We start from the raw sequence: 57,671 nt of genomic DNA, 5'->3' as shown, positions 1-57,671 counted from the left end.
GACTTCGCTTGCAATAAAGCCGGGCATTATATCCGTTTCGAGGCAATTCGCAGCAAAATACTGGTCTTATCTGCGAAGTTGATCCTGCATGGCCCGAAGGCCACACCTTTTAACAGATCTCGCAGCAGGAAAACAACCTTGCGGGGATTATCGGCGCAGAAGTTTACGCAACTTATTGTAACGCCAGCCTAACAGCGCCAGCGCCAGCAGGGCATAAATCCACGGCTGCGGTGACAGCACTTTCACTGACCAAAGATAGTGGACAGGCGCGAGGATCGCGACCAGATAGATGCCGTTGTGCAGCGTTTGCCAGCGGCGTCCCAGTTTTCGCTGGGCGCGCTGAAAAGAAGTGATGGCGAGAGCAAACAGAATAGTCCAGCTGATCATGCCCAGTAACAAATAGGGGCGCGATACAATCTCACTGCCGAGTAATCGCAGATGATCGTAACCCAGTTCCAGCAGATAGTAGCTGGTGAGATGCAGACAGGCCCAGGCAAAGCACCATAGGCCGAGCAGCCGGCGGGTACGAATCAGCAGCGGCTGCTTCAGATAACGCGTCAGCGGGCTCACCAGCAGCAGCTTCAGCGCCATGCGGCCGGTAAAATGCTGGATATCTTTCGCCGGATCGGCGCTCAGCCAGCCCTGATTTGCCGTCAGAAACAGGTACACCAGCGGCAGAAATGCCGCCAGATGCAGCACCACTTTCAGCAGCGTAACGTGGCGTAATGTCAGGCGCACTCAGTAGTTCTCCCGTAAATCGAGACCGCGATACAGCGAGGCCACCTCTTTAGCGTAACCGTTGAACAGTAGTGTCGGCTGGCGTTCCACCTTGAGAATGCCGCCCGCACCGATAAAGCGCTCGGTGGCCTGCGACCAGCGCGGGTGGTTGACGTGCGGATTCACGTTAGCGTAGAAGCCATATTCGTTGGCGGCGATCTGGCTCTAGGTTGTGGGCGGACGATCGTGCGTCAGGGTAATTTTGACGATCGACTTAATCCCTTTGAAGCCATATTTCCACGGCACCGTCAGGCGAATCGGCGCGCCGTTTTGCGGCGGCAGCGCTTTGCCGTAAACGCCGGTGCTGAGCAGCGTCAACGGATGCATCGCTTCATCCAGCCGCAAGCCTTCAACATAGGGATAATCCAGCCCGCCGCCGATAAAGCGGTCCTTTTGCCCCGGTATCTGATCGGGCGCGTATAGCGTCTGGAAGGCGACATAGCGGGCATTGCTGTTGGGTTCAGCCAGCTTCAGCAGCTTGTTGAGTTCAAAACCTACCCAGGGAATCACCATCGACCAGGCTTCAACGCAGCGCATGCGATAGATACGCTGCTCCATGGCGAAACGCTTGAAGATGTCGTCCATATCCAGCGTCATCGGCTTCGCCACTTCGCCCTCAATGCGCAATTGCCACGGGTCGGTTTTCAGCGTGCCGGCATTGGCTGCGGTATCGGCTTTGTCGAGACCAAATTCGTAGAAGTTGTTGTAGCCTGCGACTTTATCAAACGTCGTCAGCGGCAGGTCCGCCTGCCACTGGGCCGGTTTACTGAACTGCAGATCGCGTCCGGCAGGCGCCGGCGGCCTGTCATTGCCCTTAAACCAGCTCAGCACATCGGCCTGTGCGCCGCCGGGCAGACTGGCCGCGGCAGCGCCAAGCCCCAGCGCTTTCAGCACCTGGCGGCGGCGCAGATTAAAAATGCTTTCCGGCGTAACATCGGCTTCGGTAAGGATGTGCTTGCGCTTCATGGCGTTCTCCGGCAAATCGATTAACTGCAGCTAGCATGATCAAACGCTGCCCGGCGCGCCACTTTCGCTGGCAAAATGTGAAATTTCCTAGCCGGTGCGTTCTGTTGAGAATAGGACGAAAAAGCCGCCTCGGAAGCCAGCGCTTCACACTTTGACGTTATACTCGCGCCGCAGGGTGGCGAAACCGGCGCCGGGCGGGCGCTGATTTGGATCGGTAATTGTGATAATTTGCTCAGGTTTGCACCAGCGCGGCTGGCGCGAACCGTTGGCTGGCGTTCATAAACCGCAGTGATACAGGCACAGGGATGCGATTAACAACCAAGTTTTCTGCGTTTATTACCTTATTAAGCTTACTGGCGATGTTACTGATGCTGGTAGGCTGCGCTTTTAGTTTTATCTGGCTGTCGCAGCAGCGCGTAGAGAACCGCGTGCAAACGCTGGCGACGGAAGTCGATAAAGCGCTGGCCAGCCAGTCACCGCAGGAACTGACGCAGTGGCTGACGCGCCTGATGCCCGTCATCAATGCCGAACAGCTGGAATTGCATCACGATGATACCGTGCTGTTCCGCCTCGCGCGCCATGAAAATCCGATGCTGGAAGACGAGCCCAACCGTTTCATTCAACTGGATGTGCCGCTGGTGCACGCGCCGGGCATGGCGCTGCGCGTGGTGGTGCTCGATCCCGCCAAAACCTGGTTCCGCTCGTTCACCGGTGCCTACACGCTGATTATCCTGCTGACGGTGGTGGCGATCATGTCGGCGCTGTTGGTGATGACGCACCGCTGGCTTAACCGCCGCTGGCAGCATATGGAGCGGCTGGAGGCGCGCGCGGAGCGCATTCTGGCTGGCGAGCGCGCGCCGCGCACCGATGCCATCGCCGAATGGCCGCCGAAAGCCAGCCGCGCTATCGATCTGCTGCTGGGGGATTTACAGGAAGCCGGCGAACAGCGTCTGCGTATCGACACCTTAATCCGCACCTTTGCCGCCTAGGATTCACGCACCGGCCTGAATAATCGCCTGTTTTTCGATAACCAGCTGGCCACGTTGCTGGAAGATCAGGAAGACGTTGGCACGCACGGTGTGGTGATGATGGTGCGGCTGCCGGACCTCGACACCCTGCATGAAACCCTCGGGCCGACGCTGGTCGATGAATACCTGTTCGACCTGGTGAACATGCTCTCCACCTTCGTGCTGCGCTATCCGGGGGCGCTGCTGGCGCGCTATTTCCGCAGCGACTTTGCCGTACTGCTGCCGCACCGCACTTTGAAAGAGGCCAACAGCATTGCCGACCAGCTGATCAACGCGGTGGATTCGCTGCCGCCGATGCGCATGGTGGATCGCGATGATCTGATCCACATTGGCATCAGCGCCTGGCGCAGCGGCGAGTCGGTGTCGCAGGTGATGGAGAACGTCGAGCTGGCCACGCGCCGGGCGGCGCTGCAGGGCGGCAACAACTGGTCGGTGGGCGAGGGCAATACGCTGGAGATGGGGCGCGGCAGCGTGCGCTGGCGCACCCTGCTGGAAAACACCGTGAACCGCGGCGGCCCGCGTCTGTACCAGAAACCGAAGGTGCTGCTGGACGGCAAAGTGCATCACCGTGAAATGCTGGCGGGTGTGTTCGACGGCGATAAAGAGGTGGTGTCGGCAGAGTTCATGCCGCTGGTGCTGCAGCTTGGCATGGCCGACAGCTGGGATCGCCAGCTAGTCATGCGTATTGCGGCGCTGTCGGAGGTCTGGCCGGATGAAACGCTGGCGCTGCCGGTCAATATCGATTCGCTGCTGCAACGGCCGTTCCAGCGCTGGCTGCAAAAATTGCTGCTGCAGTGCAGTAAATCGCAAAGAAAACGATTTTTATTTGAACTTGCTGAGGCGGATGTTTGTCAACACATCAATCGTTTAGTGCCGGTTTTCCGTATGCTGACCGCGTTTGGCTGTCGGATTGCGGTAGATCAGGCCGGATTAACAGTGGTGAGTAGCGCTTACATCAAGCAGTTCCCGATTGAGCTGATCAAGCTCTATCCGGGCCTGATTCGCAACATTGAGCGCCGTACAGAAAATCAGCTGTTCGTGCAAAGTTTGCTGGATAGTGTGTAAATCCACGCCCACCAAAGCCTTTGCCGCCGGTGTACGCACGCGCGCGGAGTGGCAAACGCTGGCCGGGCTGGGCGTCGCGGGCGGCCAGGGCGACTTTTTTGCCCCTTCGCTGCCGGTGAACAGTAACGTGAAGAAACACTCGCAACGTTACCGGATTTAGCGCGTCAGCCACAGATACGGCAGCAGGCGGCTATTTTTCGCCTTTATGCCGTGCGCAGCCGGCGCGATCGGCGGCGGGAAATGTTAGATTTTATGTCGGAATTCACCCGCGACCGGCGGGTGAATTTGCGTTTAGAGCGGCAGCTTAGCGCCGTTTAACGCCGGTGTCGGACGGCAGCACCGCCGCGAAAAATTATTCAGCCTGGTTTTTCACCGAAGCAGAACGTTTTTGCGCCTTGTAGCGGCTTCGCGTGGTTGGTAAAGTAGGCGGATTTTATTTTCCGCCCCCAGCTTGCAGGATTATCCCTTAGTATGTTTAAAAAATTTCGTGGCATGTTTTCCAATGACTTGTCCATTGACCTGGGTACCGCGAATACCCTGATTTACGTAAAAGGACAAGGCATCGTGCTGAACGAGCCTTCTGTGGTTGCCATTCGTCAGGATCGCGCCGGATCCCCAAAGAGCGTAGCGGCTGTTGGTCATGATGCAAAGCAGATGCTTGGCCGTACGCCGGGTAACATCGCAGCTATCCGTCCGATGAAAGATGGCGTTATCGCCGACTTCTTCGTGACTGAAAAAATGCTCCAGCACTTCATCAAGCAAGTGCACAGCAACAGCTTTATGCGTCCCAGCCCTCGCGTGCTGGTATGCGTGCCGGTCGGCGCGACCCAGGTTGAGCGTCGTGCCATCCGCGAATCGGCGCAGGGCGCCGGTGCCCGTGAAGTCTTCCTAATTGAAGAACCAATGGCAGCGGCAATCGGCGCTGGTCTGCCGGTGTCGGAAGCTACCGGCTCGATGGTGGTGGATATCGGTGGCGGTACGACCGAAGTCGCGGTTATCTCTCTGAACGGCGTGGTTTACTCTTCTTCGGTCCGTATTGGTGGCGATCGCTTCGATGAAGCTATCATTAACTACGTGCGCCGTAATTACGGCTCGCTGATTGGTGAAGCCACCGCTGAGTGTATCAAGCATGAGATCGGTTCTGCTTATCCGGGTGACGAAGTGCACGAGATCGAAGTGCGCGGCCGTAACCTGGCTGAGGGCGTGCCGCGTGGCTTTACGCTGAACTCGAATGAAATCCTGGAAGCGCTGCAGGAGCCACTGACCGGTATCGTCAGTGCCGTGATGGTCGCGCTGGAGCAGTGCCCGCCGGAGCTGGCGTCTGACATCTCCGAGCGCGGTATGGTGCTGACCGGTGGCGGCGCGCTGCTGCGTAACCTGGATCGTCTGCTGATGGAAGAGACCGGTATTCCGGTGGTGGTCGCAGAAGATCCGCTGACCTGCGTAGCGCGCGGCGGCGGTAAAGCACTGGAAATGATCGACATGCATGGCGGCGATTTGTTCAGCGAGGAGTAATTCCTCTCCGGCTGAGACCGTGGTCAAATTGCGCAGGGAATAGCGACGATACCCAAAATCAGCACAACGGCAGGACGATGGTCATCGCATGCCGCACGGCATGCCTCAGCAGCAGGCACCGGGCAGCTGCGGCACAACGTCGTCACTGCGGTTTGCAGGATGCGGGGTAACTGGCGACGCTGCGCACGACGGCGTATAGCGTCCAGCCCTGGAGGCGTAAGTGCTGACACTCACGCTTCTTCCCTGATGTCGAGGAATTCGCAGAATTTATGAAGCCGATTTTTAGCAGGGGACCTTTCCTGCAGTTGCGCCTGTTTCTGGCCGTGATTGTGGCTATCGCGATTATTGTCGCCGACAGCCGGATCAGCACGTTCTCCCAGATCCGCAACTACCTGGACACGTCGGTCAGTCCATTTTACTTCCTGACCAACGGGCCACGACAGCTTCTTGACAGCGTTTCCGAAACGCTGGCCTCGCGCCAGCAGCTGGAGCTGGAAAACAAAGCGCTGCGCCGTGAGCTCTTCCTGAAAAACAGTGACCTGCTGATGCTGGGGCAATACAAGCAGGAAAACGCGCGTCTGCGCGAGCTGCTCGGCTCGCCGCTGCGTCAGGATGAGCACAAAATGGTGACCCAGGTGATCTCCACTGGCACCGATCCATACACCGATCAGGTGATTATTGACAAAGGCAGCGTCAACGGCGTGTACGAAGGCCAGCCGGTGATCAGCGATAAAGGTGTGGTCGGCCAGGTGGTGGCGGTGGGGCAGATGACCAGCCGCGTGCTGCTGATCTGCGATGCCTCGCACGCCCTGCCGATTCAGGTGCTGCGTAACGATATTCGCGTCATCGCCGCCGGTAACGGCTGCAGCGAAGATCTGCAGCTGGACCATCTGCCGGGCAATACGGATATTCGCGTCGGTGATGTGCTGGTGACGTCGGGCCTGGGCGGACACTTCCCGGAAGGTTATCCGGTCGGCGTAGTGTCGTCAGTGAAAGTGGATACGCAGCGTGCCTATACCGTCATTCAGGCGCGTCCGACCGCCGGTCTGCAGCGCCTGCGCTACCTGCTGCTGCTGTGGGGTGCGGATAAGAACGGCGACATGCCGATGGCACCGGACGAAGTGCATCGCGTGGCTAACGAACGCCTGATGCAGATGATGCCGCAGGTGCTGCCGCCCGCGGGCGAAATGGGGTCGCCGGCACCCGCCATGATGCAGCAAAATCAGCAGATGGGGCCGCCACAGCCCGCCGCCAGCAGCCGTTCGCAGGGTCATCCGGCGAACTCGCGCGGAGGCCAGCCTTGAGTCGATATCGCAGCCAGGGGCGTTGGGTGATCTGGCTGTCCTTCCTTGTTGCGCTTATCCTGCAAATCATGCCATGGCCGGATCAGATTTACATGTTCCGGCCATCGTGGCTATTGCTGATCCTGATCTACTGGGTGCTGGCGCTGCCGCACCGTGTCAACGTTGGCACCGGCTTTTTCCTCGGCGCCATTATGGATCTGGTCGCCGGCTCAACGCTGGGTGTGCGTGCGCTGGCATTCAGCATTATCGCCTATCTGGTGGCCTTTAAATTTCAGCTATTCCGCAATCTGGCGTTGTGGCAGCAGGCATTAATGGTTATGGTGCTGTCGCTGGCGGTTGATGTGATTGTTTTCTGGGTAGAATTTCTGGTCATCAACGTCTCCTTCCGCCCGGAAATCTTCTGGAGTAGCGTGGTCGACGGTATCCTGTGGCCCTGGCTATTCTTACTGATGAGAAAGATTCGCCGTCAGTTTGCTGTGCAATAAGGAATACAATGATAACCCTCTACCTGGCTTCCGGCTCACCGCGTCGGCGCGAGCTGTTAACGCAGCTTGGCCTGCAGTTTGAGCGCCTGATTACCGATGTTGAAGAGCAGCGTCAGCCGGGCGAAGCGGCGGAGTCTTATGTGCGGCGTCTGGCCAGCGATAAGACGCGGGCCGGCGTGCGGATAGCACCGCAGAATCTGCCGGTGCTGGGCGCTGACACCATCGTGGTGCTGAATGGCGAAGTGCTGGAGAAACCGCGTGATGCGGCGCATGCCGCGCAGATGCTGGGTAAACTGGCCGGGCAAACCCATCAGGTAATGACGGCCGTGGCGCTGGCCGATGCGCAGGGCGAGCTGGATTGCCTGGTGACCACAGATGTGACATTCCGCACTATCACGGCAGAGGAAATTTCGCACTATATCGCCAGCGGCGAGCCGATGGATAAAGCCGGCGCGTACGGTATTCAGGGCCTGGGCGGCAACTTTGTGCGCCGCATCAATGGAAGTTATCACGCCGTAGTGGGATTGCCGCTGGTGGAAACCAGCGAACTGCTGAGCCATTTTCAGTCGCTGCGTGCGTTAAGGGGACAAGATGACGGCTGAACTGCTGGTAAATGTGACACCTTCTGAAACCCGTGTTGCCTATATTGACGGCGGCATTCTGCAGGAAATCCATATTGAGCGCGAAGCGCGGCGCGGTATTGTCGGCAATATCTACGAAGGGCGCGTCAGCCGGGTACTGCCGGGCATGCAGGCGGCATTTGTCGATATCGGGATGGACAAAGCGGCCTTTCTGCATGCCTCGGACATCATGCCGCACACCGAATGCGTGGCGGGTAATGAGAAGAAGAACTTTATCGTGCGCGATATCGCCGAGCTGGTGCGTCAGGGACAGGATTTAATGGTGCAGGTGGTGAAAGATCCGCTCGGTACCAAAGGTGCCCGTCTCACCACCGATATCACGCTGCCGTCGCGCTACCTGGTATTTATGCCGGGGGCTTCGCACGTGGGCGTCTCACAGCGCATTGAAAGCGAGGCCGAACGTGAGCGCCTGAAAGCGGTGGTTGCCGCTTACTGTGACGATCTCGGCGGCTTTATTATTCGTACCGCCGCAGAAGGCATTGGCGCAGAAGAGCTGGCGCAGGACGCGGCGTTTTTAAAGCGCCTGTGGACTAAAGTCAGCGAGCGTAAGAAGCGTAACCAGACGCGCTGTCTGCTGTACGGCGAGCTGGCGCTGGCGCAGCGCGTCCTGCGCGATTTCGCCGGCGCAGCGCTGGATCGCATCCGCGTTGATTCGCGGCTGACCTGCGATCTGCTGGTGGAGTTTACCAGCGAATATATCCCGGAGATGGCCAGCAAGCTGGAGCTGTACAACGGCAAGCCGCCGATTTTCGATCTCTATGACGTGGAGAACGAGATTCAGCGCTCGCTGGAGCGCAAGGTGGAACTGAAGTCTGGCGGTTACCTGATTATCGACCAGACCGAAGCGATGACCACGGTGGACATTAACACCGGTGCGTTTGTCGGCCACCGCAACCTCGACGAAACCATTTTTAATACTAATATCGAAGCCACGCAGGCGATTGCGCGCCAGCTGCGGCTGCGTAATCTCGGCGGCATTATCATCATCGACTTTATCGACATGAATAATGACGATCATCGCCGGCGCGTGCTGCACTCGCTGGAGAGCGCGCTGAGTAAAGATCGCGTCAAAACCAGTATCAACGGCTTCTCCGCGCTGGGGCTGGTCGAAATGACTCGCAAACGCACGCGCGAAAGCATTGAGCACGTGCTGTGTGCCGATTGCCCGGTGTGCCAGGGACGCGGTTCGCTGAAGACGGTGGAGACCGTGTGCTATGAAATCATGCGTGAAATCGTCCGCGTCCATCACGCTTACGACTCCGACAGCTTCTTGGTGTACGTGTCGCCCGCAGTGGGTGAAGCGCTGAAAAGCGATGAGTCGCACGCGCTGGCCGAAGTGGAAATTTTTGTCGGCAAGCAGGTCAAAGTACAGGTTGAACCGCTCTACACGCAGGAGCAGTTTGACGTCGTCATGATGTAAGTCGTGAGGTTGAACGCCGTAACCCAACGGAAAGCAAGGAGAGGTGTGTGAGGCGGTTGCCGGGGATTTTGTTACTGCTGCTCGCCGCAATCATCGTCATTGTGGCGCTGCTGGTCAGCGGGCTGCGCCTTGTGATGCCGCATCTCAACAGCTATCGCGGCGAGGTGCTGCACACCCTTTCGCGCGTCAGCGGCGTCACCATCGATGCCAGTGAAATTCAGGGAAAATGGGAGAATTTTGGCCCGACCCTGCAGGTGCGCGATCTCCGTATCGACATGGAAAAAGATGGCGAGCTGCAGATTGGCCGCGTTACGCTGGCGCTCAATGTGTGGCAGTCGCTGCTGCACTGGCGCTGGCAGTTTCGCGATCTCACCTTCTGGCAGCTGCGGCTGGCAACCAACCGTCCGTTGCTCACCAGCGACGAGCAAAGAAACAGCTTCAAACCGGCCCAAATCAACGATCTGTTCTTACGCCAGTTTGACCATTTCGATCTGCGCGACAGCAGCATCCGTTTTCTCACGCCTTCCGGCCAGCATGCCGAACTGGCGATTCCATACCTTACCTGGCTGAACGAAGACAACCGCCATCGCGCCGAAGGCGAAGTGAGCCTGTCCAGCTTCACCGGCCAGCACAGCGTGGTGCAGGTACGGCTCGATCTTAACGATACCAACGGGTTACTCAACGACGGCCGTATCTGGATGCAGGCCGATGACGTGGACGTGCGCCCGTGGATTGGCCGCTGGCTGCGTGACAATACCAGCCTGCAAAGCGCGCGTTTCAGCTTGGCCGCGTGGGTCAACCTGCGCGACGGCGAGGTGTACGCGGGCGATCTGCTGCTGAGCAAAGGCGGCGCGCGCTGGCGCGGCGAGCAGGGCGATCATCAGCTCCAGGTGGATGGCCTGACCGCGCATCTGGCGCGCTATCAGAATGGCTGGAGCCTGACGGTGCCGCAAACCCGGCTGATGACTGACGGCGTGGCCTGGGATGCCGGCCATATCGCACTGCTGTGGAAGCCGGAAGATAAACAGATGATCGGCGCGAACAGTGCAGCGGAAGTGCGGGTGCGCGCAACCCGGCTCGATCTGCAGCGTCTGGCACCGCTGGTGCCGCTGTTTGCGCCGCTCTCGCCCACGCTGCTAGACAACTGGCGGGCGCTGCAGCCGCGCGGCTATATCGACGCGCTGGCGCTGGATATTCCGCTGGCGCAGCCGGAGCAGACGCGTTTGCAGGCGCGCTGGCGCGATCTGGCGTGGCAGCACTGGCAGCACTGGCAGCTGCTGCCGGGCATCAGCAATCTGAGCGGCAGCGCCAGCGGCAGTCTGAACCACGGCCAGCTGGATGTGCAGATGGGCCAGGCGGAAGTGCCGTACGGCGATATGTTCCAGGCGCCGTTACAGATTCAGCAGGTCAACGGCCGAATCAACTGGCTGCGCGATGCTAACGGCCTGACGCTGGATGGCCAGCAGCTGGACGTGCAGGCACGTTCGCTGTGGGCGCGCGGCGATTTCCGCTATCAGCAAAATGTGGGTAAAGCGCCGCGCCTCGACATTCTCGCCGGGATTCGCGTCACCGACGCCGGTGATGCCTGGCGCTACTTCCCTGAGCCGCTGATGGGCCACGACCTGACGCAGTATCTCAGCGAAGCGGTCAAGGGCGGCCAGGTGGAGAATGCCACGCTGCTGTTTGCTGGCGATCCGCGTCTGTTCCCGTTCAAACACCACGACGGCATGTTCGAAGTGGCCGTGCCGGTGCGCAACGCCACCTTCCAGTTCCAGCCAGGCTGGCCGGCGCTGCAAAACCTCGATATCGACCTCGATTTTATCAACGATGGTCTGTGGATGAAGGCGGCGCAAACCCGGCTGGGCGCGGTGGACGCGCGCAACGTCAGTGCGGTAATCCCTGATTACCTGAAAGAGAAGCTGATCATTGACGGTGATTTGAGCGGCGAAGGTAAAGATATCGCCGACTATTTCGCCCGCACGCCGCTCAAATCCACGCTGGGTGCGGCGCTGGAGCAGCTGCAGATTGGCGGCAACGTTCGTGGTTCGCTCAACCTGGATATTCCGCTGGACGGAGAACTGGTGCACGCCAGCGGCAATGTAGTGCTGAATAACAACAGCCTGCACATTAAGCCGCTTAACACCACGCTGAAAAACTTGACCGGACGTTTCCGCTACAACAACGGGAACCTGGAGAGTGAAGAGCTGCAGGCCAACTGGTTCGGTCAGCCCACCGGCGTGCGTTTCAGCACCACGGAAAATCCTGATGATTTTGGTGTTAACGTCAAACTGCTGGGCGACTGGCAACCGGCGAAACTGGCCATGCTGCCTGCCAGCGTAAGCAGTAAGCTGGGCGGCAGTCTGGCGTGGCAGGGCAATGTCGACATCACGCTGCCGCATCAGGGGGGGGCGCGCTACAAGGTTGATATCAACGGTGACGGCAAGACAGTGAGCAGTCACTTACCTCCACCGCTGGATAAAGAAGCCGGTGAGGCACTGCCCATCGCCATTAATGCCAGCGGCGATTTGCACAGTTTTAACCTCAGCGGCAGCGTGCGTGAGCACCATCGCTTTAACAGCCGCTGGCTGCTGGAGCCACAGCTGCGCGTCGATCGCGGTATCTGGCTGAATGATGCTAAAAGCACGCCGGCGCTACCGGATCGGCGCGGGATGGTACTTAATCTGCCGGCGCTGGACGGCGAAGCCTGGCTGGGGCTGGTGACCGGGGCGGCGGGTTCACGCAATGCGCAGGGCGAGACGGACATCGGCGGCGCACTGCTGCCCGGCGATGTGACGTTGCGCACCCCAGCCCTGACGCTCGGCGGCCAGCAGTGGCACGATGTTAATGCCACGGTGACCCAGGGCGCGGGCGGCAGCACGCAGCTGCAGCTGGAGAGTCGCGAAGCGCGCGGTAGCCTGCGAACCGCACAACACGCGCCGTGGCAAATCGACCTGAGCTATCTTTATTACAATCCGCAATGGAGTGACGGCGAAGCGGGCAAGGCCTCCTCGCCGTTCAGCGGTGACAGCGGCATTGATTTCCGCAGCTGGCCAGCGCTGCAGCTCAACTGCGCTGAGTGCTGGTTGCGCGGGCAGAAGTTCGGCCATATTCAGGCGAAGCTACAGCCGCAGGGAGAGACGTTAGCACTCACTAACGGCAGCGTCGATACCGGCAGCTCGAAGCTCAATGTCGCGGGTGAATGGGTGAACAAAGCGGGCGAGCAGCGCACCTCGCTAAAAGGCAATCTGAGCGGCAAAAATATCAATGATGCCACCAACTGGTTTGGCATGAACACGCCGCTGCGCGATGCGCCGTTTAAAATTGATTATGACCTGCACTGGCGTTCAGCACCGTGGCAGCCTTCAGAAAAGACGCTGAGCGGTACGCTGAAAACCCACTTCGGCAAAGGGCAGATTGCGGATGTTAACACCGGTCGTGCCGGACAGTTGTTGCGGCTGGTGAGCTTCGATGCCCTGCTGCGTAAGCTGCGCTTCGATTTTAGCGATACCTTTAATGAAGGTTTCTGGTTTGATTCGATTAACGGCACGGCGTGGATTGAAAACGGCGTGATGCGCACCGATAACCTGTTGGTGGATGGCCTCGAAGCGGATATCGCCATGCAGGGCAAAATAGATCTGGTGCAGCGGCAAATCGACATGGAGGCGGTGGTGGCACCGGAGATCGGCGCCTCGGTTGGCGTGGCCACCGCGTTTGTGATTAACCCGGTGGTCGGCGCGGCGGTATTTGCCGCCAGCAAGGTGCTGGCACCGTTGTGGAATAAGATTTCGCTGCTGCGCTATTACATCAGCGGACCGCTGGATAAGCCGGAAATCAATGAAGTGCTGCGCAAACCGCGCGAAGCCGATAAGAAGTGAATTTGACGCCGTCGGGGAATTGCCGCAGGCTATGACTATCCGAGCACATAATGAGTGAGAAACGATGACTCTGAATCTGGTAAGTGAGCAGTTACTAGCTGCGAACAGCATTAATCAGCAGGACCTTTTTTCCCTGTTAGGGCAGCTTTCAGAACGTCGTCTGGACTATGCCGATCTCTATTTTCAGTCCAGCTTCCATGAATCCTGGGTGCTGGAAGACAAAATCATTAAAGATGGCTCTTATCACATCGACCAGGGCGTGGGCGTCCGCGCAGTAAGCGGGGAGAAAACCGGTTTTGCCTATGCCGATCAAATCAGCCTCAATGCCCTGCGCCAGTCGTCCGAAGCGGCGCGCAGTATCGTGCGCGAGCAGGGCAACGGTAAAGCACACGCGCTCTCCGCCGTGCTCAACCGCGCGCTGTACGCGCCGGTCAATCCGCTGGACAGCCTGACGCGTGAAGACAAAATCGCGCTTCTGCACTGGGTTGATAAAGTGGCACGCACTGCCGATCCGCGCGTGCAGGAAGTGAATGCCAGCCTGAGCGGCGTCTACGAGCAGGTGCTGGTCGCCGCCACCGACGGTACGCTGGCGGCGGATATTCGTCCGCTGGTGCGCCTGTCCATTAGCGTTCAGGTGGAAGATCAGGGTAAACGCGAGCGCGGCGCCAGCGGCGGCGGTGCGCGTACCGGCTACGAATTTTTCCTTGCCGATGAGAGCGGTGATGTACGGGCCGATGTCTGGGCGCGCGAAGCGGTGCGCATGGCGCTGGTTAACCTGTGCGCCGTCGCGGCGCCAGCCGGTACGCTGCCGGTGGTGCTGGGTGCGGGCTGGCCAGGCGTGCTGCTGCACGAAGCTGTGGGCCACGGTCTAGAAGGGGATTTCAACCGCCGCGAGACTTCCGTCTTCAGCGGTAAGATGGGCCAGCTGGTGGCGTCCGAACTCTGCACCGTGGTTGACGACGGTACCCTTGAAGGGCTGCGTGGTTCGCTGGCGGTGGATGATGAAGGCGTGCCGGGACAGTACAACGTGCTGATCGAAAACGGCGTGCTGAAAGGCTACATGCAGGACAAGCTCAATGCGCGTCTGATGGGCGTGCCGCCTACCGGTAACGGTCGTCGTGAATCCTATGCGCACCTGCCGATGCCGCGCATGACCAACACCTATATGCTGGCGTGCAAATCGACGCCGCAGGAGATCATTGAGAGTGTGGAGTATGGTCTGTATGCACCTAACTTTGGCGGCGGGCAGGTAGATATCACCTCCGGCAAGTTTGTGTTCTCGACCTCCGAGGCTTATCTGATCGAGAACGGCAAAGTCACCAAACCGGTGAAAGGCGCGACGCTGATCGGCTCCGGCATTGAGGCGATGCAGCAGATTTCCATGGTCGGGAACGATCTGGCGCTGGATAAGGGCGTCGGCATGTGCGGTAAAGAGGGCCAGAGCGTGCCGGTCGGCGTGGGGCAGCCAACGCTGAAGCTGGATAAAATTACGGTGGGCGGAACGGCTTAATGATCATGCTGGTGCGCATCAGTGCGCACCCTGTAAAAACCGCGCCATTCTTCCTGTAGGGTCACCCTTCATGGTGACTTGGCATGCATAACTGCCCCGCATTTCCCCGTCTGCGTCCTTAAGGCCAGCAATACCAGCGTGCAACCCCGGCTAACTTTTGCGGTGCTGCTGATACTGCCTCGCCACCTGCCTGAAATACTCGGTCAGATAATTGATACACACCTGTACCTTAAGCGGTAGCTTATCCTTCTCGGTATAGACGGCATACACCGGGCGCGGCTCCGAGTGATACTGCGGGAACAAAATATCGATCTCACCGGCGTTAATCTCATCAATTACCCACATCAGCGGCACATAGGCGATACCGCAGCCCGCTTTTAACCAGCAATCAGCGTCTGAGAATCATTGGTGACAAAACGTCCCTGCGGCGTCAGGCGCGTCACCAGGCCTTCCGGCGCCACCAGCTCGAAGGTGTTATCCGGGCGCACGCTGTATTCCAGCCAGGAAAAGTTGTCGATTTCAGCCGGTTTTTCCGGCGTGCCGTGCTGGGCCAGGTAGCTCTTCGCCGCGCATACCACCATCGGCATTGCGCCCAGCCGGCGCGAGAACAGGTTGGAATCCTGCAGCTCACCGACGCGTATCACCACATCCAGCCCGTTAGCAATCAAGTCCGGCGTCGGTATGCCGGTCATCAGGTTGACGCTCAGTCCCGGGTATTCGTGCAGCATCTCGCTGGTCATGGCGGAGAGGACATTTTGCGCCATGGCCGTTGAGCAGCCGATGCGTAAAATCCCGATCGGCGTATTCTTGAAGGCGTACAGCTGTTCGTGCACCTGCGAGGTCTCTGCCAGCATGCGGCGGCAGCCCTGATAATAAATCTTACCGGCTTCGGTCAGGCCCAGACTGCGGGTGCTGCGGTTAAGCCGTTTCACCTGCAGCTCATCTTCCAGTCTGGCAACAATCTGGCTGATTGATGAGACGCTGAGCTGCAGCTGGCGTGCGGCGGCGGTAAATGAGCCCAATTCAACCACTTTGGCGAAAATGGACATGCCTTTGAGTCGTTCCATTGTTTACTCTGGCTAAAAAGTGATTTAGCTCACAATATGTAGAAAACGTATAGTCAAGCGCGTTACTATACGCACGCTGGGTCTTTTCACCGCACCTGAACACGGCAGTGTTTACCCGATGATACGCTATGATTAGCTCAACGCGGCCTGAATGTTGTCATCAGATTATCCGTCACCCCACTATCATCAACCCGACGTGCCAGAGGGCATGAGGGCAGGTATCGGTGCAATCCGGCAAGGTCGAACTAAGGAACCGAAATGAGTATGCTTCCGGTATTTGTCGTATTGGGGCTGTCTTTTCCGCCCATCTTCATTGAACTACTGGTTTCGCTGGCGCTGTTCTGGCTGGTGAAACGAGTGCTGATGCCCAGCGGGATTTACGATCTGGTGTGGCACCCGGCACTTTTTAACACAGCGCTGTATTGCTGTGTGTTTTACCTTGTATCCCGTCTATTCGTCTGAGGTTTTAAGTGAAAGCGCTAATAAGAAAAATCGCGCGTTACGCCATTACGCTCCTGCTGGTTATCATCGCTGTTGTTATCATCTTCCGCGCCTGGGTGTTCTATACCGAGTCGCCGTGGACGCGTGACGCCAAATTCTCCGCCGACGTGGTGGCGATCTCCACGGACGTGACCGGACTGATCACCGACGTCCCGGTACACGACAACCAGCTGGTGAAAAAAGGCGATACGCTCTTTATCGTCGACCGTCCGCGCTACCAGAAAGCGCTGGATGAGGCGCAGGCGGATGTCGAATATTATCAGGCGCTGGTCAGCGAAAAACGCCGTGAAGCGGCGCGCCGTAACCAGCTCGGTACCAGCGCGATGTCGCGTGAAGCCATTGAGCAGTCGAATAGCGACCTGCAGACCAGTGAATATCAGCTGGCCAAAGCGGTGGCGACGCACGATCTGGCGGTGATCGACCTCGATCGCACCACCATCAAAGCGCCGTCCGACGGCTGGGTCACCAACCTCAACGTCTATCAGGGTGAATTCATCACGCGCGGCTCGGTGGCCGTGGCGCTGGTGCAGCAGCACTCATTCTACGTGCTGGCCTACATGGAAGAGACCAAGCTGGATGGCGTGCGTCCCGGCTTCCGCGCGGAAATTACCCCGCTGGGCAGCAATACGGTGCTGCGCGGCACGGTTGACAGCATCGCGGCTGGCGTGACCAACAGCAGCAGCAGCGTCGACAGCAAAGGCATGGCCACCGTGGACTCCAACCTCGAGTGGGTGCGTCTGGCGCAGCGCGTGCCGGTGCGTATTCGCCTTGACGATCAGCTCGGCAACCGCTTCCCGGCGGGGACCACCGCCACCGTGGTGATTACCGGTGACAAAGACCGCCAGACCAAAGTGTCGCCGATGGCGCAGCTGTTCAACCGCCTGCGTGAGTTTGGTTAAGCGGGGGCGATATGATTGAGTTTTTGCGTTTCCCGGTAAAGCTGACCTTCGCGCTGGTGGCGGCGCTGATGATTGGCTTTCACTTCAATCTGGAAACGCCGCGCTGGGCGGTGATGACCGCCGGCATCGTGGCCGGCGGCACGGCCTTTGCCGCGGGCGGCGATCCCTACTCTGGCGCGCTGCGCTACCGTGGCATCCTGCGTATTATCGGCACCTTTATCGGCTGTATCGCTGCACTCACCATCATGATTGCGACGGTGCGCGCGCCGGTGGTGATGCTGCTGCTATGCTGCCTGTGGGCCGGCATGTGCGTCTGGCTCTCATCGCTGATTAAAGTCGAAAACTCCTACGCGCTGGGCCTCGCCGGCTACACTGCGCTGATCATCGTGGTGACCGCGGATGCCAGCGGCGGTCTGACGCTGGCGCCGCAGTTCGCCGTGGAGCGCTGCAGCGAAATCGTGCTCGGTATCCTGTGCGCTATTCTCGCCGACATGCTGTTCTCTCCGCGCTCGATCAAGAAAGTGATTGATGCGGAAGTGGACGCGCTGCTGGTGGCGCACTACCGCCTGCTGCAGCTGTGCGTGGCGCACGAGGATAAAGAGGAAGTCGACAAAGCCTGGAGCGCGCTGGTGCGCCGCACTAGCGCACTCAACGGCATGCGCAGCCAGTTGCTGATGGAGTCGTCGCGCTGGAGCAACACCAGCCGCCGGCTGCAAATGCTCAACACGCTATCGCTGACGCTGATTACCCAAGCCGCCGAGACCTTCCTGATTCAGAATTCGCGCCCGGATTACATCCCGCCGCAGTATCGCCTGCTGATTGAAAAAGAGGTAACCAGCGTCAGTGACGTACATAAGCGCATGAAGCTGATGCGCCGCGTTATTGGCGTCAGCAGTAAAAGCGTGCCGTTTACCCTGGCCAGCTGGGTCGGCGCGGCGACAGAGTATCTGCTGTTGATCAATGGTGTTAAAAGCAACAGCCGTATCACCACGCTGGAGGAGAGTATTTTGCAGCGTAAGGTGGTGATCCAGGCGCGCTCGGCGGAGACGCATCATGCGATGATCAATGGCGTGCGCACCTTTGTTGCCACCGCGCTCGGTTCGCTGTTCTGGCTGTATACCGGCTGGACCTCTGGTAGCGGCTGCATGGTGATGCTGGCGGTGATTACCGCGCTGGCGATGCGCATGCCGAATCCCCTGATGATGGCGAAAGACTTCTTCTACGGCATGGCCTTTGCGGTGCCGCTGGGCATGCTCTACTTCATCTGGATATTGCCGGGCACCCAGCAAAGTGCCTTGCTGTTGTGTATTGCGATTGGTGCACTCGGCTTTATCGGCGGCATCTTTGTACAGCGGCGGCAGATTGGTATGCGCGGCGCGCTGATCGGCACCATCAACGTGCTGGTGCTGGATAACCCGATGAAGTTTGAGTTCAACGTGTTTCTCGACAACGCGCTCGGCCAGTGGATTGGCAGCTTTGTGGCGATGATGGTGATTTTGCTGATTCGTGACAAATCCAAAGCCCGCACCGGACGCAAGCTGCTGAATCGCTTTATGTATGCTGCGGTGGCGGCGCTGACCACCAATCAGGCGCGCCGGCGTGAGAACCATTTACCGGCGCTTTATCAGCAGCTGTTCCTGCTGCTTAACCTGTTCCCGGGCGATATCGACAAATACTGGATTGCGCTCACGCTGATTATTGGTCATCAGCGCCTGCGCAACGCGGAGGTACCGGTCAATGCCGACCTGTCGGCGTATCACCGCCAGCTGCGCTCCACCGCCGAGCGCATTATTGCGGCCAGCAGCGATGATAAACGGCGCTACTACTTTGAGCGCCTGCTGCAGGAGCTGGACGTTTATCAGCAGAAGCTGCAGCACTATGCCGCACCGGCCAGCGTAACGGAACCGGTGAAACGGCTGTCAATGATGCTGGATAAGTACCAGAACACCCTCATCCAAATCTGAAACTGGCCGCTGCCTGGCGCAGCGGCTGGCCTGATGCCACGCTGACCCTCATTGCCCCATTATTGCCATCTATACTTTCCTGACAGGATGCTTACTGACAGGAGAATAACAATGTCCACTTCCCTGCAACAACACGAACTGTTCAAGACCGGCTACTTCGCTGGCGGCCAGTGGCACACCGCCAGCAGCACCTTTGATGTCACCAATCCGGCCACCGGCGAGGTACTGGCGCAGGTGGCAAAAGCCGGGAAGGCCGAAACCGGGCAGGCGATTGCCGCCGCGCAGCGCGCCTTTCCGGCGTGGCGCGACAAAACGGCCAAACAGCGCAGCGAAATCCTTTATCGCTGGTACCAGCTGATAATTGAGCACAAAAGCTGGCTGGGCCAGCTGATGACCGCCGAGCAGGGCAAACCGCTGAAGGAAGCCGAGGGTGAAGTGGAATACGCCGCCAGCTTTATTCAATGGTTTGCCGAGCAGGCGAAGCGCGCCAACGGCGAAATTATCCCGCCGGCCAAAGCCGGTTCACGCATTCTGGCGACGCGCGAGCCCATTGGCGTCGTCGCTGCCATCACGCCGTGGAACTTCCCGATGGCGATGCTGACGCGCAAACTCGGCCCGGCGCTGGCGGCCGGCTGCACCGGCATTATCAAGCCGGCCAATAACACCCCGCTCAGCGCCTTTGCGCTGGTGGCGCTGGCACAAAAAGCGGGCGTGCCGGACGGCGTGCTGAACGCGGTAGCCGGCGACACGCACGCCATCAGCGACGCCATTATGGCTTCCCGCGCGGTGCGTAAAATCTCCTTTACCGGTTCCACCGCGGTGGGGAAAACGCTGATGCGGAACGCGGCCGAAACCATGAAGAAAGTCTCGATGGAGCTGGGCGGCAACGCGCCCTATATCGTGTTTGACGATGCCGATATCGACGCGGCGGTGCAGGGGGCTATCGCCAACAAATTCCGCAACGCCGGCCAGGTGTGCGTCAGCGTTAACCGCTTCTATATCCACAACGCGATATACGATCGCTTTGTGCATCAGCTGGCTGAGGCGGTAGGCAAACTTAACGTGGGCAACGGCGTGGAGCCGGGCGTGGTGGTCGGGCCGCTGATTGAGCCGTCCGCCGTGGAGAAAGTGGAGGAGCATGTCAAAGATGCGCTGAGCAAAGGCGGGAAACTGCTGGTGGGCGGCGAGCGCCATCCGCTGGGCGGCAACTTCTGGCAGCCGACGGTGATTGCCGATGCGCATGAAGAGATGCAGCTGGCGCAGGAAGAGACCTTCGGTCCGGTGGCCGCCTGCTTCCGTTTTGACGATGAAGCTGAGGTGATCGCGCGCGCCAACAATACCGAATACGGTCTGGCAGCTTACTTCTATACGCAGAATCTGCAGCGCGTATTCCGCGTCGCGGCGGCGCTGGAAGCCGGCATGATTGGAATCAACGAGTGCGCAGTCTCGACCGAGCTGGCGCCGTTTGGCGGCGTGAAAGAGTCCGGACTGGGACGCGAAGGATCGGTGCTGGGCATGGAAGAGTATGTGGAAGTCAAAGCGCTGCACCTCGGCGGTCTGGCGTAGCGAGAGGATGTCACCATGAGAACCGAGCGTTTCGACTTCAATGAAATCGTCGATCAGGCTCATTTCTACCGTCAGTTTTGCGAACGTTTCGCGCTGGCGGATCGCACCATTCACGATCTGGACGATCTGTGGGAAATGATCATCGGCGAGCAGATCCCGTTGCCGCTGGAAATTGCGTTCATCAATCTGGGGAAAGGGCAGAAACGCCGCTATGGTGTGCGCTGATATTGCTCTTCGATGAGGCAGAAGAGGAGCTGGAAGGCCAGCTCCGCTTTAATGTTCAGTAGCACAACCAAAAAGGGCCCCGGCAGGCGGGGCCAAAGGGTTCGTCAGAATTGACGAGGAATTATTTGTACAGCTCTGCAGTCAGGTGATAGCTGTCACCGGTGCGCGCTTCAATCACTTTATACGCGCTGGCACCCTGCTTATCGGCTTTCTGAGAAAGCTGAGCGCGATAATCCATGGGTGAGCCGCCTGTTACGCTAACGGTAATGGTCTGGCCGGTAGATTGCAGATTCTGCGCGGATTCATCCGTTACCAGTTGGGCTGCCGAAGCGCCAAAAGCGAACAGAGAAAGCAGCGTAGCGGTTGCGATGGTTGTTTTGATTTTTATAATTCGTCTCCTCATTAGAATCAACAACCTGCGGCACAAAGAGGGTAAGCGGGTCGCAGATCTTCTCCCGGCGACTGCATAACGCCGGATCGATAGTTAAAGATTATTTGTACAGTTCAGCCGTCACGTGGAAGGTGTTGTCCTGATTGTTCTCAATAATGCGGTAATGGCTGGCAGCCTGAGCATCGGCTTTCTGGGACAGTTCCTGACGGATATTGGTCTGGTCGCCATCGACGCCGCTCACGCTAATGGTCTGATTCAGCGGCTGCAGATTTTCTGCCTGGGTGTTGGTTACCAGGGTGGCAGCACTGGCGCCAAAAGACAGAACGGAAGCCAGACTCAGTACAGCGATAGATAATTTGGTTTTCATGATTCACTCTCATGAAATAAGGTGGGCAACCTGAGAGGCAAACGCCTCTCAAACGGGTCGCCATTCACACTGCATCTTGTTCCGGCAAACTTATTTATAAAGTTCCGCGGTTGCGTGGTAGCTGTTGTGGTTATAAGCCTCAACAACGCCATAGGCTTTAGCACCTTGCGCTTCAGCTTTGGCGTTCAGCTGCTGATGGATATCCATCGGTGAGCCGCCAATGCCGCTGACGCTAATGGTGCCGACCGGCTGCAGGTTCGCTGCCTGTTCGGCGTTGATAGAATCTGCGGCGAAAGCACCAAATGATAGGGCAGATAGAACACTCAGGGTGGCGATAGTAGTTTTAACGTTCATGGTATTTTTCCTCGTCTTCTGTTTTTCTCTTTTTGATTTCGTGTGATTTGCATCACGAAAAGAAGTATAGATCTAATCACCCATGAAATTAATATCTCGCTAATAATAATTGGTTGTAATTCTTTATCCTTATGGCACATTTTTATAACGCAAAGTTATTAAAACCGCCTGGATCTTAACCAAGAGAGTGTATTTCCATGCAAAAACAATGATCTGCATCAAATTATCTTTTTGTGCGAAACAATGTGGTTGATCAAGCTGGCTGTGCGCTAAAAGCAAGAGATAACCGCTAAGCACTAATTGTAAAATAGCGCAAAGGGTTAAGCAGGCGAAAAGGTCGTACCAATACTTTCCCGCATTGAGAACCCGGCGGAATATGGCTAAGCGGTTATTTTGTAAGATATTGGCGATAAAACAGCGGGAGAAACGCGGGCGGGCAGGTAAGGTTACCGGCAGGTGAACCGCCGGTAACAGACAGGGTTTTATAGTTCCTGTTCGAATAACATCAGCACGGCGTCATACAGCTGTTTCACCGTAAAGGCACGCGCTGGCGTAATAAAGATGGTGTCGTCACCGGCGATGGTGCCGAGAATGCCTTCGGCTTTGCCGAGGGAGTCGAGCAGGCGGGCGATCAGCTGGGCCGCGCCCGGGCTGGTATGAATCACTACCAGCGCATCGTTATAGTCGATATCCAGCACCAGATTCTTCAGCGGGCTGGTGGTGGTGGGCACGCCCAGTTCGGCAGGCAGGCAGTACACCATCTCCATTTTGGCGTTACGCGTGCGCACCGCGCCAAACTTGGTCAGCATACGAGAAACTTTTGACTGGTTGATGTTGCCGAAGCCGTCTTCCTGCAGCGCCTGGACAATTTCGCCCTGAGAGCTGAACTTTTCTTCTTTCAGTAAGGCTTTGAACGCCTTTATCAGATCGTCTTGTTTAGATGGGTTTCGCATAAGCTACCAATAAAAGAGGGTTGCAGCAGGCAACAGGCCCGTCGCAGATAAATTATTATGCATTTAGATGAATTTCTATGCAATAAGCGGATGCGTGAATTCACGGCATCCGCGTGTGGGGCAGGCATGATAACAGAGTTTTATCCTGCACCAAAATCGCGCGCTGGCGCGCAAAGCGAAGGTTGCAAAGTTGTTATATTATTGAAGTGGTAACAACAAAACGATGATCATTGCCGTCCATAGTCTTCTGGCTGCGAATGGATCATTCAGGCGACTTCTGAAGTGGAGATGTCTCGGGAGCCGATTGCGGCGTAATGTTATTGCGCGACAGGTGTGTCGCTATCGCCTGAGAAGTTGATTAAACTCGTAACCTGATGGATTTCCGGCATATCTCTGCCCCACCTTAATAAGGAGTTCAGGATGAAAGTTGCCGTTCTCGGTGCAGCTGGTGGTATTGGCCAGGCACTCGCTCTGCTGCTCAAGACTCAATTACCCGCAGGTTCAGCCCTCTCACTGTATGACATTGCCCCGGTGACGCCAGGCGTCGCGGTCGATCTCAGCCACATTCCTACCGCCGTGAAAGTAGAAGGGTTCAGTGGCGAAGATGCGACGCCGGCTTTGCACGGCGCCGATGTGGTGCTGATCTCGGCCGGTGTGGCACGCAAACCTGGCATGGACCGCGCCGATCTGTTTAACGTCAATGCCGGTATCGTGCGTAACCTGATTGAACAGGTGGCGACCACCGCGCCGAAAGCGCTGATTGGCGTCATCACTAACCCGGTAAATACCACGGTGGCGATTGCCGCCGAAGTGCTGAAAAAAGCCGGGGTGTACGATAAAAACCGTCTGTTTGGCGTCTCGACGCTGGATGTTATTCGCGCCAACACCTTTGTCGCTGCCCTGAAGGGCAAACAGCCTACGGAGATTGAAGTGCCGGTGGTTGGCGGGCATTCAGGCGTGACCATTCTGCCGCTGCTGTCGCAGGTCAAAGGCGTCAGTTTCAGCGACCAAGAGATCGCCGACCTGACGAAACGTATTCAGAATGCCGGTACCGAAGTGGTGGAAGCCAAAGCCGGTGGCGGCTCGGCGACGCTGTCGATGGGCCAGGCGGCTGCGCGCTTTGGTCTGTCGCTGATTCGTGCACTGCAGGGCGAAGCCAATGTCGTTGAATGCGCCTATGTGGAAGGCGACGGCGAGTACGCACGCTTCTTCTCGCAGCCGCTGCTGCTGGGCAAAAACGGTATCGCCGAACGCCGTCCGCTCGGGCCGCTCAGTGATTTCGAACAGCAGGCGCTCAACGGCATGCTGGAGACGCTGAAAAAAGATATCGCGCAGGGCGAAGAGTTTGTGAAGTAACTCGCGCGTAAAGAAAAAACGCCCGGCGCATGCCGGGCGTTTTGTTTTACAGGCCACCGGATTTGAAAGTCCGGCTGGCTGTCGCACCGTTGCTGGCGGGCGTTTTGCGCCCCAGCGTTTCCATCCGTACTTGGAACGGCGGGAACGGCATCTCAATTCCATGCTCTTCAAAGCCGCGCAGAATCAGCTGATGCAGCTCGTGGCGCAGCGGCATGCGATGGCCCATCTCCGCCGCGTGCACGCGCAGCTCAAACAGCTGAATGCCCTGCTGCAGATCCACCAGGAACACATCCGGCGCCGGCATATCCAGCACGTAGGTACAGCGATCGACCGCCTGCTTCAGGATGGTCGTCACCTCTTCGCTGTTAACATGGGCCGGTGCCGGAATAGTCAGCACCACGCGCGTCACAGAATCCGACAGCGACCAGTTGACGAACTGCTCGGTGATAAAGGCCTTGTTCGGCACAATAATCTCTTTGCGGTCCCAGTCGGTAATGGTGGTGGCGCGCGTATTGATGCGTGTGATGCTGCCGGTCAAATCGCGAATGGTCACGGTATCGCCGATACGAATCGGTTTCCCAAACAGGATGATCAGACCGGAGATAAAGTTAGCGAAGATCTCCTGCATCCCAAAGCCAAGCCCCAGACCCAGCACCGCCACCAGCCACTGCAGTTTTGACCACTCTACGCCAATGATAGAGAAACCAATCAGACCACCGACCAGCATCAGCGCGTATTTGGTCAGCGTGGTAATGGCGTAACCGGTGCCGGGCGACAGGCTGAGGTGTTGCAGCAGCGCCAGCTCCAGCAGCGCCGGCATATTGCGCACCAGCTGGGTGGTAATGATAAAGATCAGGATGACGATCAGCACGGCACCCAGAGTAATGGGCTGTACGCTCTCGACGCCCTGCACCGTGGTGCTGGCATCCCACAGTGGAATGTTGTCGAGGAAGCTGAATGCGGAGTGAATCTCAGACCACAGCACAATCACCGACACCAGCGCAATCAGCGTCAGAATCGAGCGGACCAGCCGCAGCGACTGCGCGCTGATCGCATCCAGATCGATAATCGGCTCTTCGACTTCCACAGTATCGGTGCTGACGGCGGACTGCTGCTCTTTTTCCTCTTTGCTGCGCGCGCGGTGGCCAGATAGCCAATGCAGGAGGCCAGCGCCGCCACCAGCGGGATGGCGATCATCAGGTTCCACAGGATCCGGTTAACGAAGTTGTCGCCGTCGCCCTCTTTATCTAAATAGAGCGGGATACCGGCGCGTTTCAGGCTGACGGTGACAATGCTCAGCGCCCCGCAGATCAGAATAAAGCACAGGCGCCCCAGCGTGGCGGAGAACTGCGTATCGTCGAGGTTGGCGAAAGCAATCAGCAGCATAATCAAGCGGTACGATCAGGCCGACCGTCAGCGAGTAGTAGCGCATGGCGCGCGCGACCCGCGCCTGCGGCCAGCGGAAGTGCACGACAAACAGGCCGTCAGGACGGGCAAAAACCGCGCTGATCATGAACGCCCACAGCAGCGGCAGGGTGGCAGTGATGCCATCGCCAATCGCCACGGCAAACGGGTAAGGCCAGGCGTGCTGCAGGCCAAAGCCGAGCGCGGCCCACAGCACCGGCAGCGGCACCGCGACCAGAATCGACCAGAAGACGGTGCGCAGCGTCAGGCTGAAGCGGTCCTGCGTCACCTTCCCCACGCGGCTGGCCGCGCGCGCCATAAAGGCGTTGTAGTGACGACGCGTGCTGATGCTGAAACCCACCAGCAGAATGGCGCCAATAATCGGCAGCACCGTTTCGCGGTTAGTGAACATCATCGCCAGCGCTTTGCCCAGCTGGCCCAGCGTGTCCAGCGACAGCAGGCGCGTCAGGTCGGTTGCCACGTCCAGCGGATATTTCAGGCCAACCGGGCTGACGTCGGCGGTCCAGAACAGATAGCGGTGCGTCGCCTCTTTGACTTCACTCAGCGCGTCCTGCAGCTGCGTATTGGAAACCTTCAGCTTGGTGATTTCCAGAATCAGCGTGTCGCAGCCGGAAATCAGTGAGTTCAGCAATTCACGCTGGGTTTTCAGCTGGGCATCCAGAATGCGCGTCTGTTCACTGGTGAACGGCGTGCCGTCCGCCTGCTTCTCTTTGCGCAGCGCCTGCTGGCGCTCCAGCAGATCTTCATAATGCAGCCGCTGCACGCGCAGCTGGCCCATTTCACTGTCGATCTGCTGGGATTTGGGCATCTCCGGCAGGCGCGCCACCTGCGCGCGCAGCGCTTCACCCAGCAGATTCGACACGCCCAGCCACTGTGACTGCTCGCGCAGCGTGCTCAGCGCCTGGCGCACCTGCAACGTCTGATTGGTGGCGAGACGCTGCTGCGAGGCCACCAGATCCATACGCTGCGCCTGCTGATTAAGATCGGCGGAGAGCTCGCGGTTAACGCGGAACTGATCGCTGATGGATGCCGGCAGATCGCCGCTGTTTTCCGCCAGCTGTTCGGTGCGCTCCAGCGCCAGTTCGGCTTCGCGCTGGCGCTGGTTGTTGAGCTGATTGCGCAGCGCCTGCAGATAGTTATCCAGCTGGGTCGCTTTGCGCTGATGCACGCCAGCTCCTGACGGTTATTGGCCGACAGCTGCGCCAGCTCCAGTTCATCTACCCGCGCTTTATTGGCAGCGCTCTGGTCTGACGCGCATAAATCTGCGCCTGTGCCAGCGGGGGGTGGCTGCGGCCGCCACGCCCTGTGCGCGCCGTTCGCTTTCGGTCATGGCGCGCCGCGCATCGGTCTGCTGCTGCGGCAGCTGCGACAGGGAATCGCTGATTTCGCGGGCGCGATCCTGCTCCTGCTGCGCCTGGCGGCTCTCCTCCAGCAGCTGGCTGCTGACCTGCAGGATCTCCTGATCCAGCTCGGCATTGCTCATGTTGCTGCGCACCGGCTTGCTGCTGTCGGTCAGCGTAGCGATTTGCTGACGCAGCTCGCGCGCCAGCCGCGGGAAATCATCGATCATCTGTTGATACTGTTTCGCCCGTTCCAGCGAGTCGTCGCGTTCGGACAGGAAGTTAATCGCCGCTTCCAGCGCCTGCACCTGTTCGGCCTAGCTGGGCGAGCTTTTAGCGGATTTCGCCGTTTCCAGATCCTGTTTCAGCTGGCTGGCGGGTGGAACGGTGGCGGCAAAGACGGTGCTGCTGAGCACCAGGCTCAGCAGCAGAAAAAGAGAGGCGCGCACGGCGGTGTTTCCCGGAATTAGTCGATTAGCGGAGCGCTGTCGCCGGGCTGCGGCAGGGCGATAGCCAGCGGCTGACCTAGGCGGGTTTTGCTTTCGGCTTCAAGGCTTTCAGCCAGCTTAACGCGGTTCGGCGCGAACAGGTTGATCACCGTCGAGCCCAGCTTAAAGCGGCCCATCTCCTGACCTTTCAGCAGCACGACCGCGCCATCATGATCGGCCGATAGGTAGCGCCAGCGTTTGATCACCCCTTCGCGCGGCGGCGTCACGGTGCCGGCCCAGACGGTTTCGATGCTGCCGACGATGGTGGCGCCCACGAGGATCTGCACCATCGGGCCGTGATCGGTATCGAATACGCAGATCACGCGTTCGTTACGGGCAAACAGGTTCGGAATGTTGCGCGCGGTCAGCGGGTTAACCGAGTAGAGATCGCCCGGCACGTAGATCATTTCGCGCAGGATGCCGTTACACGGCATGTGCACGCGGTGGTAGTCGCGCGGCGCGAGGTAAGTGGTAACGAACTCACCGTCGACAAATTTTTCCGCCAGATCGTCATTGCCGGCCAGCAGCGCTTGCAGCGAGTAGGTGTGGCCTTTGGCCTGGAAGATCTGATCGCCAGCAATACGGCCCAGCTGGCTGATGGCGCCATCGGCCGGGAAGGCCAGCAGCGAAGCGTCCGGATCGATAGGGCGTGCACCCTCTTTTAACGGGCGTACAAAGAAGTCATTAAAGGTGCGGTAGCTGCCGGTGTGCGGCTTGCTGGCTTCCGCCATATCCACTTTGTAGAACCAGACAAAAATGTCGATGACCGCTTTGGTCAGCCAGCCAGCGCGGCGGCTGGCGCCCCAACCGGCGAGTTCGGTCAGCGCTTTTTTAGGCAGAATGTGATTCAGGCCGAGTTTAAAACGATCAAACACCGTTGCCTCCTAACTTAATAACGTTTGGTTTACACAAAAGGGGGCGGATTGTAGCAGCGCCCCGGTCAGTTGGCGAATGTGCCGTTGTACCCGTTAATCTTCGCTGGCGGAAAAGTTTTTACGCGTTTTTACCTGCGCCATGCTCTCCAGAATACGGTGGTAGTTACCGAAGCGTGAAATGTCGATGATCCTGTTCTCCACCGCTTCGCGGATGGCGCAGCCAGGGTCGTTGTCATGCTTGCAGTCACGGAACTTGCAACCGCCAAGAAATTCACGAAATTCGACAAATCCCTGGGTAATTTGTTCCGGCTCCAGATGCCACAAACCGAACTCGCGCACGCCAGGCGAATCGATGACATCGCCACCGTGCGGGAAGTGATACAGCCGTGAGGCGGTGGTGGTGTGTTGGCCGAGGCCGGATACGTCCGACACATCACTGGTCAGGATCTCATCGCCTGCCAGGTCGAGGCCGAGCAGGTTGTTTAGCAGGCTGGATTTGCCCACGCCCGACTGGCCGGCAAAAATGCTGACCCGGCCGGTGAGCGCCGCTTCCAGATCCTTCAGTCCGTCTTTGGCGCGGCTCGACACCATCAGTACGCGATAGCCAATGTGGCGATAGATATCCATCTGCTCATCGACAAACGCCCGCGCGTCGTCATCCAGCAGATCGGTTTTATTCAGTACCAGCAGCGGCTCCACGCCGAGCGTTTCGCTGGCCACCAGATAGCGATCGATAATGTTAAGCGACAGCTCCGGCAGGATCGCCGACACAATAATGATCTGATCAATGTTGGCGGCGATCGGTTTCACGCCGTCATAGAAGTCCGGGCGCGTCAGCACCGTCTGGCGCGGGTGTACGGCTTCAACAATACCTTTGCCCCCGTTTTCGCCGGCGGCGCGCCACACGACGCGGTCGCCGGTGACCAGCGAGCGAATGGTGCGGCGGATATTACAGCGATGCACCTCGCCGGCGCTGTCTTCCACATCCGCGTGCATGCCAAAGCGGCTGATCACTACGCCCTCAGAGGCTTCACCAAACAGGCTGTCGTCCGGTTCCGGCTTTTCGTTCCGTTGCTGCAGACGACGCTGATGGTTAGCGCTGACGCAACGTTGTTGACCCTTCGACAATTTATTTTTGCTCACGCATCCTCTCACGCTTTCGCCAAGCTTCGCCCCGCTGGGCAAAACGTCTATGATACACCTTAATTCAGGCTAATGACGACTTTGGCAACAGGCGGGAAATGCATGACAGCGGGAAATGAAAACAATCTGATTTGGATCGACCTGGAAATGACCGGACTGGATCCGGAGCGCGATCGCATTATTGAGATCGCCACCATTGTAACGGACGCCAACCTCAACATTCTGGCCGAAGGTCCGGTACTGGCGGTGCACCAGTCCGATGCGCAGCTGGCGCTGATGGATGACTGGAACGTACGCACCCACACCCATAGCGGGCTGGTTGAGCGCGTGAAGGCCAGCCAGCATGACGATCGTGCGGCGGAACAGGCGACGATTGCGTTTCTGCAACAGTGGGTTCCGGCCAACACCTCACCGATTTGCGGCAACAGCATTGGCCAGGATCGCCGCTTCCTGTTTAAGTACATGCCGGAGCTGGAAGCCTATTTCCACTACCGCTATCTGGATGTCAGCACGCTGAAAGAGCTGGCGCGCCGCTGGAAGCCAGAGATTCTGCCAGGCTTTAAAAAGGCCGGTACGCATCAGGCGCTGGACGACATTCGCGAGTCCATTGCCGAGCTGGCCTACTACCGCGAGCACTTCCTGCAGCTGTAAACCGCCGCGGGTGCGCAGGAAAGCAGCAGTTTGCCGATTAAAACAGCAAACGCGCGCAAAGCGCAAAATTTTGCTTTGCAACGCTTGCGGCGGGAAGGATTTCTCGTATAATACGCACCCCGTACCGGTGAAGAATTTACAGCAGGTACGGAGCAGTAAAAGTAACAAATGTTCTGAATCAGGGATTTCAGTTGCGCTAAGGCGGTCAACGCCACAGTAAATTGAAAGACAATGATGATGCGGGAATAGCTCAGTTGGTAGAGCACGACCTTGCCAAGGTCGGGGTCGCGAGTTCGAGTCTCGTTTCCCGCTCCAGATTTTCATATTCACTAAAGTTATTTGCCCCCGGGCACAATCAAACATACAACTGCTGCAGTTGTTTTACCTGTGCGGTTCCGTTTGTTATCTGGAAATTTTGCACGCTGCGTGAGTACCTGTGATGTCTGCGTCTGTTGCAGTAATCTTACAGGTTATCCACAATGCGCCCGCAACGTGCTGACGGGGTTTTACCCTATCTGCAAAACCGTTTTGAACAGAGTTATCCACAAGCTCTGGACAAGCCCCTGCGCGCAAAATCCGACGTAAATGTTTATAGTTAGTATCTAACTCTATGTTTTTTTATTGAGTAAATCATATTCACAGACTGTGAATGCCCCTTTTAGACGAAATAACGATCCACGTCACTATTCGGTGAAATAATTTTATTCACAGCATGTGGAAAAGCATAATATCCTGCGCGATTGCTCAATCATGCATCACGCGGTAACCCTTTCTCGACGGCGCGCACCAGCCGCTGCTGCTGTGCCGATTGCACCTCTACCGCCTGCGCCGCGCGCTTTTGCCGCTGCTGCGCTATCGCCCAGTCAATGTGCTCATCCAGCAGCGGATGTTCACCGCGCCGCTGTTCTAATGCCGTGAGATTCGCGGGTGCCCAGGGCGCATTACCCTGCGCCACCGCCACGTTACGCAGCCAGCGTAGATGGCCGATGCGGCGAATGGCGGAGCCTTCCGTGACGCGCAGAAAACGGGCTTCATCCCAGCCGAACAGTTCGACCAGCTGCGGCGCGTGCAGCACCGCGCGCGGCGAAAAATCCTCTTCATCGGTCAGCTGACCATAGCGGTTCCACTGGCAGATCAGCTGGCAGTCGTCACAGCCGTAAATGCGGTTGCCGATCAGCGGGCGCAGCGCTTCGGGAATGGCGCCTTCCAGTTCAATGGTGAGATAGGAGATGCAGCGGCGCGCATCGACGACATAAGGTTCGACGATGGCGCCGGTCGGGCAGATGGTCATGCAGGCGACGCAGCGGCCGCACTGCTCTTGCTGCGGCTCATCCACGGCAGCGGTAGATCAATCAGCAGTTCGCCGAGGAAAAACCACGAACCGGCTTCGCGATTAAGCACCAGTGAATGTTTGCCGGTCCAGCCGAGTCCGGCTTTGACGGCAATCGGCCGCTCCAGAATCGGCGCGGAGTCGACAAACGGACAAAAATTGAGTTCGCCGCAGTGGGCCTGGATTTTTTCTCCGAGCTTTTTCAGTCGATTGCGCAATAATTTGTGGTAATCGCGGCCCAGCGCGTAGCGGCTGACATAACCCAGCTGCGGGTTTTTTAGCGTGCTGGCAAACGCGGCTTTGGCCGGAAGATAGTTCATGTGCACGCTGATCACGCGCAGCGTGCCGGGCAGCGTGCCGGGCAGCAGTTCATGCGGGCGGGCGCGCATCATACCGTGACGCGCCATCCAGTCCATCTCGCCGTGATACTGTTTCTCCAGCCACTGCTGCAGTTTCGGCTCTTCGGCGCTCAGGTCGGTATCGCAAATACCCACCTGCTGAAAGCCGAGTTCGCGCCCCCACTGTTTAATCTGTTGAGCGAGCTGTTGAAGATCGAGAGGGTATGACATGAGAGACCAGGCAATTGAAGCAAACGCACGCAGTTTACCACACTCTGTCTGGCCTGCGCAGGCCATGCCGCAACTGGAGTGCGACGCCGCCGATAGCTTGGGACTGACGCTGTATGAACTGATGCAGCGCGCCGGGCAGGCCAGCTATGAACTTATTCGCCAGCAGTGGCCGCAGGCGCAGCACTGGCTGATTTTATGCGGCCACGGTAATAACGGCGGCGATGGCTACGTGGTGGCGCGGCTGGCTGGCAGCGGGCGGCGTGATTCATGCCGCCGCCGCCACCTGGCCGGAAAACATCGACGTGATTGTTGATGCGCTGCTTGGCACCGGGCTGAATCGCGCGCCTGCCGCACCTTAATCAGTCGCTGATCGAACAGATCAATGCGCACGCCGCGCCGGTGTTTGCTGTCGATATCCCTTCCGGGCTGGTTGCCGCGACCGGCACCACGCCGGGGGCGGCGGTCGTGGCGGACTGTACGCTAAGTATGATTGCGCTGAAGCCCGGTCAGCTCACCGGTAAAGCGCGTGACCACGTCGGCGTGCTGCATTGCGCGACACTTGGCTTGGACGCGTTTCTGGCTGGCGAGCCGGCGCCGATTCATCGCTACGCCGCACCGGATTTACCGCGCTGGCTGAAGCCGCGTAAAGCTACCTCGCATAAGGGCGATCACGGCCGTTTGCTGGTGGTCGGCGGCGACAGCGGCACGGCCGGCGCGATCCGCATGACCGGCGAAGCGGCGCTGCGTAGCGGTGCCGGGCTTGTACGGGTGTTAACGCATGAAGATAATATTGGTCCGATTCTCAGCGCACGGCCGGAGCTGATGGTGGATGCCCTGAGCGACGCGCGGCTGGACGACGCGCTGGCGTGGGCGGATGTCATCGCCATCGGCCCCGGTCTTGGCCAGCGTGAATGGGCTCAAAAGGCACTGAAAAAGGTGGCACTGAGTGAAAAGCCGATGCGCTTAACCTGCTGGCAATCAATGCAGATAACCGTCAGAATCGCATCATTACGCCGCATCCCGGCGAGGCAGCACGCCTGCTCGGGGTGAAAACCGCTGAGATTGAGAGTGACCGCTTACACGCCGCGCAGGCCCTGGCAAACCGCTACGGCGGCGTGGTGGTGCTGAAAGGTGCCGGTACGGTAATTGCCAGCGAGGCGGGCGACATGGCGATTGCGGATGTCGGCAATGCGAGCATGGCGTCAGGCGCGGTATGGGCGATGTGCTGAGCGGTATTATCGCCGCCCTGCTGGGCCAGCAGGCCACCCTGTTTGACGCCGCCTGTGCGGGCTGTGTCGCGCACGGTGCTGCGGCCGATGCGGTAGCGCGACAGCGCGGGACGCGCGGCATGTTAGCCACTGATTTGTTCGCACTGCTGTGGCAGTTTGTTAATCCAGAGATGATCCAACAATAAAGCATGAAGACCTGTGTTATTCCTTTGCCCGATGAGGCGGCAACCCTGAATCTGGGTGCGCAACTGGCCCGCGTTTGCAGCAGCGCGGTGGTGATCTATCTGTATGGCGATCTGGGTGCCGGTAAAACCACCTTCAGCCGCGGCTTTTTGCAGGCGCTTGGCCATCAGGGCAACGTCAAAAGTCCAACCTATACGCTGGTTGAGCCCTATCAGCTGGGCGACCGCAGCCTGTACCATTTCGATCTCTATCGCCTCGCTGACCCGGAAGAGCTGGAGTTTATGGGCATCCGTGACTACTTCAGCGGCGATGCGCTGTGCCTGGTTGAGTGGCCGCAGCAGGGCGCGGGTGTGCTGCCAGAGCCGGATCTGGCACTGACGCTAAGCTACGTCGCCAGCGCGCGCGAAGCGGAAATCAGCGCGCATTCGCCGCTGGGCAATACGCTGCTGCAGCAGTTTCAGCAGTGCAGGGAACCGGCATGATGTCACGCGTTACCGGGATTATGCTCGCCCTGCTGTGTCTGTTCTCCTCGTCGGCGCTGGCCGCGACGCTATCGGATATGAAAGTCGATAACGGTGACAGCCAGGCGACGGTGACCCTGAGCTTCAACGGCCAGCCGGTGTATGGCTTCTTTCCGCTACACAACCCGAACCGGGTGGTGCTGGATATTCGCCAGAGCGGCAATATTCAGGGGCTGCCGCTCAACTTTAGCGGCGAAAACATCGTTAAACGGATTCGTAATAGCCAGCCGAAGGATAATCAGAGCATCCGGCTGGTGTTTGAGCTGACCCAGGCGGCGAAAACGCGCGCCAGTACGCAGCGCGACGGCAATCAGTACCGCGTGGTCTTCACCATCAGCGGCACCCAGCCTGCCAGACGCAGCACCGCGGCCGCACCGGTGACGCGTGCGCGCCAGAGCGACAGCGCTACGACCAGCCAGGGCAATCCGTTCAACGCCAATCCGGTGACGGCGGTGACCAGCAGCAACACCACGGTGCGTCCGGGCGGTGCCGTCAGCCGTGATGAGGTGATCGTGGCGATTGATGCCGGACACGGCGGTCAGGATCCTGGCGCGTCGGGCCAGCACGGCTTACATGAAAAGAATGTCACCATCGCCATCGCGCGGAAGCTCAAAGCGCTGATGGATCAGGACCCGATGTTTAAACCGGTGCTGACGCGTAACGGCGACTACTTTATTTCGGTGATGGGCCGTTCCGAGGTGGCGCGTAAAGAGAACGCTAACCTGCTGGTGTCGATTCACGCCGACGCCGCACCGAATCACTCTGCCACCGGGGCTTCGGTTTGGGTGCTGTCCAACCGCCGCGCCAACAGCGAAATGGCTAACTGGCTGGAGCAGAAAGAGAAACAGTCTGAGCTGCTGGGCGGTGCGGGCGATCTGCTGGCGAACAGCCAGGCCGATCCCTACCTGAGCCAGGCGGTGCTGGATCTGCAGTTTGGCCATTCACAGCGCGTCGGCTATGACGTGGCGGTTAAAGTGCTGCAGCAGCTGCGCGGCGTGACGCCGTTGCACAAGCGTCTGCCGGAACATGCCAGCCTCGGCGTGCTGCGTTCGCCGGACATCCCTTCTTTACTGGTTGAAACCGGCTTTATCAGTAACGCCGGGGAGGAGCGGCTGCTTGGCAGCAGCGCGTATCAGGAAAAGATTGCACAGTCGATTTACAAAGGACTGCGCAACTATTTCCTCGCGCATCCGCTGCAATCGGTCCCAAAGGAGGAAAACCGGCCGCTGGATCGCGCACCAGCGGTTAGCGTCGCCAGCAACCCGGCGACCGGCACCGTGCAGTACACCGGTGCTACCCAGCGCCATACCGTGACGCGCGGCGAGACGCTGTCCGGCATTGCCGCCCGATACGGTGTCAGCATGGCGACGCTGCGCGAGCTGAATAACCTGAAGCGCGATGTGGTGTGGGTCGGCCAGCGGCTGAAAGTGCCGGCCGGTTCCGGCGTCAGCACCGCGGCTAGCCGTCCGGCGCGGCACAAAGTGGTGCGCGGTGATTCGCTGACAGCGATTGCCGCGAAGTACGGCGTCAGCCCGAAAGCCATCATGCAGGCGAATAACATGAAGTCGAGCAACGTGATGCTGGGGCAAAATTTAAAGATTCCACAATCCTGATGAGGGGCTGCGCGCAGCCCATACCTGATAAGGATCACCACCATGCCAATACAGATTTTACCGCCTCAGCTGGCGAACCAGATTGCCGCTGGCGAAGTGGTTGAGCGCCCGGCCTCGGTCGTAAAAGAGCTGGTGGAAAACAGTCTTGATGCCGGAGCGACGCGCATTGAGGTCGATATTGAGAAGGGCGGTGCAAAGCTGATCCGCATCCGCGACAACGGCTGCGGCATTGCCAGAGATGAACTGGCGATGGCGCTGGCCCGCCATGCCACCAGCAAGATCGCCTCGCTGGATGACCTAGAGGCGATTGTCAGCCTCGGCTTTCGCGGCGAAGCGCTGGCGAGTATCAGCTCGGTGTCGCGCCTGAAGCTAACGTCGCGCACCGCCGATCAGCAGGAGGCCTGGCAGGCCTATGCCGAAGGGCGCGATATGGCGGTGACGGTCAAACCCGCCGCCCACCCGGTGGGAACCTCGCTGGAAGTGCTCGATCTGTTCTACAACACGCCTGCCCGCCGTAAATTCATGCGCACCGAAAAGACCGAGTTCACCCATATTAATGAGGTGATTCGCCGCATTGCGCTGGCGCGTTTCGACGTCGCCATTTCGCTGACGCACAACGGCAAGCTGGTGCGCCAGTATCGCGGCGTGACGCAGGAGGCGCAGCGCGAGCGACGTCTGGGCGCCATCTGCGGGACGCCTTTCATGCAGCACGCGCTGCGCATTGACTGGCAGCACGACGATCTGGCGCTGCGCGGCTGGGTGGCCGATCCGGCGGGGTCGCGTCAGGTTACCGACCTGCAGTACTGCTACGTTAACGGTCGCATGATGCGCGACAAGCTGATTAATCACGCTATCCGCCAGGCCTATCAAACCCAGCTCGGTGAGGATCAGCAGCCAGCCTATGTGCTGTATCTGGAGATTGACCCGCACCAGGTGGATGTCAACGTGCATCCCGCGAAGCATGAGGTGCGTTTTCATCAGTCGCGTCTGGTGCATGACTTTATCTGGCAGGGCGTGATGAGCGTGCTGCAGGCCAGTCGCAGCGCCGAATTGCCGCTGGCCCATGCCGAAGAGCCGCCGCCGCAGTGGCAGCCAGAGAACCGCCAGGCCGCCGGGGCGAATCACTTTGCCCAGCCGGCAACCGGCGCGCGCAGCGGTGGCAGCGCGGCATCCGGCGGCACGGGCGGCCAGTGGCAGCCAAAAGAGCCGGGCTATCGCGCGCGTGAAGGGGCGGTTTATCAGCAGCTGATAAAAACACCGGCGGCGGAGACGCCACGCGCAGCGGCCACTGAACCCGCGCCCGCGCCGCGCCCGGCACCAGCGCGTGAAGCGCCGCTGGCCGCCCATACGCAAAGTTTTGGCCGGGTGCTCAGCGTGGTGCGCGAGCGCTATGCGCTGCTGGAGTGCGGGGAGACGTTGCAGCTGCTGTCATTAAGCGTGGCGGCGCGCTGGCTCAAACAGGCCCAGCTGCAACCCGGCGAGGAGGGGCTCAAACCACAGCCGCTGCTGATCCCGGTACGGCTGAAAATCGCTCACGAAGAGTTAAGCGTGATTGATGCCCAGGCGGCGCTGTTAAGCCAGATGGGCATTGATTTACAAAGGAAAGGACAGCATGTGACGCTGCGCGCCGTCCCTTTACCGTTACGAACACAAAATTTACAAATCTTGATTCCAGACCTGTTAGGCTATCTCGCCCGGCAGCAAGAGGTTTCTGCTTCCGCTCTGGCCCAGTGGCTGGCTCGACGCGACGATGCGGCAGAACCTCACTGGAATCACTCGCAGGCGATCACGCTGCTGGCAGAGCTCGAACGGCTCTGTCCGCATCTGCTGAAATCGCCGCCTTCAGGTCTGTTACAGACCCTTGAGATTGAGAGCGCGCTAAACGCGTTGAAGCATGAGTGAACTGAACCAAGCTAGCCGGCCAAAGGCAATTTTTTTGATGGGGCCGACCGCCTCCGGTAAGACGGCATTAGCCATTGCGCTGCGTCAGCAACTTCCGGTGGAACTTATTAGCGTTGACTCTGCCTTAATCTATCGCGGGATGGATATTGGCACGGCGAAACCGTCGGCACAGGAGTTAGCGCAGGCACCCCATCGCTTGCTGGACATTCGCGACCCGGCGGAGAGCTATTCCGCTGCTGAGTTTCGTCGCGATGCGCTGGCAGAAATGGCGGAGATTACCCAAAAAGGTAAGATTCCGCTGCTTGTTGGTGGAACCATGCTTTACTTCAAAGCGTTGCAGGAAGGATTGTCGCCGCTGCCCTCGGCCGATCCGGAAGTGCGTCAGCGAATAGAGCAAATGGCGGCGGAAAAAGGCTGGGAAGCCCTGCACCGCCAGCTATGTGAAATCGATCCGGTCGCCGGTAGTCGTATTCATCCGAATGATCCGCAGAGACTTTCGCGAGCACTGGAAGTTTTTTTTATTTCGGGTAAAACTTTAACGGAACTGACAACAACGACCGGTGAAGCGTTACCCTACGATGTGTACCAGTTTGCTATCGCTCCGGCGAGCCGTGAACTGTTACATCAGTGCATCGCGTTGCGTTACGACCAGATGTTAGCGTCAGGTTTTGAAGCGGAGGCTCGGGCACTGTTTGCACGAGGTGATTTGCATACGGACATGCCTTCCATTCGCTGTGTCGGTTACCGTCAGATGTGGTCTTATCTGTCTGGCGAAATCGATTACGACGAAATGGTTTATCGGGGAATTTGCGCCACCCGGCAGCTCGCTAAACGCCAGATGACCTGGTTACGTGGCTGGCCCGACGTCCACTGGTTAGACAGTGACGCGCCAGAATTAGCGCGTAATGCGGTGCTTCAGGTTGTTAGTGCGTAGCAGGGATGATTGTGTACAATTGGTCCGTTATCGTGCGCAAATTTTTACGCAGTTTTCTGAACCATGGTTCACAAAGTAACAAACAACAAGCATATAAGGAAAAGATAGAATGGCTAAGGGGCAATCATTACAAGACCCGTTTTTGAACGCATTGCGTCGTGAACGTGTACCGGTTTCGATCTATTTGGTGAATGGTATTAAGCTGCAGGGACAAATTGAATCCTTTGATCAGTTCGTCATTCTGTTGAAAAACACGGTAAGCCAGATGGTGTATAAGCACGCCATCTCTACAGTGGTTCCTTCTCGTCCGGTTTCGCACCATAGCAACAACGCGGGCGGCAGCGGTGGCAGTAACTATCACCATGGCGGAAGCAACCAAGGCGCTCAGTCGCAGCCACAACAAGACGGCGATAACGCAGAGTAATTCTGCACGGCCGTAAAGCTAGGGCTGGGGAGCGAGTGCGTTTTCCCGTCCTGGTTATTTGATTTTAGCGAGGTGATAGCTTGTTTGACCGTTATGATGCCGGTGAGCAGGCCGTACTGGTACACATCTGGTTCTCCCAAGACAAAGAGCTGGAAGATTTGCAGAAGTTTGAAACTCTTGTCTCTTCTGCGGGCGTCGATGCGCTGCAAGTGATTACCGGCAGCCGTAAAGCGCCACATCCCAAATATTTTGTCGGTGAAGGAAAGGCCGTTGAAATTGCCGATGCGGTGAAAGCGAGTGGAACATCGGCCGTTTTATTCGATCATGCCTTATCCCCTGCTCAGGAACGTAATCTTGAGCAGGCTGTGCGAATGTCGCGTAATCGATCGCACCGGCTTAATTCTCGATATTTTTGCCCAGCGCGCCCGCACCCATGAAGGGAAATTGCAGGTCGAGCTGGCACAGTTACGCCAGCTTGCCACCCGTCTGGTGCGCGGATGGACTCACCTTGAGCGACAGAAAGGCCGTATCGGCCTGCGTGGACCGGGTGAAACCCAGCTGGAAACCGACCGTCGCTTACTGCGCGGCCGCATCAGCCAGATTCTGTCCCGCCTTGAACTCGTGGAAAAACAGCGTGAGCAGGGACGTCAGGCGCGTGCGAAAGCCGATGTGCCGACCAGCTGTTCGCCACGCTGGACCCGACGCTGCGCCGCCTCAACGTGACCGATGTCGGCGAAGTGGTGCTGGCGGATACGGTAGGCTTTATCCGTCACCTACCGCATGACTTAGTGGCGGCGTTTAAAGCCACCCTGCAGGAAACCCGTCAGGCGTCGCTGCTGCTGCACGTGATTGACGCCGCGGATTTGCGCGTCAATGACAACATTGACGCCGTTAACGAAGTGCTGGCAGAAATTGAAGCCGACGAGATTCCGGTGCTGCTGGTGATGAACAAGATCTATATGCTGGATGGCTTTGAGCCGCGTATCGATCGCGACGAAGAAAACCGGCCGACGCGCGTGTGGCTGTCGGCGCAGAGCGGTGCCGGTTTGCCGCTGTTGTGGCAGGCGCTGTCTGAGCGCTTAGCCGGTGAAGTGGCGCAGTATGAGTTACGTCTGCCGCCGGAAGCGGGCCGCCTGCGCAGCCGCTTCTATCAGCTGCAGGCGATTGAAAAAGAGTGGAATGAAGAAGATGGCTACGTAGGTTTGCAGGTGCGAATGCCGATTGTTGACTGGCGCCGCTTGTGCAAGCAGGAACCGCAGCTCGCCAGTTATATTGTTTGACCGTTGCCCAACTCATTTACCCCAAGACGTGCCCGGCACGTGGCAGAGTAAACTTATATACAATAAATGGAGTAAAGACATGGCGTGGAATCAGCCCGGAAATAACGGACAGGACCGCGACCCGTGGGGAAGCAGCAATAACCAAGGCGGCAACTCTGGGGGAAATAAAGGAGGTCGCGATCAGGGACCTCCTGATCTGGATGATATCTTCCGTAAGCTGAGTAAAAAACTCGGCGGACTGGGCGGTGGCAAACAGAGCGATAACGGCCAGCGCAGCGGCGGCAGCGGTGGCAAACTGGTTGGCATTGTAGCCGTGGCGGCAGTGGTCATCTGGGCAGCCAGTGGTTTCTACACCATCAAAGAAGCGGAGCGCGGGGTGGTTACGCGTTTCGGCAAATTCAGCCATCTGGTTGAGCCTGGCCTCAACTGGAAACCGACCTTTATCGATCAGGTGCGGGCCGTCAACGTCGAAGCGGTGCGTGAGCTGGCGGCGTCGGGCGTGATGCTGACTTCGGACGAGAACGTGGTGCGCGTGGAGATGAACGTGCAGTACCGCGTGACCGATCCCGAGCGCTACCTGTATGCGGTGACCAGTGCCGATGACAGCCTGCGTCAGGCTACTGACAGCGCGCTGCGCGACGTGATTGGCCGCTCGACCATGGACCGTATCCTCACCGAAGGCCGTACCGTAGTGCGTAGCGATACCCAGCGTGAAATCGACGAAACCATTCGTCCTTACAACATGGGTATTACGCTGCTTGACGTCAACTTCCAGGCGGCGCGTCCACCGGAAGAGGTCAAAGCCGCGTTTGACGATGCGATTGCCGCCCGCGAAAACCGCGAGCAGTACGTGCGTGAAGCTGAAGCGTACGCCAACGAAGTGCAGCCGCGTGCTAACGGCCAGGCGCAGCGTATTCTTGAAGAGGCGCGAGCCTACAAAGAGCGGACTGTGCTGGAAGCGCAGGGTGAAGTGGCGCGGTTCGCGCGTCTGCTGCCGGAGTACAAAGCCGCACCGCAGATCACCAAAGAACGTCTCTACATTGAAAGCATGGAGCGCGTGCTCAGCCATACCCGCAAAGTGCTGGTTAACGACCGTGGCAACAGCCTGATGGTGCTGCCGCTGGATCAGCTGATGCGTGGCGGCCAGGCAGGCGGCCAGAGCGGGCAGAACAATGCCAATCTGATGAAGTTACCGTCGTCATCGGGCAGCAATGCCGACCGCGGCGAAACTTCATCCTACAGTCCGGACAGCATCATGGATCAGCGTCGCGCCAATGCGCTGCGTAACGATACCCAGCGCGAAGGGAGGGAGTAATCGATGCGTAAGCCAATCATCGCCGTAATTATTGTTGTTGTTGTGGTGCTGTACGCCTCACTGTTCGTGGTGCAGGAAGGCCAGCGCGGTATCGTGCTGCGCTTTGGTAAAGTGCTGCGTGATGATGAGAACAAGCCGCAGGTGTACGCACCGGGTCTGCACTTCAAGATTCCGTTTATCGAAACCGTGAAGTCGCTGGATGCGCGCATCCAGACCATGGATAACCAGGCCGATCGTTTCGTCACCAAAGAGAAGAAAGACCTGATTGTTGACTCTTACATTAAGTGGCGCATCAGCGATTTCAGCCGTTACTACCTTGCGACCGGCGGTGGCGATGTATCTCAGGCGGAAGTACTGCTGAAACGTAAGTTCAGCGACCGTCTGCGTTCAGAAATGGGCCGTCTTGATGTGAAAGACATCGTCACCGACTCGCGTGGCCGTCTGACCACCGACGTGCGCGATGCGCTGAACACCGGCAGTGCCGGCAATGACGACGAAGTGCAGACGCCAGCCGCTGACGATGCGATTGCCAGCGCGGCTGCCCGCGTTGAGCGTGAGACCAACAGCAATGAGCCGGCGCCAAACCAGAACAGTATGGCGGCGCTGGGTATTCAGGTGGTCGACGTGCGCATCAAGCAGATCAACCTGCCGAGCGAAGTGTCGGACGCGATCTACAACCGTATGCGCGCCGAGCGTGAAGCGGTAGCACGTAGCCAGCGTTCGCAGGGTCAGGAAGAGGCGGAAAAACTGCGCGCCCAGGCCGATTATCAGGTAACCCGTACGCTGGCAGAAGCGCAGCGTCAGGCGCTGATCAGCCGTGGTTCAGGGGATGGTGAAGCGGCCAAGCTGTTCGCCGATGCCTTCAGCCAGGATCCTGATTTCTACGCCTTTATCCGCAGCCTGCGTGCCTATGAGAACAGCTTCGCGGACAATCAGGACGTGATGGTGCTGAGCCCGGATAGCGATTTCTTCCGCTATATGAAGGCGCCAACTAACGTCTCGCGTTAATAACTGTTATAACCTTGAGGCCGACACTGATGTCGGCCTTTTTTTTGGGAAAACAGAATGAACACAACCGTCTGGATGGCGCTGGCTTTGGTGCTGGTGCTGGAGGGATTAGGACCGATGCTGCTGCCGCGCCTGTGGCGTCGCATGATTCTGGCGATGACGCAGTTACCGGACCGTATACTGCACCGTTTTGGCGGCGGACTGGTGGTGGCGGGCGTGGTGATTTACGCCATGCTGAGCGCACACGGGAATGGCTGAGCATAAATCTGCGCGCTACCGCACGGCTAAATTGTGTCTGCTGCAGAGCATTGCCCCCAACATGTTGTAGTGATCAAAACTCAGGCAAAAACAGTGCAATCGTATGCTAAAAGTGCTGAAAGAGTGAAAATCCGATGGTAGAATCCATTTTTAAGCAATCGGTGATTTTAGAAAATGGGTAAGAACGTCGTAGTACTGGGCACCCAATGGGGTGATGAAGGTAAAGGTAAGATCGTAGACCTTCTGACTGAACGCGCGAAATATGTTGTGCGTTACCAGGGTGGCCACAATGCAGGCCATACACTTGTCATCAACGGTGAGAAAACCGTCCTCCACTTAATTCCCTCTGGCATCCTGCGTGAAAACGTCACCAGCATCATTGGTAATGGTGTTGTGCTGTCGCCTGAAGCCCTGATGAAAGAGATGAACGGTCTGGAAGCGCGCGGTGTGCCGGTACGTGAACGTCTGCTGATCTCTGAAGCTTGTCTGCTGATTCTGCAATACCATGTGGCGATGGACTTGGCGCGTGAAAAAGCGCGCGGTGCCAAAGCTATCGGTACCACCGGTCGTGGTATCGGCCCAGCCTACGAAGATAAAGTTGCCCGTCGCGGTCTGCGCGTCAGCGACCTGTTCAACAAAGAAACCTTCGCCGTGAAGCTGAAAGAGATCGTTGATTTCTACAACTTCCAGCTGGTGAACTACTACAAAGAAGATGCAGTAGACTACGATAAAGTGCTGAGCGATGTGCTGGCGGTGGCCGACATCCTGACCGGCATGGTAGTTGACGTGTCTGAACTGCTCGACGGCGCGCGTAAGCGTGGCGACCTGATCATGTTCGAAGGCGCACAGGGTACGCTGCTGGATATCGACCACGGTACGTATCCGTACGTGACTTCGTCCAACACTACTGCCGGTGGCGTGGCGACCGGTTCAGGTATCGGTCCGCGTTACGTGGATTACGTGCTGGGCATCGTCAAAGCTTACTCCACCCGCGTCGGTGCCGGTCCATTCCCGACCGAACTGTTTGATGAAACCGGCGAGTTCCTGTGTGAGAAAGGTAACGAGTTCGGTGCCACCACAGGCCGTCGTCGTCGTACCGGCTGGCTGGATGCGGTTGCAGTGCGCCGCGCGGTGCAGATCAACTCCCTGTCCGGCTTCTGCATGACCAAACTGGATGTGCTGGATGGTCTGAAAGAGGTGAAAATCTGCGTTGGTTACCGCATGCCGGATGGCTGCGAAATGACTACCACGCCGCTGGCGGCAGAAGGCTGGGAAGGCATCGAGCCGATTTATGAAACTCTGCCGGGCTGGAGTGAAAACACCTTTGGTGTTAAAACACTGGAAGGCCTGCCGCAGGCAGCACGTGATTACATCAAACGTGTTGAAGAAGTGACTGGCGTGCCGATTGATATTATTTCAACCGGTCCCGACCGTAGTGAGACCATGATTCTGCGCGATCCGTTTGACGCTTAATCACGTTTTGCAGGCCGGACACTGTCCGGCCTTCGTTTATCTGCTCTTTGACTCCGCTCACTTCATTTTTTCCTGCTGGTTTCGGGAGTTGCAGGAAAAAAACGCTCCGGGTTTTCCACACTGGTTTATCATCAATGTTAATTGAAGCGCTCACGGGCGTTATAACAACAATATCGATGATTCACTGAGGTACATGTGCAGCTAACAAGTTTTACCGATTTCGGTCTGCGCGCCCTGATTTACATGGCGACATTGCCGCAAGGTCAGCAGACCAACATTACCGAAGTCACCGATACCTACGGGGGTATCGCGTAACCATATGGTTAAAATCATCAATCAACTGAGCCGGGCCGGCTTTGTTGCCGCGACACGCGGTAAAAACGGCGGAATTCGTTTAGGCATGGACCCGGAAAAAATCGTCATTGGCGATGTCGTGAGAAAAATGGAGCCTTTGCAGCTGGTAAACTGTAAAGAGTGTGCGATAAATCCCGCCTGTCGCCTGCGTAGCGCGCTGAATAATGCGGTCCAACTGTTCCTGCAGGAACAGGATAAGTATACGCTCGCCGACTTGGTGCAAAACAACGATTCGCTTTATCACATCTTATTGTCCGAACCGCCGGTGGCAATTCCACATAAATGACATCGGAGGAACCGTAATGTCAAAAGATCCCTTTCAGGATAGAGAAGCTGAAAAGTACGAAAATCCTATTCCCAGTCGGGAATTTATCCTCGCGCTATTAGAAAAGCGTGAAAAGCTGGCGAGCCGCGAAGAGATCGCCGAAGAGTTAAACATCACCAGCGAAGATCAGCTTGAAGCGCTGCGTCGCCGCCTGCGCGCCATGGAGCGTGACGGCCAGCTGGTGTTCACCCGTCGCCAGTGCTACGCCCTGCCGGAGCGTCTGGATTTACTGCGCGGCAAAGTGATTGGCCATCGCGATGGCTACGGCTTCCTGCGCGTTGATGGTCAGAAAGATGACTTCTACCTCTCGGCTGAGCAGATGAAGTTCTGCCTGCACGGTGATGTCATCCTCGCCCAGCCGGGCGGCTCAGACCGCAAAGGGCGGCGTGAAGCGCGCGTGGTACGCGTGCTGGAACCGCGCAACAGCCAGATTGTTGGCCGCTACTTCACCGATGCCGGCACCGGCTTCGTGGTACCGGACGACAGCCGTCTGAGTTTTGACATTCTGATCCCGGCGGAAGAGACGCTGAATGCGCGCATGGGGTCGGTGGTCGTGGTGGAGATCGTGCAGCGCGCGACGCGCCGCAGCAAAGCCATCGGCAAAATTACTGAAATTCTCGGCGACAATATGGGCACCGGTCTGGCCGTGGATATGGCGCTGCGCACCCATGAAATTCCTCACTCATGGCCGGAAGAAGTTGAGAAAGAGGTTTCCAAACTGAAAGAGCCGGTACCGGAATCGGCGAAAAAAGGCCGCGTCGACCTGCGTGAACTGCCGCTGGTGACCATCGACGGTGAAGACGCGCGTGACTTCGATGACGCCGTTTACTGCGAGAAAAAACGCGGCGGCGGCTGGCGCCTGTGGGTGGCGATTGCCGATGTCAGCTATTACGTGCGTCCCGGCACCGCGCTGGATAACGAAGCGCAGCAGCGTGGCACTTCGGTCTATTTCCCGTCGCAGGTGATACCAATGCTGCCGGAGATCCTCTCGAACGGCCTGTGCTCGCTCAATCCGCAGGTGGATCGCCTGTGCATGGTGTGCGAGATGACCATCTCGGCCAGCGGTAAACTCACCGGCTTCAAACATTACGAAGCGGTGATGAACTCACATGCGCGTCTGACCTACAACAAAGTGTGGAGCATTCTGCAGGGCAACCCGGAGCTGCGTGAACAGTATGCGGCGCAGATGAAGCACCTCGAAGAGCTGCACCGCATGTATGAGGTGCTGGAAACCGCCCGCGAACAGCGCGGTGGCATCTCGTTTGAAACCGACGAAGCCAAATTCATCTTCAACGCTGAGCGCCGCATTGAGCGCGTGGAGCGCACCGTACGTAACGATGCGCACAAGCTGATCGAAGAGTGCATGATTCTGGCCAACATCGCCTCCGCGCGTTTCGTTGAGAAATATCAGGAGCCGGCGCTGTTCCGCGATCACGATCGCCCGAGCGAAGACAGCATCACCAGCTTCCGTACCGTGCTGGGCGAGCTGGGCCTCAGCCTGCCGGGTGGTTCGAAACCGCAGCCGATCGATTATGCCGATCTGCTGACGCAGATTGCCGACCGTCCGGATGCTGAAATGCTGCAAACCATGCTGCTGCGTTCGATGAAGCAGGCGGTGTACGATCCGGAAAACCGCGGTCACTTTGGCCTGGCGCTGGCGTCGTATGCGCACTTTACCTCGCCGATCCGTCGCTATCCGGATCTGCTGCTGCACCGTGCCATCAAGTATCTGCTGGCCAAAGAGCAGGGCACGGTAAAAGGCAACACCACGCCAACCGGTGGTTATCACTACGATATGCAGCAGATGCTGCAACTGGGTCAGCACTGTTCGATGACCGAACGCCGTGCCGACGAAGCGACGCGCGATGTGGCCGACTGGCTGAAGTGCGACTTTATGCAGGATCAGGTGGGTAACGTATTCAACGGCGTGCTCTCCAGCGTGACCGGCTTTGGCTTCTTTGTTCGCCTCAACGATCTGTTCATTGATGGCCTGGTGCACGTCTCCACGCTGGACAATGATTACTATCGCTTCGATGCGGTGGGCCAGCGTCTGATTGGCGAATCCGGCGGTCGCACTTATCGTCTGGGTGATGCGGTGGAAGTGCGCGTTGACGCGGTGCACATGGATGAGCGCAAGATCGATTTCGCGCTGATCTCCAGTAAACGCGTACTGCGCGGTGAAGGGAAAACCGCGCGCGAGCGTGAGAAACGTGGCGGCAAGCCACCGGCGAAGCGGCGTCGCGACGCGGGTCGCAAGGGCAACTTTGAGCAGGACGCCGCTTTCCGCGGTGAGAAGCAGCCGCCTGCGGCGAATAAAAGCGAGAAAAAAAGCAAAAAAGTCTCCGAAAAAACCCGTAAAATCGCCGCCGCAACCAAGGCGAAGCGCGCAGTGAAGAAGAAGGCCAGCGAAGCCTGATGGCCTCTTCACCCGCCAGCGGCCAGGTGCGTCAGCGCTGACGCACCCCGCTCAGCCCTGTTTCGCAGGCTGCGCCCCGATGCGCAGCCTGATTAATGTTCTGTATTCAACGATATACATCCAACCTTGAGCAAAGTAATGAGTGAAATAATTTTTGGCATTCACGCCGTGCAGGCACTGCTGGAGCGTGATCCCCAGCGTTTTCAGGAAGTCTTTATCCTTAAAGGCCGCGATGACCGCCGCCTGCAGCCGCTGATCGCCGCACTGGAAGCTCAGGGAATTGTGATTCAGCTGGCCAACCGCCAGTGGCTCGACGGTCAGGTTGAAGGCGGCGTGCACCAGGGTATCGTGGCGCGCGTCAAGCCGGGTAAAAACTATCAGGAAGGCGATCTGCCGGATCTGCTGGCCTCACTGGATCAGCCGTTCCTGCTGATTCTGGATGGCGTCACCGATCCGCATAACCTGGGCGCCTGCCTGCGCAGCGCCGATGCGGCGGGTGTGCATGCGGTGATCGTGCCGAAAGACCGTTCGGCACCGCTCAACGCCACGGCGAAAAAAGTCGCCAGCGGGGCGGCGGAAAACGTGCCGCTGATTCGCGTCACCAATCTGGCGCGCACCATGCGTCTCCTGCAGGAGTACAACGTCTGGATCGTCGGCACGGCCGGTGAAGCAGACCACAATCTGTATCAGAGCAAAATGACCGGAGCGATGGTGCTGGTGATGGGGGCGGAAGGGGAAGGCATGCGCCGCCTGACGCGCGAACACTGCGATGAGCTGATCAGCATCCCGATGGCCGGCAGCGTCTCTTCCCTCAACGTTTCGGTGGCCACCGGCGTTTGTCTGTTCGAAGCGGTGCGTCAGCGCCAGGCGTGATCGCCGCCGCAAAACCTCAGCTGTACCAAGCATAACTGCACATCCTCTCCATACTTATAGCCACATCAGTACGGGCAACAGGAGAGGAGAGTGCCATGGCCTGGACCACTCACAGCGTATTCAATCAACCATCTCCGCTCAGCAACAGCAATCTCTTCACCGGCGACAGCGCGCTGTGCGAGGCGGTGGTACGTGAAGGCGCCGGCTGGGACCGCGAATGGCTGGCGTCTGTCGGCCTGCAGCTCGGTAGCGCGGAGTCACTGGAATTAGGTCGTCTGGCCAATGCACAGCCGCCGGAGCTGCTGCGTTACGATGCGCGCGGTGAGCGGCTCGACGAGGTGCGCTTTCATCCTGCCTGGCATCTTCTGATGCAGGGCGTGTGCGCCAGCCGGTTACATAACCTGAGCTGGCAGCCTGACGTGCAGGGCAGCGCCATGGTGGCGCGCGCGGCGCGTTTCATTCTGCATGCGCAGGTGGAAGCCGGTTCACTCTGCCCGGTAACCATGACTCACGCCGCGATCCCGCTGCTGCAAACCCATCTGCCCGCTCCCTACGCCGACTGGCATGGGCATGACGGAGAAGCAGGGCGGCACCGATGTGTTGAGCAACACCATACGCGCCGAACCGCCTGGCACGCGTGCGCCGGGCGAACCCTGGCGCATCACCGGCCACAAGTGGTTCTTCTCGGTGCCGCAAAGCGACGCGCACCTGATTCTGGCGCAGACCGCCGCGGGGCTGAGCTGCTTCTTTCTGCCGCGCCTGCTGCCGGACGGCACGCGCAACGCCATTCGCCTTGAACGCCTGAAAGACAAGCTGGGCAACCGTGCTAATGCCAGTGCCGAAGTGGAGTTTCAGGATGCCCTCGGCTGGTTGATGGGTGAGGAGGGCGATGGCGTGCGGCTGATCCTGAAAATGGGTGGTATGACGCGCTTTGACTGCGTGCTCGGCAGCCATGGCCAGATGCGGCGAGCGCTGGCGATAGCGCTGCATCATGCCGGGCAGCGTCAGGTGATGGGCAAAAACCTCAGCGATCAGCCGCTGATGCGCGCGGTGCTGGCGCAGCAGGCACTGCAGCTGCAGGGACAAACCGCGCTGCTGCTGCGTCTGGCGCGCGCCTGGTCAACGCCCGCCAGCGCGCATGAACGGCTGTATGCACGCCTGTTCACCCCGGCGGCCAAGTTCGTTATCTGCAAAGCCGGTATGCCGTTTGTGGCTGAAGCCATGGAGGTGCTGGGCGGCATTGGCTACTGCGAAGAGAGTGAACTGCCGCGCCTGTATCGCGAGATGCCGGTGAACAGCATCTGGGAGGGCTCGGGTAACTTAGCATGTTGCAGGATGAGTTTGATGCGGTGAAGGGCAGCAATCGCCACTTCGATCGCTGCTGGCGTCAGCTGCGTCTGCAGCTCGGCAACCTGCGCGAAGAGCAGGGACGGCAGGTCAGTGACATGCTGATTCGGCTGGCGAGTGCAGCGGTGCTGCTGAAAGCGGCAGAACCGCCGCTGGCGGACAGCTGGTGCGCGCGTTATCTCTCATCGCGCCCGGCGCAGGTGCTGAGTGATGATCTGAGCGCACGCTTACTGCAGCGTGCCACTGCCGCCTGAGGGCGCACCGTACAGAATGGCGGTGGCGTACCAGAAGCCAGGCATGGTGGTCTCATCGACCATCAGGATCTGATAGTAAACCGCACCGCTCTGATTGGCGCGTGCAGCGATCGCGCGCTGCACATCATCTGGCGAGCCGCGTTAATGGGCGCTGACGGTGCCGAGTTTCGGCAGGCCGTGGCTTTGCGCGCGGGTGATCTCCTGCGCCTGAGTAGTGGGCGCCGGGGGTGGCTGTGGCGTGGTGTGCAGTGCGGCACAGCCGCTCAGCAGCAGGCCCAGCAGCAGAATAAGCGTACGCATGGTGGCTCCGGAAAACAGGCAGATAACTCAAGTGTAAGCCATCTGCCCCGGCTCATCAGTCGTTGAGGCGGAAAATACTCACCAGCTGGGTCAGATGATGGCCTTTCTGACTCAGGTGCTGCGCCGTGTGCTCGGACTGGTTAATCATATCGCTGCTCTGATGGGTCGCGTGGCTGATGTGGTTCATCGCTAGATTGACCTGACCAATGCCCGCAGCCTGCTCCTGGGCGGCGATATTGATTTCTCCCATCAGGGTTTTCACCTGTTCGATATGGCTGACAATATGGCTCATGGCGTCACGTGTTTGTTCCGAGAGCGCATGGCCGGCGGCCACTTTGTCGATCGAACTGGCGATCAGCCCGTCAATCTCCTTCGCCGCATTGGCGCTGCGCCAGTGCACGCACTTCCGCAGCGACGACCGCGAAGCCTTTGCCGTGCTCACCGGCGCGCGCCGCCTCAACCGCAGCGTTGAGCGCCAGAATATTGGTCAGGAAGGCAATCGACTCGATCACGTGGGTAATGTCGGCGATGCTCTGCGAGGCAATGCGAATCTCCGCCATGGTCTCTACCGAGCGCGCCACGGTGCTGCCGCCCTAGCTGACGGTGCTGGCGGCTTCACCGACCAGCGCCATCGCCTGACGCACGTTAGCGGCGGTTTGCGCCACGGTTGCGCCAAACTGCTCCATGCTGGCCGAGGTCTCTTCGACGCTGCTCGCCTGGCGGCCAATCTGCTCGCTGATGCTGGAACTGCTGGCCGCAATGGTGTCGGTGCCGTCGCTGATCTCACGCGCGGCGGCGCGTACCTAGCCTACCACTTTCTCCAGGCCGTCGCCAATGCCGTTAATCGCGCTCACCAGCTGGCCGATCTCGTCGCGGCGCGCTGAGTCGAGGTGCGCCTGCAGATTACCCGCCGCATACTGCTCGGCCAGATGGATCACCTGCTGCAGCGGCCGGGTAATGGCGCGCCGGCTATAAAGCACAAAGCCAATGGCAAAGGCGAGCACCAGCGCCAGGCCAATCAGCATGAACAGATTGCGGCTGTGGGTGATCGGTGCCAGCAGGCTGGCACGGCTGACTTCACCGGCGATAATCCAGTTCCAGCCCGGCAGTTGCTGCCACGCCAGCAGGCGGGTCTCGCCCTGATGCGCGATCTCCAGCAGGCCGTGCGGCTGCGTCAGGATCTGCTGTTGTACGCTGCGATCCCAGTCCGGCAGCTTGCCTTCTGACTGACGGGCAAACAGATACTGGCCCTGTGCGCTGCCCGGCGTGCCGTTCAGCACGAAGAAGCTGCCGCTGTCGCCGAGACGTCGCGCTAGCAATTTCTCCCGCATCAGCGCGTACTGTTTATCAATCTGCACGCCAACAAACAGAATGGCGATCACTGCGCCGCTGTCGTCCTGCACCGGCTAGTATTGGGTTGATGTAGCGATGGCCGAACAACGTCGCCAGGCCGCGATACACTTCGCCCTTATTCACGCTGCGCCACGCCGCGCTGCTGCGATCAAGCTGGGTGCTCACCGCGCAACTGCCATCCTCTTTCTTCAGTGAGGTCGCGATGCGAATGTAATCCTCGCCGTCGCGCACAAAAATGGTGGAGACTGCACAAGTACTATCGAGAAAATCGTCCACGGCGATCTGATCGAGGTTGAGGGTTTTCAGCCCGGCACGCAGCGTCGGCGTACTGAACGATCCCACCTGAATGCGTGAGCTGTCGTCACGGCTGAATCGTTTGGGTAAAAAGCTCTGAAACAGCCGGGTATAGTTCGCCACTTCTTCCGATAAGGTCGCGTTAAACATCGTGGCCATTTCATTAATGCCGAGCACCTGGTTTTGCATATCGTCGACAGCCAGCTGCTCCAGCTGGCGCGCGGCGTTATGGCTGAGCGTTAACGTCAGGGCAAACAGCACAATTGCCACACTGAAAGACGTCAATACAGACAGCTTAATTCCGAGACTCATGGCGCTGAGAGAGAGACGCTTCATAAAGTACCTTTAATAAATAACTGGAGGGGTACAGGATCAACGGCAAAATGCGGCAAATGTTTAGGGCAGAAATTAATCGAAATAAATGTGATGTGACTCGCGTTTTGGCCGGCAGCACGTACACTGAGACCAGTGATAATCATTCTCAACGGAGACGGTATGATTGAGTTGGCAACGGAGAACCTGGCGGGCATTGAGTGTATTCACGCGGCACCGGCCGGACAGCGGCTGGCGCGCTTACCCACCATCCTGGTTTATCACGGATTTACCTCGTCCAAAGAGGTGTACAGCTACTTTGCCGTGGTGCTGGCGCAGGCCGGTTTCCGCGTGGTGATGCCGGATGCAGAGATGCACGGCGCGCGCTACAACGGTGATACCGACGCGCACATGACGCACTTCTGGGAGATTTTGCGCCAGAACATAGGTGAAGTGCCGCTGCTGGAAGCGGCGCTGCGCGACAACGATTGGGTGGCGGACGAGCGTTTCGCCATTGCCGGCGCCTCAATGGGCGGCATGACCGCGCTGGGCGCGATGGCGCGCTATCCACACCTGCACAGCGTTGCCTGTCTGATGGGCTCCGGCTACTTCATGCAGCTCAGTCAGACGCTGTTCCCGCTGCTGGTGGCGCACACGCTAGAGCAAAAAGAGGCGTTACAGGCGCGGCTGGCCCCGCTGGCGGCCTACGATCCCTGTCAGCAGCTGGCGCAGCTGGCTAACCGTCCGCTGCTGTTATGGCACGGTGAAGCGGATGAAGTCGTACCGTTTGCCGAAACGGTACGGCTGGAGAAGGCGTTGCGCGAGGCGCAACTCGACAGCCGGCTCACCTTTCTGGCGGAAAAGCAGATCGGGCATAAAATCACGCCGCCGGCACTCACCGCGCTGGTCAGTTTCTTTAAACATCATTTGTAAAACGGAACGGGCTGGCGGCATGGATCACGCCAGCCCTTAAGACAGGCCGGACTACAGTTGTGACGACAAACGGTCGGCGGCGCTGGTGTTCGCGCTGACCGGGTTACCCGCCTGGCGCATCCAGCCGGTTAACGTAGACATAGCCTGAAGCCGCTTTGCTGCTGTTACTTCTCATCTGCAGCGCCTGGTCAGCGGAGCTGACAAGAGCGGGGGTAGACAGGAAGAGACCCAGTAAAGTGGCGATAATGACAGCTTTCATAATCGACTCCTCACTCCAGGGATTTCACTCTCAGGCGCGCTGATTAAGCCAAACCGTTGCGCCTGTAGATAGTTTAGTTCTTCACCAATACGATGCCAGATCGTCGTGCTGAACGCCTCTTTCAGTTATTTTGAACAATCTCCGACTAACCTGCTGAATTTCAATCCTTAGCACAAAAGGGGTCCCCGCCTGGCACGACGGCGACAATTTGATGAATTGTGCGCTTGAGTTTCCCCGGCGAGGTCAGTATGATTACGCGTCAATTTTTCAGCTGCATTCAGAGGTGTGTTTCATCTTTTGGGTGATTCGCAACTTATAACGTTCCTTGCTTCCGTGGGCCGCAGCTGACCCTGACAGGAGGCTGAATAATCCGTAAGGAGCTATCGATGTGTCATTACGAAATCGTATTTATGGTCCATCCTGACCAGAGCGAGCAGGTTCCGGGCATGATCGAGCGTTACACTGGTGCTATCACTGGTGCACAGGGCACGATCCACCGTCTGGAAGACTGGGGTCGCCGTCAGCTGGCTTACCCGATCAACAAACTGCACAAAGCACACTACGTTCTGCTGAACGTAGAAGCACCACAGGAAGTGATCGACGAGCTGGAAACTAACTTCCGCTTCAACGACGCCGTTATCCGCAGCATGGTTATGCGCGTTAAGCACGCGGTAACTGAAGCTTCTCCGATGGTTAAAGCGAAAGACGAGCGTCGTGAGCGCCGCGAAGACTTCGCTAACGAATCGGCAGAAGACTCAGATGCTGGGGATTCTGAAGAGTAATCCACGATGACGGCCAATCGGCTGCGCCTGTCTGGCACTGTGTGCAAGACGCCAGTTCGAAAAGTCAGTCCGTCAGGGATTCCTCACTGCCAGTTCGTGCTTGAGCATCGTTCTGTGCAGGAGGAAGCCGGGTTTCACCGGCAAGCCTGGTGTCAGATGCCGGTGATTATCAGCGGCAGCGCCCATCAGGCGATTACTCGACATATAACGGTCGGCACGCAACTCACACTCGAAGGTTTTATTAGCTGCCATCAGGCACGCAATGGCCAGAGCAAACTTGTGTTACATGCCGAGCAGATTGAATTGATAGATTCTGGAGACTAGCCAAATGGCACGTTATTTCCGTCGTCGCAAGTTCTGCCGTTTCACCGCGGAAGGCGTTCAAGAGATCGATTATAAAGATATCGCAACGCTGAAAAACTACATCACTGAAAGCGGCAAGATTGTTCCAAGCCGTATCACCGGTACTTGTGCAAAATACCAGCGTCAGCTGGCTCGTGCTATCAAGCGCGCGCGTTACCTGTCTCTGCTGCCGTACACTGATCGTCATCAGTAATCGGCAACTGTGCATTAACGACTTTAAGAGGATAAGGTAATGCAAGTTATTCTGCTTGATAAAGTAGCAAACTTGGGCAGCTTGGGTGATCAGGTTAACGTTAAAGCGGGCTACGCTCGTAACTTCCTGGTTCCACAGGGTAAAGCTGTTCCTGCTACCAAGAAAAACGTTGAGTTATTCGAAGCGCGTCGCGCTGAACTGGAAGCCAAACTGGCTGACGTTCTGGCTGCTGCTAACGCACGTGCAGAGAAAATCAACGCACTGGGCACCGTTACTCTCGCGTCTAAAGCAGGCGACGAAGGTAAACTGTTCGGTTCCATCGGTACCCGCGACATCGCTGATGCAGTCACTGCAGCTGGCGTTGAAGTAGCGAAGAGCGAAGTTCGCCTGCCAAACGGCGTTCTGCGCACCACCGGTGAGCACGAAGTTGACTTCCAGGTTCACAGCAAAGTGTTCGCGAAACTGGTTGTGAATGTAGTAGCTGAGTAATTTTTTACTTAGTTTGAAAGCGCCGGCCTTGTGCCGGCGTTTTTGTTTCTGTCGCTTACTGCGCGCGGATAAAGCTGCCGTCCGGCTGGCGGGTAAACAGCACCGGACCGTTACTGCTCTCGACCGTTAAGCCGGTCACCACGCCCTGCGCGTTCTGACGAATCTTCACCTGCTGACCACTCTGCAGCGCGCTCAGCGGCTGTCCATCGCCTTCCACCCGCGCCATGGCGAACACATCATTGACCGGCAGATTGTTGTCACGGAACAGCTGCGCCAGCGTCTGGCCCGATGCCACGGTATAGCTGTGCCATTCGCCCTGGGCATCACTCTTCGGCGTCGTATTCTGCGGCGGCTGCGCATTGTTATCGTAGATTTCCGCTTGCATCGGCACCTCTTTGCCGCAGCTCTCTGCCGGACGCTCTACCGGATACTGCGGCGTGCTGGTAGGCCAGAGAAACGCCAGCAGCATCACCAGCAGGGCAATAACGATACCGCGTCGGTGCAGCGGCGGCAGCGGATCCATCCAGCGTACGTTATCCAGCACGTGCCAGATGCGCTGCAGCACAGCGGGTATACGCGACGGGGTTTCAGAAGCCATTCTTTCCTCCTCCTCGCTGGCGGTAGTGACGCGCCTGTCAGGCAGCCAGCGTTGCAACCGGGAAAATAAGGTACGCGGTGCGCGCGTCCTGCGACGTCGTGGGGCGATTTGGCCCATGGATGCTCTCTTGTTCTATAGTATGGGCAAAGCGGGCGCGAAGTGCCTGCCAGCATTGAAAAATTTGACCTGCATATTGTTTCTCTTTCCCCGGGAAATGTCATCCGCGGCGCGCGAGATTTTACGCCAGCCGCCTGCGCTGTTATGCTGCCGGTTCTATTTTCTCCGGGATTAAGGAAACAAGATGACGACCCCTTCATTTGACAGCGTCGAATCACAAGCAAGTTACGGTATCGGTTTACAGGTTGGTCAGCAGCTGCAAGAGTCTGGACTGCAGGGTCTGCAGCCAGAAGCGCTGCTTGCAGGCCTGCGCGACGCGCTGGAAGGGAACTCACCGGCAGTTCCGGTTGACGTGGTACACCGTGCGCTGCGTGAAGTCCACGAGCGTGCCGAAGGCGTACGTCGTGAGCGCGTCGAAGCCATGGCGGCTGAAGGCCAGCAGTTCCTCGAGCAGAATGCACAGCGTGAAAGCGTGAGCAGCACCGAATCCGGTCTGCAGTTCAGCGTCATTACCCAGGGCGATGGCCCGATCCCATCACGTCAGGATCGCGTACGCGTGCACTACACCGGTAAGCTGATTGACGGCACTGTGTTTGATAGCTCCGTTGCCCGTGGCGAACCGGCTGAATTCCCGGTCAGCGGTGTGATTGCCGGCTGGATTGAAGCGCTGATCCTGATGCCGGTTGGTTCGAAGTGGGAGTTGGCCATTCCGCACAATCTCGCTTACGGCGAGCGCGGCGCGGGTGCCTCCATCCCGCCATTCAGCACCCTGATTTTCGAAGTCGAGCTGCTGGAAATTCTGTAATACAAGGCGGGCGCCGTATCTGGCGCCCGCGGTCACTATTTATTCTCTGCCTGCTTCTGTAGATCTACCTGCCAGATTGCAAAGCCCGTTTCGTCACTGCCGACGGCTTTCATCGGATAATCAGCATACTTCTCAATAAACTGCGTGGCTTTTGCGGCCGGCGCGGTCTCAAAGCGAATATCCAGCGGCGTTGCGCTGGCGATCGGTGCCAGCCGCCAGTTGTGATCGGCCTGTGGCTGCACCGCGCCGTGAGTGCGGGTTTCGTTGCTGATGTAGGCGGCCACCACCGAGCGGTTCTCATCCGGCGAGGCAAACGCGACATACTGCTCGCCGGTACCGGCAAATTTGCCGCCCCAGGCACGGTAATTATTGGTGGCAACGAGGAAGGTCGCTTTGGGATCGATCGGTTTGCCCTGCCAGCGCAGATCCTGAATACGTGATGCCGCCGGGTTAATCAGCTGGCACTTGGCGTCGTAGCGCGCCGGTTGCGTCACATCGATCTGATACTGCACGCCGTCGATCACATCAAAATTGTAGGTGCGGAAATCCCAGTTGATCAGCGACTGCGGCTGACGACGATGCACGTCGATCTGATTAAACGGCGCTGCCGAGCACTCCAGCCACTCTTTCACCTGCGCGCCGCTGACTTTCATCACCACCAGCGTATTCGGGTAGAGATAGAGATCGGCGGCATTACGGAAGGTGAGATCGCCTTTTTCCACTTCAACGTAGCTGGCCGGGTCGTTCTTACGACCGCCGGCTTTAAACGGTGCCGCTGCCGAGAGCACCGGTAAGCGGCCCAGATCGGGATCGCCCTGAATGAAGCGTTCGACGTAAGCACGCTGCGCATTATTGACGATCTGCACGGTGGGATCGTCCTGCACCAGTGACAGGTAGCTGTACATCACATCCGCCGACTTGCCGATCGGTTTTGCCACAAACTCACGCGTGGCGCGATGATCGTCGGCCAGCACTTTCACCAGATCGGCATCTTCCGCCGCCAGCGATTTTTTCGCTACCGCATCGTAAATTGGCCGCGCTTCGGCTTTGCCCTAGGTCACCTGCCAGTTGCCGCCGTCATTTTTCAGCACTAGGTCGACCACCCCGAGATGAT

The 57,671-nt window shown here is 58.3% G+C and carries 38 protein-coding genes, 1 tRNA gene and 14 pseudogenes (1 of these 53 running past the window's edge); 37 read left to right on the top strand and 16 right to left on the bottom strand.

Going from position 1 to position 57,671, the window contains the following annotated elements; translation table 11 throughout:
• Positions 1-147: 147 nt before the first annotated feature.
• Together msrQ and msrP are read right to left on the bottom strand one after the other, a co-directional pair.
• Complete coding sequence (gene msrQ, locus AC6I8M_RS21570) at positions 148-738, bottom strand: protein-methionine-sulfoxide reductase heme-binding subunit MsrQ (protein ID WP_010615809.1); 591 nt, start codon at positions 736-738, stop codon at positions 148-150.
• Positions 739-1,743 (bottom strand): annotated as a pseudogene (msrP, locus tag AC6I8M_RS21565) (protein-methionine-sulfoxide reductase catalytic subunit MsrP).
• A 305-nt stretch (positions 1,744-2,048) separates the two neighbouring features.
• On the opposite strand from msrP, the pseudogene csrD reads away from it, so the two are divergent.
• From csrD to tldD, 8 genes and pseudogenes are all read left to right on the top strand, one after another.
• Positions 2,049-3,996 (top strand): annotated as a pseudogene (gene csrD / locus AC6I8M_RS21560) (RNase E specificity factor CsrD).
• 311 nt (positions 3,997-4,307) lie between these two features.
• Positions 4,308-5,351, top strand: a complete 1,044-nt coding sequence (mreB, locus tag AC6I8M_RS21555) for a rod shape-determining protein MreB (RefSeq protein WP_010615810.1) — start codon at positions 4,308-4,310, stop codon at positions 5,349-5,351.
• 269 nt (positions 5,352-5,620) lie between these two features.
• A complete protein-coding gene (gene mreC / locus AC6I8M_RS21550; protein ID WP_010615811.1) occupies positions 5,621-6,655 on the top strand; it encodes a rod shape-determining protein MreC in 1,035 nt (344 codons plus the stop codon).
• Positions 6,652-7,140, top strand: a complete 489-nt coding sequence (gene mreD / locus AC6I8M_RS21545; RefSeq protein ID WP_010615812.1) for a rod shape-determining protein MreD — start codon at positions 6,652-6,654, stop codon at positions 7,138-7,140. The genes mreC and mreD overlap by 4 nt, the downstream gene beginning before the upstream one ends.
• Before the next feature lie 8 nt (positions 7,141-7,148).
• Entirely contained in the window at positions 7,149-7,742 is a 594-nt protein-coding gene (locus AC6I8M_RS21540) for a Maf family protein (RefSeq protein WP_010615813.1), read from the top strand.
• Positions 7,732-9,201, top strand: coding sequence for a ribonuclease G (rng, locus tag AC6I8M_RS21535; protein ID WP_010615814.1), 1,470 nt, complete (start codon positions 7,732-7,734; stop codon positions 9,199-9,201). The genes AC6I8M_RS21540 and rng overlap by 11 nt, the downstream gene beginning before the upstream one ends.
• Before the next feature lie 47 nt (positions 9,202-9,248).
• A complete protein-coding gene (gene yhdP / locus AC6I8M_RS21530; protein WP_022548430.1) occupies positions 9,249-13,076 on the top strand; it encodes an AsmA2 domain-containing protein YhdP in 3,828 nt (1,275 codons plus the stop codon).
• Positions 13,077-13,140: 64 nt separating this feature from the next.
• The gene (gene tldD / locus AC6I8M_RS21525; protein WP_498013606.1) at positions 13,141-14,586 is read left to right on the top strand and encodes a metalloprotease TldD; all 1,446 of its coding nucleotides are present in this window, start codon (positions 13,141-13,143) and stop codon (positions 14,584-14,586) included.
• Positions 14,587-14,736: 150 nt separating this feature from the next.
• Here the strand turns inward: tldD and aaeR are convergent.
• Positions 14,737-15,653: pseudogene (aaeR, locus tag AC6I8M_RS21520) on the bottom strand (HTH-type transcriptional activator AaeR).
• 258 nt (positions 15,654-15,911) lie between these two features.
• Between aaeR and aaeX the strand changes: the two are divergent.
• From aaeX to AC6I8M_RS21495, 5 genes and pseudogenes are all read left to right on the top strand, one after another.
• Positions 15,912-16,115, top strand: coding sequence for a p-hydroxybenzoic acid efflux pump operon protein AaeX (aaeX, locus tag AC6I8M_RS21515; RefSeq protein ID WP_010615818.1), 204 nt, complete (start codon positions 15,912-15,914; stop codon positions 16,113-16,115).
• 8 nt (positions 16,116-16,123) lie between these two features.
• Positions 16,124-17,053 (top strand): p-hydroxybenzoic acid efflux pump subunit AaeA, encoded by a 930-nt coding sequence (aaeA, locus tag AC6I8M_RS21510; protein ID WP_010615819.1) that lies wholly within the window; start codon positions 16,124-16,126, stop codon positions 17,051-17,053.
• Positions 17,054-17,064: 11 nt separating this feature from the next.
• On the top strand, positions 17,065-19,017 hold the full coding sequence (gene aaeB, locus AC6I8M_RS21505; protein WP_010615820.1) for a p-hydroxybenzoic acid efflux pump subunit AaeB: 1,953 nt from the start codon (positions 17,065-17,067) through the stop codon (positions 19,015-19,017).
• A 111-nt stretch (positions 19,018-19,128) separates the two neighbouring features.
• Positions 19,129-20,583: an NAD-dependent succinate-semialdehyde dehydrogenase gene (locus tag AC6I8M_RS21500; protein WP_010615821.1), complete on the top strand. Its 1,455-nt coding sequence runs from the start codon at positions 19,129-19,131 to the stop codon at positions 20,581-20,583.
• Between the two features lie 15 nt (positions 20,584-20,598).
• Positions 20,599-20,870, top strand: a pseudogene (locus tag AC6I8M_RS21495) (barstar family protein).
• A 59-nt stretch (positions 20,871-20,929) separates the two neighbouring features.
• Here the strand turns inward: AC6I8M_RS21495 and yhcN (AC6I8M_RS21490) are convergent.
• The 4 genes from yhcN (AC6I8M_RS21490) to argR form a co-directional block, all read right to left on the bottom strand.
• A complete protein-coding gene (gene yhcN / locus AC6I8M_RS21490) occupies positions 20,930-21,196 on the bottom strand; it encodes a peroxide/acid stress response protein YhcN (protein WP_072216137.1) in 267 nt (88 codons plus the stop codon).
• A 103-nt stretch (positions 21,197-21,299) separates the two neighbouring features.
• Positions 21,300-21,566 carry a YdgH/BhsA/McbA-like domain containing protein gene (locus tag AC6I8M_RS21485; RefSeq protein WP_010615825.1) on the bottom strand — a complete coding sequence of 89 codons (267 nt, stop codon included), beginning with the start codon at positions 21,564-21,566 and terminating at the stop codon, positions 21,300-21,302.
• A gap of 90 nt (positions 21,567-21,656) precedes the next feature.
• Entirely contained in the window at positions 21,657-21,920 is a 264-nt protein-coding gene (gene yhcN / locus AC6I8M_RS21480) for a peroxide/acid stress response protein YhcN (RefSeq protein ID WP_010615826.1), read from the bottom strand.
• Positions 21,921-22,402: 482 nt separating this feature from the next.
• A complete protein-coding gene (argR, locus tag AC6I8M_RS21475; RefSeq protein ID WP_010615827.1) occupies positions 22,403-22,873 on the bottom strand; it encodes a transcriptional regulator ArgR in 471 nt (156 codons plus the stop codon).
• 420 nt (positions 22,874-23,293) lie between these two features.
• On the opposite strand from argR, the gene mdh reads away from it, so the two are divergent.
• A complete protein-coding gene (mdh, locus tag AC6I8M_RS21470) occupies positions 23,294-24,229 on the top strand; it encodes a malate dehydrogenase (RefSeq protein ID WP_010615828.1) in 936 nt (311 codons plus the stop codon).
• 46 nt (positions 24,230-24,275) lie between these two features.
• Here mdh and mscM read toward each other — a convergent pair.
• From mscM to rsgA, 3 genes and pseudogenes are all read right to left on the bottom strand, one after another.
• A pseudogene (gene mscM / locus AC6I8M_RS21465) lies at positions 24,276-27,443 on the bottom strand (miniconductance mechanosensitive channel MscM).
• Positions 27,444-27,460: 17 nt separating this feature from the next.
• Positions 27,461-28,357, bottom strand: coding sequence for an archaetidylserine decarboxylase (asd, locus tag AC6I8M_RS21460; protein WP_010615830.1), 897 nt, complete (start codon positions 28,355-28,357; stop codon positions 27,461-27,463).
• Positions 28,358-28,450: 93 nt separating this feature from the next.
• Entirely contained in the window at positions 28,451-29,500 is a 1,050-nt protein-coding gene (gene rsgA, locus AC6I8M_RS21455; protein WP_058948817.1) for a small ribosomal subunit biogenesis GTPase RsgA, read from the bottom strand.
• A gap of 102 nt (positions 29,501-29,602) precedes the next feature.
• Here rsgA and orn point away from each other — a divergent pair, with 102 nt between their 5' ends.
• Both orn and AC6I8M_RS21445 read left to right on the top strand, forming a co-directional pair.
• Complete coding sequence (gene orn / locus AC6I8M_RS21450) at positions 29,603-30,151, top strand: oligoribonuclease (protein WP_058948816.1); 549 nt, start codon at positions 29,603-29,605, stop codon at positions 30,149-30,151.
• 239 nt (positions 30,152-30,390) lie between these two features.
• Positions 30,391-30,466, top strand: a tRNA-Gly gene (locus AC6I8M_RS21445).
• Between the two features lie 433 nt (positions 30,467-30,899).
• Here AC6I8M_RS21445 and queG read toward each other — a convergent pair.
• Positions 30,900-32,050: pseudogene (queG, locus tag AC6I8M_RS21440) on the bottom strand (tRNA epoxyqueuosine(34) reductase QueG).
• Between queG and AC6I8M_RS21435 the strand changes: the two are divergent.
• From AC6I8M_RS21435 to AC6I8M_RS21365, 15 genes and pseudogenes are all read left to right on the top strand, one after another.
• Positions 32,049-33,464 (top strand): annotated as a pseudogene (locus tag AC6I8M_RS21435) (NAD(P)H-hydrate dehydratase). The pseudogenes queG and AC6I8M_RS21435 overlap by 2 nt on opposite strands.
• Positions 33,465-33,467: 3 nt before the next feature.
• The gene (tsaE, locus tag AC6I8M_RS21430) at positions 33,468-33,944 is read left to right on the top strand and encodes a tRNA (adenosine(37)-N6)-threonylcarbamoyltransferase complex ATPase subunit type 1 TsaE (RefSeq protein ID WP_010618010.1); all 477 of its coding nucleotides are present in this window, start codon (positions 33,468-33,470) and stop codon (positions 33,942-33,944) included.
• The gene (gene amiB, locus AC6I8M_RS21425) at positions 33,941-35,596 is read left to right on the top strand and encodes an N-acetylmuramoyl-L-alanine amidase AmiB (RefSeq protein ID WP_010618009.1); all 1,656 of its coding nucleotides are present in this window, start codon (positions 33,941-33,943) and stop codon (positions 35,594-35,596) included. Before tsaE ends, amiB begins: the two co-directional genes overlap by 4 nt.
• Before the next feature lie 42 nt (positions 35,597-35,638).
• Positions 35,639-37,498, top strand: coding sequence for a DNA mismatch repair endonuclease MutL (mutL, locus tag AC6I8M_RS21420; protein ID WP_010618008.1), 1,860 nt, complete (start codon positions 35,639-35,641; stop codon positions 37,496-37,498).
• Complete coding sequence (gene miaA, locus AC6I8M_RS21415; protein WP_058948815.1) at positions 37,491-38,432, top strand: tRNA (adenosine(37)-N6)-dimethylallyltransferase MiaA; 942 nt, start codon at positions 37,491-37,493, stop codon at positions 38,430-38,432. Before mutL ends, miaA begins: the two co-directional genes overlap by 8 nt.
• Before the next feature lie 109 nt (positions 38,433-38,541).
• Positions 38,542-38,856 (top strand): RNA chaperone Hfq, encoded by a 315-nt coding sequence (hfq, locus tag AC6I8M_RS21410; protein WP_010618006.1) that lies wholly within the window; start codon positions 38,542-38,544, stop codon positions 38,854-38,856.
• An 80-nt stretch (positions 38,857-38,936) separates the two neighbouring features.
• Positions 38,937-40,136, top strand: a pseudogene (gene hflX / locus AC6I8M_RS21405) (GTPase HflX).
• Positions 40,137-40,215: 79 nt separating this feature from the next.
• Positions 40,216-41,451 (top strand): FtsH protease activity modulator HflK, encoded by a 1,236-nt coding sequence (gene hflK, locus AC6I8M_RS21400; protein WP_010618005.1) that lies wholly within the window; start codon positions 40,216-40,218, stop codon positions 41,449-41,451.
• Between the two features lie 3 nt (positions 41,452-41,454).
• Positions 41,455-42,459, top strand: a complete 1,005-nt coding sequence (gene hflC / locus AC6I8M_RS21395; RefSeq protein WP_010618004.1) for a protease modulator HflC — start codon at positions 41,455-41,457, stop codon at positions 42,457-42,459.
• Between the two features lie 57 nt (positions 42,460-42,516).
• A complete protein-coding gene (locus tag AC6I8M_RS21390) occupies positions 42,517-42,717 on the top strand; it encodes a DUF2065 domain-containing protein (protein WP_022548445.1) in 201 nt (66 codons plus the stop codon).
• 174 nt (positions 42,718-42,891) lie between these two features.
• Entirely contained in the window at positions 42,892-44,190 is a 1,299-nt protein-coding gene (locus tag AC6I8M_RS21385; RefSeq protein WP_010618002.1) for an adenylosuccinate synthase, read from the top strand.
• A 195-nt stretch (positions 44,191-44,385) separates the two neighbouring features.
• Positions 44,386-44,830 (top strand): annotated as a pseudogene (gene nsrR, locus AC6I8M_RS21380) (nitric oxide-sensing transcriptional repressor NsrR).
• Positions 44,831-44,846: 16 nt separating this feature from the next.
• Positions 44,847-47,285 (top strand): ribonuclease R, encoded by a 2,439-nt coding sequence (gene rnr / locus AC6I8M_RS21375; protein WP_010618000.1) that lies wholly within the window; start codon positions 44,847-44,849, stop codon positions 47,283-47,285.
• A gap of 138 nt (positions 47,286-47,423) precedes the next feature.
• Entirely contained in the window at positions 47,424-48,158 is a 735-nt protein-coding gene (gene rlmB / locus AC6I8M_RS21370; protein ID WP_010617999.1) for a 23S rRNA (guanosine(2251)-2'-O)-methyltransferase RlmB, read from the top strand.
• Between the two features lie 95 nt (positions 48,159-48,253).
• Positions 48,254-49,759 (top strand): annotated as a pseudogene (locus AC6I8M_RS21365) (isovaleryl-CoA dehydrogenase).
• Here AC6I8M_RS21365 and bsmA read toward each other — a convergent pair.
• Together bsmA and AC6I8M_RS21355 are read right to left on the bottom strand one after the other, a co-directional pair.
• Positions 49,733-50,059, bottom strand: a pseudogene (gene bsmA / locus AC6I8M_RS21360) (biofilm peroxide resistance protein BsmA). The pseudogenes AC6I8M_RS21365 and bsmA overlap by 27 nt on opposite strands.
• 55 nt (positions 50,060-50,114) lie before the next feature.
• Positions 50,115-52,042: pseudogene (locus tag AC6I8M_RS21355) on the bottom strand (methyl-accepting chemotaxis protein).
• A gap of 159 nt (positions 52,043-52,201) precedes the next feature.
• Here AC6I8M_RS21355 and yjfP point away from each other — a divergent pair.
• Entirely contained in the window at positions 52,202-52,951 is a 750-nt protein-coding gene (gene yjfP / locus AC6I8M_RS21350) for an esterase (protein WP_010617994.1), read from the top strand.
• A 51-nt stretch (positions 52,952-53,002) separates the two neighbouring features.
• Here the strand turns inward: yjfP and AC6I8M_RS21345 are convergent.
• A pseudogene (locus AC6I8M_RS21345) lies at positions 53,003-53,210 on the bottom strand (hypothetical protein).
• Between the two features lie 386 nt (positions 53,211-53,596).
• On the opposite strand from AC6I8M_RS21345, the gene rpsF reads away from it, so the two are divergent.
• From rpsF to rplI, 4 genes are read left to right on the top strand one after another with little or no spacing between them, the layout of a single operon-like run.
• Positions 53,597-53,992 carry a 30S ribosomal protein S6 gene (gene rpsF / locus AC6I8M_RS21340; protein WP_010617992.1) on the top strand — a complete coding sequence of 132 codons (396 nt, stop codon included), beginning with the start codon at positions 53,597-53,599 and terminating at the stop codon, positions 53,990-53,992.
• Between the two features lie 6 nt (positions 53,993-53,998).
• Positions 53,999-54,316: a primosomal replication protein N gene (gene priB / locus AC6I8M_RS21335; protein WP_010617991.1), complete on the top strand. Its 318-nt coding sequence runs from the start codon at positions 53,999-54,001 to the stop codon at positions 54,314-54,316.
• Between the two features lie 4 nt (positions 54,317-54,320).
• On the top strand, positions 54,321-54,548 hold the full coding sequence (gene rpsR, locus AC6I8M_RS21330; RefSeq protein ID WP_010617990.1) for a 30S ribosomal protein S18: 228 nt from the start codon (positions 54,321-54,323) through the stop codon (positions 54,546-54,548).
• Positions 54,549-54,587: 39 nt separating this feature from the next.
• The gene (gene rplI / locus AC6I8M_RS21325) at positions 54,588-55,037 is read left to right on the top strand and encodes a 50S ribosomal protein L9 (RefSeq protein ID WP_010617989.1); all 450 of its coding nucleotides are present in this window, start codon (positions 54,588-54,590) and stop codon (positions 55,035-55,037) included.
• Positions 55,038-55,092: 55 nt separating this feature from the next.
• Here rplI and AC6I8M_RS21320 read toward each other — a convergent pair whose 3' ends face one another.
• Positions 55,093-55,752 (bottom strand): LysM-like peptidoglycan-binding domain-containing protein, encoded by a 660-nt coding sequence (locus tag AC6I8M_RS21320; protein WP_153005932.1) that lies wholly within the window; start codon positions 55,750-55,752, stop codon positions 55,093-55,095.
• 184 nt (positions 55,753-55,936) lie between these two features.
• Between AC6I8M_RS21320 and bamJ the strand changes: the two genes are divergently transcribed.
• Complete coding sequence (gene bamJ / locus AC6I8M_RS21315; protein WP_010617987.1) at positions 55,937-56,557, top strand: BamJ family beta-barrel-assembly machinery protein; 621 nt, start codon at positions 55,937-55,939, stop codon at positions 56,555-56,557.
• Between the two features lie 35 nt (positions 56,558-56,592).
• On the opposite strand, the pseudogene AC6I8M_RS21310 reads toward bamJ, so the two are convergent.
• Positions 56,593-57,671: pseudogene (locus AC6I8M_RS21310) on the bottom strand (bifunctional 2',3'-cyclic-nucleotide 2'-phosphodiesterase/3'-nucleotidase); it runs 881 nt beyond the window's last position.

The organism is Type-A symbiont of Plautia stali, assembly GCF_059731155.1.
This window is presented reverse-complemented; position numbering and strand designations above follow the sequence as displayed.

Coding starts and splice junctions, on each gene's coding strand:
- hflC (WP_010618004.1), top strand. CDS start 41,455: ATGCGTAAGCCAATCATCGCCGTAATTATTGTTGTTGTTGTGGTGCTG.
- tsaE (WP_010618010.1), top strand. CDS start 33,468: ATGAAGACCTGTGTTATTCCTTTGCCCGATGAGGCGGCAACCCTGAAT.
- rpsR (WP_010617990.1), top strand. CDS start 54,321: ATGGCACGTTATTTCCGTCGTCGCAAGTTCTGCCGTTTCACCGCGGAA.
- yjfP (WP_010617994.1), top strand. CDS start 52,202: ATGATTGAGTTGGCAACGGAGAACCTGGCGGGCATTGAGTGTATTCAC.
- amiB (WP_010618009.1), top strand. CDS start 33,941: ATGATGTCACGCGTTACCGGGATTATGCTCGCCCTGCTGTGTCTGTTC.
- mutL (WP_010618008.1), top strand. CDS start 35,639: ATGCCAATACAGATTTTACCGCCTCAGCTGGCGAACCAGATTGCCGCT.
- mreB (WP_010615810.1), top strand. CDS start 4,308: ATGTTTAAAAAATTTCGTGGCATGTTTTCCAATGACTTGTCCATTGAC.
- mdh (WP_010615828.1), top strand. CDS start 23,294: ATGAAAGTTGCCGTTCTCGGTGCAGCTGGTGGTATTGGCCAGGCACTC.
- hfq (WP_010618006.1), top strand. CDS start 38,542: ATGGCTAAGGGGCAATCATTACAAGACCCGTTTTTGAACGCATTGCGT.
- aaeB (WP_010615820.1), top strand. CDS start 17,065: ATGATTGAGTTTTTGCGTTTCCCGGTAAAGCTGACCTTCGCGCTGGTG.
- orn (WP_058948816.1), top strand. CDS start 29,603: ATGACAGCGGGAAATGAAAACAATCTGATTTGGATCGACCTGGAAATG.
- AC6I8M_RS21500 (WP_010615821.1), top strand. CDS start 19,129: ATGTCCACTTCCCTGCAACAACACGAACTGTTCAAGACCGGCTACTTC.
- AC6I8M_RS21485 (WP_010615825.1), bottom strand. CDS start 21,566: ATGAAAACCAAATTATCTATCGCTGTACTGAGTCTGGCTTCCGTTCTG.
- AC6I8M_RS21390 (WP_022548445.1), top strand. CDS start 42,517: ATGAACACAACCGTCTGGATGGCGCTGGCTTTGGTGCTGGTGCTGGAG.
- argR (WP_010615827.1), bottom strand. CDS start 22,873: ATGCGAAACCCATCTAAACAAGACGATCTGATAAAGGCGTTCAAAGCC.
- tldD (WP_498013606.1), top strand. CDS start 13,141: ATGACTCTGAATCTGGTAAGTGAGCAGTTACTAGCTGCGAACAGCATT.
- rlmB (WP_010617999.1), top strand. CDS start 47,424: ATGAGTGAAATAATTTTTGGCATTCACGCCGTGCAGGCACTGCTGGAG.
- AC6I8M_RS21540 (WP_010615813.1), top strand. CDS start 7,149: ATGATAACCCTCTACCTGGCTTCCGGCTCACCGCGTCGGCGCGAGCTG.
- AC6I8M_RS21385 (WP_010618002.1), top strand. CDS start 42,892: ATGGGTAAGAACGTCGTAGTACTGGGCACCCAATGGGGTGATGAAGGT.
- AC6I8M_RS21320 (WP_153005932.1), bottom strand. CDS start 55,752: ATGGGCCAAATCGCCCCACGACGTCGCAGGACGCGCGCACCGCGTACC.
- miaA (WP_058948815.1), top strand. CDS start 37,491: ATGAGTGAACTGAACCAAGCTAGCCGGCCAAAGGCAATTTTTTTGATG.
- bamJ (WP_010617987.1), top strand. CDS start 55,937: ATGACGACCCCTTCATTTGACAGCGTCGAATCACAAGCAAGTTACGGT.
- rpsF (WP_010617992.1), top strand. CDS start 53,597: ATGTGTCATTACGAAATCGTATTTATGGTCCATCCTGACCAGAGCGAG.
- mreC (WP_010615811.1), top strand. CDS start 5,621: ATGAAGCCGATTTTTAGCAGGGGACCTTTCCTGCAGTTGCGCCTGTTT.
- hflK (WP_010618005.1), top strand. CDS start 40,216: ATGGCGTGGAATCAGCCCGGAAATAACGGACAGGACCGCGACCCGTGG.
- rplI (WP_010617989.1), top strand. CDS start 54,588: ATGCAAGTTATTCTGCTTGATAAAGTAGCAAACTTGGGCAGCTTGGGT.
- priB (WP_010617991.1), top strand. CDS start 53,999: ATGACGGCCAATCGGCTGCGCCTGTCTGGCACTGTGTGCAAGACGCCA.
- rnr (WP_010618000.1), top strand. CDS start 44,847: ATGTCAAAAGATCCCTTTCAGGATAGAGAAGCTGAAAAGTACGAAAAT.
- aaeX (WP_010615818.1), top strand. CDS start 15,912: ATGAGTATGCTTCCGGTATTTGTCGTATTGGGGCTGTCTTTTCCGCCC.
- rng (WP_010615814.1), top strand. CDS start 7,732: ATGACGGCTGAACTGCTGGTAAATGTGACACCTTCTGAAACCCGTGTT.
- yhcN (WP_010615826.1), bottom strand. CDS start 21,920: ATGAACGTTAAAACTACTATCGCCACCCTGAGTGTTCTATCTGCCCTA.